A 56982-nucleotide genomic window follows, 5' to 3' on the forward strand; every position below is an offset into this window, starting at 1 on the left:
GCCCGCGCTCGCCCGCCCGGCCGCGGCGGCCGCGGCCATGGCGGCCGTCGTGCTCGCCGCCGACCACGCGGTCACCGTCGCGTTCGGGCAGGTCGCGGCGGTGCGGCTCGTCGTCGCCGGCGGCCTCGGACTCCTCGCGTACCTGCTGCTCGCCGTCCCGAAGGACGCGTTCCTGCGCGTCGCCCACCGACTTCCGATCCCCGCCATGTCCAAGGAGGGCTGACCGTCATGCCGCTGGTGACCATCGCGCTGCCCGTGCGCAACGCCGGGGAACGGATCGACCGGGTCGCCCGGTCCGTGCTCGGCCAGGACCACCCGGACCTGGAGTTCCTGATCTGCGACAACGCGTCCGACGACGACACCGGCGACCGCTGCCGCGCGCTCGCCGCCCGCGACCCCCGCGTCACCTACCGGCGGCATCCGGAGAACATCGGGATCCTGCCGAACTTCATGAGCGCGGTCCGGCTGGCGTCCGGGGAGTACTTCCGCTGGGTCAGCGACGACGACGTGCTCGAACCGACGCTCGTGTCCCGGTCGCTGAAGGTCTTCGGCGAGGACGAGCGGCTCGTGCTCGTCACGTCCCAGACGTCCTACACGGGCGACGACGGCGTCGTCAGCACGTCCCCCTTCAGCGACCGGGGGCTCGCGTCGGACGACCCGCTCGTGCGCTTCACGACGATGCTGCGGCTGCTGAACTCCAGCCACCTCCTCATCGACCCGCTCTACGGCCTTTTCCGCCGGGACGTATTGCGGGCCCTGCCGCGCCGGAACATCCTCCGCGAGGACGAGGTGATGGCCACGAAACTCGCCCTCGCCGGCCCTTGGGGACACGTCGACGAGATACTCGCGCACCGCCATTGGAAGACCGAGAAACCGAGCGTTCTCGCCCGGCGCCTGGGCGTTCCGTCATGGCAGGCGCACTGCGCGACGACCCTCGAATGCCTCGAGATCTACCGGTGGGTGGACGATCCCGCGAACACCCCGGAACTGACCGACGACCAACGGCGCCGCGCGCGGGCCGCCGTCCGCGCCACCTGGGCCCGCAGAGAACGGCGCGTGGCCGAACACCGGGCCCGGAGAATGGCCCGTCTCGCAACCGGTGCGATGCGCGGTGATCTGGGGTTTTCCACAGGCCGATAGTGGCCATGGAGACGCCTGCACCGATGAAATCCGCATCACCCGGATGCACCATGACAGCGACATCATCTGCCGGACGCGGCGCAGTCGACCGCCCTCGTCCTCACGGGGGCCGACCGGGGGCACACATGGGTTTCTGGAAGACGATCCTGGGCATCGCCCGGAACCGGCTCATAGGGCCGCCCGTCGTCGTGCTCGGCCTCGGCGTCGCGGCGCTCATGTTCGTCCTGACGCCGGTCACCTACGTCTCGTCCAGCCTGCTCGTGCTCACCACCCCGTCCGCCGGCGGCCTCGAGGACCCGAACCGCCCCGGATGGACGACCAACCCCCTGCTCCAGTTCAACGACGGCCTGAAGACGACCGCGGCCATCCTCATCCAGGCCGCCGGAACGGACGAGGCGCTCACGAAGATGGGCGCGGGCAAGGGCAGCCCCACCAAGGTCGTCATCAACGACGGCACCAGCAACGGCAAGGTGATGACCGCCAGCCAGACCGGCCCGTTCATCTTCGTCCAGGTCACGAGCACGCAAGAAGGGGCCGTCGCCGGGATCGTCCGGAACGCCGAACAGTATCTGCGCGGCGATCTGGTCGACCGCCAACGCGCCTTGGGCGCGCCCAGACAGACCTATCTGATGCTCACCGAAGTCGTCCCGGCTTCGTCGCCCCAGGCCAAAACGACCCAGAAATGGGAATTCTCCGGTGCGGCCTTCGCCGCCGTCGTCTGCTTGGGCTTCGGCATCGCTTACCTGAGCGCCCGCCGCCGAGCCCTCCGTGAGGCCGCCTCCGAAACCCCCTACGACTTCTACTACGGCACCACCACGGATTCCGCTCCCTTGCGTCCCGCCCGCCGCCCCGCCCTTCCCTCACCTTCGTCCGGGGCCGGCGCATACGACGCGTCCACCTGGGAGAACGGCACCGACCGTCCATCCCCCAACGGCGCGCCCACACCCCACGACTACAGCCTGCCCGCCCTAGGCGACCCCACCGAAACCGTCCACGACCAACCCCGCGAGGCGACACCAGCGGATCCAGCCGCACACTCCCGCGAGGAGGCGACAGCGGATCCGGTCGAGCAACCCCGCGAGGAGGCACTGTCGCGTCCGGGTGAGAATTCGCCCGGGGGCGAGCGTGCGCACGTGGACGAGGGGGCGCGCGGGGGCGAGGGGGCGCGCGGGGGCGAGGGGGCGCGCGGCGGCGACTTCAAGGATTCGTTCGGCGGTGGTGGCGCGGCCCAGGGCGAGCACCGGCGCGAGCGCGGAGCGCGGGCGGCGAACGGACGGCAGGGGACGGCGGCGTTTGAGATCCTCGGCGCCGAGGCCTCGGCACGGGAACGGGAGGTGGGCGAGGACTCCGAGGACGCGCCCGCTCCCCGGGTGAGGTGAACACGGCGCGATGGACTTCTGGAGCACGCTGCTGGTGCTGTTCCGGCGCTGGTACCTGACCGTCCCGGCGTTCGTGCTGTCGCTCGCGATGGCGGGCGCGGTGTTCGAACTGACGCCGTCGCACTGGGTCTCGACGTCCGTGCTGGTGCTGTCCAGCCCGAAGAACGGCGGCGACATCACCGTCGACCAGCGCAAACAGCCCAACCGGAACCCGCTGCTGATCTACGACCGGGGACTGAGCGAGACCGCCGCGATCCTCATCCAGATCCTCGGATCGCCCGAGGTCGGCCAGCGGATCGGCGCGTCGCCCGGCGGCTCCACCCAGGTCCAGGTGGGCAACGGCAGCAACAACCCCGAACTGCTCGACAACGGCAGCCCGTTCATCTACATCCAGGTGGACAGCACGTCCCAGAACGACGCCTTCGCCACCAACGCCAAGCTCGTGCAGCAGGCCCAGCGCGTCCTGGACGAACGCCAGCACTCCCTTGGTGCGCCCCCGGCCACGTTCATCACCCTCAGCAGCGCCGTCCCGCCCACGACCCCGGTCGTCCAGCGCAAGGGCAAGAAGCGCGCCGCCGTGGCCTTCATGGCCTTCTCCGTCATCGTCTCGCTCACCCTCGCCTACGGCGGCGAGAGCTACGCCCAGTACCGCCGTCGCCGCCGCGAATCCGCCGGTGCCGGGAACAACCCCGCGCTCCGGCCCCACCCCGCCCCCAGACCAGAGCCCGAACCCGCCGGAGGGCACTGACCGTGCCCGAGAACACCGCCCCTGGGCCCACCCCGTCCTCCCAAGCTCCGAACCTCAAGGACCACGGCCGCCAGGCCCCGTCCGTAGAACGGCCCCATGCGGCCCACATCGTCGGGAGGAATCGGGGACACGTCAGCGGATCCGGGCGGGGGCGGCGAGGAGCCGGGAGAGGCAGGGCTCCGGAAACGACCCGCGGGCGGGCGGGCGGGGTGGCGGCTCGGGCGGACGGTGCGACGCTCGGGGTGATGTTCGCGCTCGCGACGCTGGTCGTCCCGGCGCGGCTGGTGGTGCGCGGGACGGGGATCTCGCTGACGCCCGCCGACCTCGTCGCGCTGGGCATGGGCCTGACGTGGCTGGCCGCGCAGTTCGTGACGAACTCGGGGGTGGCCAAGGGGCGGGCGGCGGCGCGGACGGTCGCGTCGTTCTACGTGGCGGTGATGTTCGCCTGTTACGGCGCGGCGAACAGCAGCTACCTGCCCGCGGACGAGCGGAACCTCCTCGATCACTCGCTGGTGCTGGCGGTGGCGTTCGCCGGGGTGACGCTGGCGGTGTGCGACGGCGTCCGGACGCTCGACCGGCTGGACGTCCTGCTGAAGTGGGTCGTGTCGGGCGGGACGGTGGCGGCCTTCGTCGGCGCGGTGCAGTACCTGTTCATGTTCGACCTGACCACGTACATGGTCGTGCCGTTGCTGCGGTACACGAGCGACGACAATCCGACGATCATCCCCCGCGGCGGGCAGCTGCGCGTGGCGGCCACGACAGGGCATCCGATCGAGTTCGGCATCGTGTGCACGATGGTGCTGCCGCTCGCGATCCACTACGCCCTGCGCGCCCGGCGCGCCGGAGAGCCCGCCTGGCCGTGGTGGGGGTCGGCGACGCTGCTGCTGTCCGGGATGCTGTTCTCGGTGTCGCGTTCAGGCGTGCTGACGCTGCTCGCGGTCGGCCTGGTGCTGCTCGCTGGTTGGCCCCCGCGGATGCGCACGCGCGCCCTCGTGGTGGTCGCGGCGTGCTCGATCGCCGTCCTGATGGTCGCGGGCGGGCTGGTCCGGGCCATCTACAACCTGTTCGCGAACGCGCAGGCCGACACCAGCATCACCGCACGCCAGCACCGCTACGGGCAGGCCGCGATGGAGATCTCCAAGCACCCGATCTTCGGACGCGGCGACGGGACCTGGCACTTCCCCGTCTACAACGCCTTCGACAACCAATACATCATGTCGATGGTCGAGACCGGCCTGCTCGGCACGACCGCGCTCGTCCTGCTGTTCCTCGGCGGGATCTACTCCTCCATCCGCGCTCGCGGCAAGGCGTTCTCCGACCCCGACACCCGCGACCTCGCCCTCTCGGTCACCGCCTCCCTCGCGGCCCCGCTCGTCGGCGCCGTCACCTTCGACCTCCTCTCCTTCGCGACCATCACCGGCCTCACCTTCCTCATGATCGGCGCCGCCGGGGCCCTCCTCCGCATCACCCGCGAACAGGAATCCCCCACGGCCGTCCCCTGGCGCGTCCGCGCCCGGAACACCCGAGCCGCCCGAGCCCTCCGCTCCAAAGTCACCCCGACCCCCTGACCCGGGCACTCCCCCGTGGCGGGGCGGGTCATTCGGTGCAGGGGAGGGGGCGGAGGGTGGCGGTGATCTTGTAGGCCGGGTCGATGGTGACGATGGTGTTGCCGGTCCAGGTCTGGATGGCGTGGCACCAGGACTCGACGGGGGCGTAGGACCAGGTCTTGTCGACCATGCGGTTGCCGCGGACGGTCAGGCGGCCGGCGACGTGTTTGAGCTGGATGCTGTAGGTGCCTCCTGCGACGAGGTTGTTCTCGACGGTGACGTCGCTGATGGTGCCGCCGGCGCTGTCGGCGAGGAACAGCGGGGCGGTGAAGTCGGAGACGCCGCGCTGGTCGAAGGTGTTGTGCCGGACGACCAGGTGGCGGGCGTCGTGGACGCCCCAGACCTGGATGCCGTCGGCGTGGTCGGCGCCGTTGGAGCAGTTCTTGACGAAGGAGTCGGTGATCTCGACGTCGCCGCCCTTCACCGCGTCGCCGGAGACCTTGAAGCCGTGGCTGAAGCCGCGGACGAGCAGGCCGGACGCGCGGTAGCGGGAGGTGCCGACGGCGTCCTCGCTGACGCAGCGGTCGGGGCGGCCCACGGTCGTGTCGGTGATCGTGAACGGGTGGTCGGCGTCCTTGTAGTCGTTGGTGACGCGGCCGTCGATCACGCTGTTGCGGATGGTCACGTCGTCGGCGGCGATGACCAGGTTGCCCGGGACGTGGACGCCGTTCAGGACGGTGCCGGGCTTGTCGATCAGCAGAGCGTCGTCGTCGACGTTCAGCTTGAGCTTGCGCGGGGCCGTGAGGGTGCGCGGGGCGCCCGTGCAGTCGGGGGTCGGGTAGGCCGGGCAGCGTCCGGGGCGGCCGGTCGCGGTCGAGTCGGCCGTCGGGACGTCCGTGGGCGTCGGTGGAGGGCCGGTCCTGGTGGGGGACGGGCCGGGAGTGGGCCCGGAGCTCGCGCCCGCGGGGGGTGACGCGGTCTTGTCCCTGCCCTGGCAGGCGGCGAGGCCGAGGACGAGGAGCCCCGCCGTCGCGACCGTCAGGGCCCGGCTGCGGCCGAACGACTCGGTCATAGGTCGCATTGTGAGCACAGCGGCGGGACGGGCGGGGCGGTTCCCCGGCCGACGGCTGATTGTGGCCAGCCGGTTCCCACGGCCGCCCGTCCGGCCTGGTTACGTTGGTGGGCATGGCGTCTCGGGGGGTGGAGGGCCGGGCCGGCGCGGTTCCCGTGGGTGTGGCCGCCGTGTGCGGCGTGCTGCTGGTCGCGGTGTACGCGCTGGCGGTGTGGACGGTGCCGGGACAGCGGTTCGAGGACGCGGTGCTGCGCGCGTCGTGGCCGGATCGTGAGTCGCCGGTGGTGATGGTGCTGGACCTGATCTCGGTCGGTTCGCTGGTGCTGTCGGCGGGGCTGGTCGGCTGGATCGGGCACCGGGCGGGCGGCCGCGCGATCGCGGTCGCGGCCGTCCTGATGATCTTCGCGACGGTGACGACGACCGAGATCCTCCAGGCGGTGCTGCCGCGGCCGATCCTGCTCGCCCACGGCTTCCGCCGGGAGGACCGGTCGTTTCCGAGCGGGCACACGGCGGTCGCGACGGCCGTGCTCTGCGGGCTGCTGCTGGCCGTCCCGGTGCGGTGGCGGTCGTGGACGGCCCTGCCGGTGCTGCTGGGCTCGGCCGGGATCGGCGCGGCGACGGTGACGGTCAGCTGGCACCGCCCGAGCGACACCGTGGGCAGTGCGCTGATCGTCATGATCGGTGTGTCCCTCACGGTCGCCCTCCTCCGTCGCCGCGGTCTCCTTGTTCCACTCACCACAACGAACGACGGGGGGTGGATCGTTGGGGGCGTTCTCGGAATTGTTGTGACGGCGTCCACCGCGATCGCCGTTCTCGCAGGTCACAGGGCTGCGACGGCACTGGATCTGACGGGTGATCCCGATCTTGCGCCGCCGAGCGCGGTCGTCGCGGGCCGGGCCCTGGCCATCGCCGCGGCGGGCACGGCCACGCTGACGACGTTCCTCCTGCTGCGCGGTCTGGGGCCTGCCAGGAACGCGCGCACGAGGACGCTCAAGGACCCAGACGTCCGGCCGGTGAAGGACCGCCTAGCGAGTGAGCCGGGCGCGTAGGGCGGACCAGGGGCCGGCGGCCAGATCGCGGTCGCTGATCGCGGCCACTGGGAGCGGCCAGGGGATCCTCAGGTCCGGGTCGTCGTAGCGGACGGACAGGTCCTCGGACGGGTCGTGTTCCCGGTTGATGCGGTAGCAGACGTCCGAGAGGGCGGTGAGGGACTGGAAGCCGTGCAGCATGCCCGGCGGGACGAACAGCGTCGTGAACGTCTCGTCGTCCAGGCGGACGGTCACGTGCTGGCCGAAGGTGGACGACCCCGGGCGCGCGTCCACGACGACATCGAGGACCGCACCCCGCGCGCAGCGCACGAGCTTGCCCTCACCTCGCCCCGAGCGCCCGTGCATGCCGCGCACGGTTCCATAGCGTGACCTGGACTGGCTGTCCTGAAGGAACGCGGCGGCGTCCAGCCCGTGCGCGGACGCGACGGCGGCGTCGAACGTCCGGGTGAACAGGCCGCGGTCGTCGTGGTGCGGTTCGGGGACGAACAGGAGCATCCCGTCCAGCTTGGTTCGCTCTACTCTCATATGTCGTGGACCTCACCGAAGGGCCGGTTGTCAGCGTCGTCATTCCCGCGCACAACGAGGAGGCCGGGCTCGCCGGTCTGCTCGCCCGGCTCCTGGACGGGGCCGTTCCCGGGGAGTTCGACGTCGTGGTGGTCGCCAACGCCTGCACCGACCGCACCGCCGGGGTGGCACGGGACGCGGGCGTCCGGGTCGTGGAGACGGAGACGCCGGGCAAGGCCAACGCGCTGCGGCTCGGCGACGAGTCCGCGCGCGTCTTCCCCCGGGTCTATGCCGACGCCGACGTCCTGCTCTCCGCGGACGGCGTCCGCGCGCTCGTGGAGGCCGTTCAGAAGCCCGGAGTGCTGGCCTGCGCGCCTCGGCCCGTGCTGGACCTGTCCGGTGCCGGTCCGGTCGCCCGGCGCGTCCACCGCGTGCACGAGGCCCTTGTGGCTCCGTCCCGGGGCCTCGCCGGGACGGGCGTGTACGTCCTGACCGAGGACGGGCACGCGCGGGTGTTCCCGCTGCCGGACGGCCTGCTCGCCGACGACGGCTGGGTCCACGCCTCGTTCGGCCAGGACGAGCGCGCCGTCGTCGCCGAGGCGGCCTCGGTGGTACGCCCGGCCCGGACCGTCCGGGCGCATCTGCGCCGGCGGGTCCGGGTCCGGCTGGGGAACCGGCAGCTCGCGGAGCTCGGACGGCCGGTGACCGCGAACCCGCTGCGGCTTCCGGATCTGCTCGGCCTCGTGCGCGTGCGGAGGGTCGGGGCCGTCGAGGCCGCCTGCTACCTTGCGGTGCTGGCGCTGGACAAAGCCCTGGCCCGGGTGCGGCGAGACCGTCCCGTCAGCTGGGGGACCGACGCCAGCAGTCGCCATTCCTAACCTCGTTTCACAGCGATCAGCGATTTCACCAGGCCCGCGAACCGCTCGCCGAGGATGTCCGACTCGGGGAACAGGTAGCCCATCTCCGTCCGACCGAGGAGCTCGACGCCCAGCGCGTCCGCGATGGCGGCCTCGCGTCCTTCGGGCTTCACCTTGACGAGCGGCCAGCGTTCGGCCAGACGCGCGCGCGTGCTGAGCGGGAGGAACTGGAACCCCGGGCACACCCAGTGCGGTTCGATCGGGAAGTAGCGGTACGGCGTCTGCACCCAGTGCCGGGGGGCCAGTTCCCGGACCGCGCGCGCGAACCGCTCGCGCCGCGCGATCCCGCCGACGTGCTCGATCACCGAGTTGGACACGACCAGGTCGAAATCGCGTCCGAGCAGGTCTTCGCGCAGGTCGCAGGCGTCGCCGGTCTCGGCGGTCACGCCGTCCGGGAGGTCGTCCGGTTGTTTCTCCAGGAGGTTCACGATGTGCAGCCGGGCCGGGCGCGCAGGAGCGCGATCCCAGAACTCGTAGGTTCCGCCAAGGTCGATCACCGACATCGCGTCCAGGTCGGGGAACGCTTGGCGGAACATGTCCCAACGCCGCTGCCGGGCCTTCGCGCCCAGTGAGTCGGGCCCTTCGACGAAGCGGCTGCGCAACGTCTGCTTCACGACCCCTCCAATGCTGTGCGGCGTCCTAGGCGGCGGGCCAGGGAGGTGCGGCGCATCCGTTCCGGGGCGCACGCCGCATCGTAGGCCGCCAACAGCGCCTTCTGGGAGTGGTCCCAGGAGAGCGGTCCCACGACACGTCGGCGGCCCAGTTCTCCCATGCGCGCGCGTTCCGCAGGGTCGTCCAGGAGCTGTGCGATGAGCTTGGCGAACGCGGATTCGTCGTCGCAAGGGGCGAACAGCGCCGCGTCCCCAGCGGACACGCGCGACTCGTGCAGATCGAACGAGACCGTGGGCCGCGACATGGCCATGTACTCCATGACCTTGTTCATCGTGGACCGGTCATTGAGCGGGCTGTACGGATCGGGCGCCAGGCAGACGTCCGCTGTGGACAGATAGGGCAGCAGCCGGTCGTCCAGGACACGTCCGGGGAACTCGACCCGGTCCTCTAGGCCGAGGTCACGAACCATCTGGACAAGGGACTCGAACATGTCGCCATCGCCGAGGAACGCGGCATGCCAGTCGTTCCGTCCCTGTTCGTCGCGGAGCTTGACGAGGGAACGCAGCGCATAGTCCACACCGTCCTGCGGGCCCATGACGCCCAGGTACACGAGCAGATGTTCCTTGCCGCGCTTCAGTTCGTCCTGCCGAGGGACGGGCCGGAAGCGGTCCGTCGCCGGGGCGCTGCGCACGACGAAGACGTCCTCGGGACGCTTCCCTCCACGCTCGAGGGCGATGTCCCGGTAGCTCTCGTTAGTGACGATGACGACGTCGGCGGCGTCATAGGTCGCGCGCTCTACCCGGCGGACGCCGCGGTAGAGGAGGTCCTCACCGCGCCCGAACCGGGACAGGTACAGCTCCGGCACCAGGTCGTGCTGGTCGAAAACGAACCGCGTGCCCTGCCTCTTGAGCATCCGCGCCACAAGGAACAGCAGGTCAGGCGGGTTGCACGCGTGCACGACATGGAACGGGCCGCGCTCCCGGACGAGCCGTCGCGCGATCCTGGCCGTGTGCCACAGCGCCGTGGAGTACTCGGCGAGGTAGCCGCGCGGCCCGCCGCGCGCCGCGTCCAGTGGATAGCGATGGATGGCGACACCGTCGATGAACGCCTCACGTTCGGTGTCGTTCTTCGCTCCCTGCGGGCAGATGACGTGCACCTCCCAGCCCGCGTCGCGCAACACCGTGCTCTCCTGCCAGACCCGCCGGTCGAACGGGACGGACAGGTTCTCCACGAGGATCAGGGCGCGCCGCCGGGCGGGGGTCCGCCGGGCCGGGCGCTCGCCGCTCTTGCCGCCGTGAACAGCCAAAGCTCACGCATCCAGGGATGAGCCGGCGCCCCCTGGCGCCGGGCAGGGGAGGGACCGAGTGCGGGGTGGGTGACAGGCGGGGTCATCGAAGGCCGTCCTCGGATCGACGGACGGTCTCCATCGCGCGGCGGGCCCGGCGGAGGGCGGGAGCCCACCGGGTGTCGCGCAACGTGTTTCGGGCCGTTCCCACGGCGTTGTTCCGGACGCGTCGGACGGCACGCGCGACCGGGCCGCGCAGCACCGCGCCCTGGCACACGTACGTCTCGCCGGTCTTGGCGCGGCGCTTGTACTCGTCCTCGCCGCGTCCCAGGTCAATGCGGGTGATACCGAGTCCCGGCGCGGCGGTGACCAGCTCGCGGAGCAGGATCCAGCCGGGTGAGAGCGCCGAGTGCGCCGGGTCGTACACCGGAAACCACCAGTGCAGAACGCCCTCGGAGCGCAGACCGAAATGCGCCGCGAGGAGTTCCGGCCCGGCCCGCACCACGGACAGCACCCCGCCGAAATCGGACGAACGGGAGTGCAGCAGGCGATGCAGCAGGTCGCGCCGCGTCGGATCGGCGAAGTAGTCGCGCGCGCCGGTCGCCGCGTACTGGGCGCGCTTCAGCCCGATCAGCTCGTCCAGCGCGGCCGGGTCGACCGTGTCGGCCTCGAAGGTGACCGGTCCGAGCGTCCGCTCGGCCTTGCGGGCGCGGCGCCTGGCCTGGCCCATGTTGTCCTTGCCGCTGCGGGACGCGCGGCCGAGGTAGCCGTCCAACCCCCCGCTGACGTCGAGAAACGGCGACGGTCGCCGCGACTCGACCCACGGCTCGAACCCGGGCAGGCCGTCGGCCAGGTGGTCGAACTCCAGCGTCCGGACGCTCGCGCCCGACACCAGGGACCGCACCGGGAACGGTGTTCCGGGCGCCGAGATCGGCCCCTGGAAGTCGGCCCCCGGCCATCCGACCGGACGCGCGACCGCGCCGTCACGATGCAGGGCGAAGATCCCCGTGATCCGCTCACCCTCACTCGCCACGGCTACCGTGACCGGCCGTCCCGAGGCGTGCACGGCGGCTGCGAAAGCCGGGTGAAAGTACGGGCTGTCGTAGCGCGCGTCCGCCGCTCGCAGCTCATGCCACGCGGCGAGCTCGGCCGAGCCGAGAGCGTCGAGCCCGACAAGGCGCAGTTGTACGCCGGGCCGGGAGACCGGCGCCATCAAGCCTTCAGCTCCCGGATCCGATGGGACGGCAGCAGAAGCGCGGCAAGCGCGGCACGCGAGGTACGGCGTCCGGCGAGGGCGCGCAGGAGCTCACCCAACGCGATACCCACGAAGAACGGAACGGCGGCGAGTGTCCCTTGCCGCCGCCTAAAGAGGCGCACTCGGTTGACGGTGAGCAGCGAGTACAGCATCGGACTGGAGTCGGACTCGCCGCCCAGGTGCACCACCCCGGCGGCGGGCTCGTACCAAGTGCAGAGCCCATGGTCAGCGGCCCGTAGCGCGTATTCGGTCTCTTCGCTGTAGAGCAGGAACGATTCGTCCCATGGGCCGACTCTGCGGATCGTCTCCACCGAATGCATCTGCGCCGCGCCCGTCGCCCACGACACCTCGTGCGCGCGCGTATAGGCGTCCGGATCGATGACCTTCTCGCCCCAACGGGAGCGGCGTCCGCCGACCAGCGCGTCCATCCACACGCGCGCGACACTGGGCTGCCGGAACAGCGAGCCTTGGAGCGTCCCATCCGGTTGGGACAGGCGCGGGACTGCGATGCCCCGCCGGTCGGGATCCTCGGCGAGCGCTCCGGCCAGTGTGGCGAGGGCCCCCGGCAGGAACCGGCAGTCCGGATTCATGATGAACACGGCGTCCAGGTCGTCCAGGTCGAGGACCGCCGTTCCGGCGTTGATCGCTGCCGAGTACCCGCCGTTCCGGCCCGTCTCGATCACCTGCAAGGGCAGCGTCGCCGCCGCGTCCTTGGCGATGCCCACCGACTCGTCCCGCGAGGCGTTGTCGGCGACGACCACGGCTCGAAGCGCCGCGCCGTCCGCCCCGGGAAGGATCGAATCCAGGCATCCGCGCAGCACGTTCGCGCTGTTGTACGTCACGACCACGACCGCGACGCGGGGCGGCCGGGCGGGCCCTGCGGGGTTGGCATGCGGCATTCGGTCACCTTCCGCGGGTGCGCTTGACGAGGCGGGCGGCAGCGCGACGGAGCCGGAGCGCGGGCCCGGGCGGTGCGAGGACACGGGCGATCCAGGCGTCGTCGAGGTCGTGCCGGAGGCTCGTGCGCGCCTGAAGCCAGGCGTCCGGACGGGCCGGACCGCCGTCGCTCGTGTACGCGCGGGTGACCGCGGCACGACGCAGGCGGCGCAGGACGTGCCGGTCATAGGAGCCGAACGGGACGGCGACCCGCGTGACCGGAGCGCCCGTGATCTGGCTCAGGACATCGTGCGCGCGCACGAGCTCCTCACCCACCTGCGTGGCGGTGAGCCGTCGCCAGTCGCGGTGCGCCCAGCCGTGCGAGCCGACCGTCATCCCGGAGTCGACCAGCTCGCGGACGCCGTCGGCGGTGAGCCGCCCGGGTTCGCCGAGCCGTCCGGCCAGCACGAAGAACTCGGCGGTCAGACCGCGCGCGAGCAGCCGGGGAAGGGCCGTCTCGACGTCGGACGCGTTGCCGTCGTCGAAGGTCAGCCGGACGTCCGGACGGTCCGCGACCGCGTCGAGGACGCGCTCGAAGCGGTCGACGTCCACCCACGTGCCGTCCTCGCCTGGATCGAGTGACCGTCCGCCTCGCCGCGGCCCGATGCCGTGCGTCGTGAGGTTGATGACGCGCCGCCCGACCCCGCCGAGACCACGCTCGGCTCCGCCGACGTCTCGTTCAGCCCCGCCAACGCCTCGCTCGGCTCCGCCGACGTCTCGTTCAGCCCCGCCGACGTCGCGGCCGACCCCGCGCACACCGTTGTACCCGCCCACCCCGATGCCCTTCCGTCACCCCGACGCGACAGACAATAGCTACGAGGTTCACAATTTCCTGCTATTTCGCTCTGACCACATACGGCCACTGTCTTCCGCTTTGCCGCGCGCCTGCATCGGGTTATCAATGGCCGAGTCAGCTCTGCGACGGCTCTCGGAGACCGTGCGACACGCACCCATCCGGCTTAATGGCATTTCAGGGCAAAGGCGTTGTTTTCGGGGGCACCACAAGTGACCGTTATCGACGGCGTTAATTCCGGTACGGGCGGCCGGGTCGCGGCGCGCGCCACCTGGTTCGCACGGTATGTCCACCTGCTGGTCGTGCTGGACCTGGCGTGCGCGGCCACCGCCGGCATCGCCGGATTCGCGCTGCGTTTCTCCGGCTGGGACGAGAGCGGGCGGTGGCCCGACATCCTGCTCGGGATCGGGCTCCCGGTGGTCTGGGTGCCATGGCTCTCGTTCGCGGGCTGCTACGACCACCGATTTCTGGGCAGCGGAGCGGCCGAATATCGGAAGGTACTGAATGCGGGTATCACTCTGACTGCGGCCGTCGCGATCCTGTCATACGCCACGAAGGCGGAAGTCGCGCGCGGATATGTGATTCTGGCATTGCCGCTGCTCGTGGCCCTGGACGTGGCCGCCCGCCGCGGTGCCCGCAGCCGCCTGCACCGCGCCCGCGAGCGCGGCGACTGCATGCGCCGCGTCGTCGCCGTCGGCTACCGCGACGGCGCCGCCGACCTCGTCCGTGAACTCTCGCTGCACCCGCACCACGGGATGCAGGTCGTCGCGGTCTGCACGCCCGAACCACCCGGCCGGACGGTCGAGGACGTCATGGTGCTCGGCGGCTTCGACGACGTCCCCGAGGTGGTCGAACGCTGCCGCGCCGACGCCGTCGCCGTCCTCCCCTGCCTCGAACTGGGCGGGGTCGAGCTGCGGCGGCTCGCCTGGCGGCTGGAGAAGTTTCGGACCGACCTCTTCGTCTCGCCCGCACTCCTGGACGTGGCGGGCCCGCGCCTCACCATCCGCCCCGTCGCCGGGTTCTCCCTGCTGCACATCGACCATCCCGAGCTGACCGGCCCGGCGCGCGCCGCGAAGGCCGCCTTCGACCGGGTCACGGCGGCCCTGCTCCTGATCGCCGTCGCGCCGCTGCTGCTGGCCGTCGCGATCACCGTCCGGACGACCGACCCGGGCCCGGCGTTCTTCCTGCAGACCAGAATCGGACGCGCCGGACATCGGTTCCGGATGGTCAAGTTCCGGACGATGGTCACCGACGCCGAGCGCCGCCGCGTCGAGTTGTCGGCCCGCGTCGAGAACGGCTCGGTGCTGTTCAAGCTGAAGCGCGACCCGCGCGTCACGCGGATCGGCCGCGTCCTGCGCCGCTACTCCATCGACGAGCTGCCGCAGCTGTTCAACGTGCTCCGCGGCGAGATGTCCCTGGTCGGACCGCGTCCGCCGCTGCCCGAGGAGGTCGAGCGGTACGGCCAGGACGTCTACCGGCGGCTCGCCGTCAAGCCCGGCCTCACCGGACTCTGGCAGGTCAGCGGACGGTCCGACCTCTCCTGGGACGAGGCCGTCCGGCTCGACCTCCAGTACGTCGAGAACTGGTCGCTGCTGCTCGACCTGCAGATCCTCTGGCGCACCGTCCGCGCCGTCGTCAGCGGCAACGGCGCGTACTGAACCCGCCGGCCGTCCCTACAGAGGGACGTCCCAGAAGGCCAGCTCGTGCCGCATGCCCTCGAGGAAGGCCGCCTCCGCGCGCGCCGCGTCCGGGGCGGCCTCGTCGATCATCTGGGCGATCCGCCGCGTCAGCTCGGCGAACCCGGGATCGGCGTAGGTGTCGACCCAGCGCCGGTACCGGGGCTCGGACGGCGGGTTCAGCGCGAGCCGCGCCCCCAGCGTCGAATACCCCCACATGCACGGATACAGGGCGGCCAGCCCCTGACCGTAATCCGCGGCCGACTCCAGCAGGAACTCGGTGTAGGCGGCGCACGGGCCGCCCTTCTTCGCGCCGTCCAGGTCCGCGCCGAACTCCGAGGACAGCCCCCGGTGCAGGTCCAGCTCGTCGTGGAAGGTCGCGTGCGCGAGGTCGACCAGGTCGCCGAGGTGCGCGGACGGCGCCTGCCACGCGAGCCGCGAGAAGACCCGGACGTAGTCGAGCAGGAACAGGTAGTCCTGCTCCAGCCAGGACCGGAAGACGGCCTCGTCGAGATCACCGCGGCCGATGCCCTCCACGGTCGGATGCGCGAGCTGCCGCTCGACCCACGGCCGGCCGAGTTCTTCCAGGTGCGAAGCGAGACCCATGCCCCGAGTCTGCCACCACGGGCGAACCGCCCCGAACGCGAGCAGAACGGAGCCCGGAAAGCACGGAGCCCCGCCGGAACGGGGTTCCGGCGGGGCTCCGCCACGTCTGACCGATGTGTGGGTCGCCTCTCGGCGAAAGGCGCAACACGGCTCCAGCCGAACGGTATTCCGTGAAGGCGATAGATGAGGCCCGGGGACACCAGGCACATCGGCCACGTGTGATGTAACGGCAGGCCCCCGTCAGGCATTCCCGCCCCGCGGACGTTGCCTGCACCACACCCCGGACAGCCTCAGGTGCGCGGCGGCCGGACGGCCCTGACCAGCGTGTCCACGGCGAACCGCTCCTCGCCGTCCACCTCCACGGGCCGCCGGACCCGCTCGGCCCGCTGCACCGTCAGCCCCGGCAGCGCCGCGGTCACGTCGGCCGGTGTGTGGAGGACCGCCGGATCCTGCGGCCCGCCGACGCCCTCGGTCAGATTCGTCCGGTCATGCCCGACGAACACCAGCACCCCGCCGGGCGCCAGCGCCTCCGACGCCCTCGCGAGCACGCCGCCGATCTCCGGCAGCTGCAAGTAAGCGATCACTACCAGGTCGAACGCCTCGCTGGGCGGTTCCCAGGCGATGACGTCCTCGACCAAGAATTCGGCTGAGATCCCCCGCGTTTCGGCAAGCTCGCGCGCCCGCGCGATGGCGACCGCCGAAAAATCGACTCCGGTGACCGTCCAGCCGAGTTCGGCCAGCCAGAGCGCGTTCCGCCCTTCGCCGCATGCCACGTCCAGCGCGCGCCCGGGCGCGAGCCCGGCGCACTCCTCGGCGACGAACCGGTTGGGGTCCGCAGACCACACCAGATCCCGCCCCGAATACCGCTCGTCCCAACCCCGCGCATCCACCCGAGCCAGCCTAGACACTCCCCCCGCCCCCCGCTGACCACCACCGGCCACCCCCACCTTCCACACCCCTCGATATCCGACTTCAAAGACGTCTACAGGCACGTCGCGGCGGGATGGGGTGCGCTTCGTAGGATCGCGGGATGGACGCGGAACCGGTGGGGATCGCGGACGGCGATCCCGGTGAGTTGGCCGACGTTCTTGAGGTGGTTCACGCGTTGGCCGCGCTGCATGGTGTGTCCCCCGCCGGCCTGGAGAAGGCGCGTGCCGCGAAGGCGGGCGAGCGTGGCGGGTTCGCGGGCCGGGTCGTCCTGCGCGGCTGAGTTCCGGCGGATGCCGATCCGGCCTCGCCTCCGGAGGGTGGGACGGGGGATGATCGCGGGGATTTGTTGTGGTTCGGGAGAGGTTTCATGGATTCGTTGTTGCCCGAGAACGAGCGGACGCGGCATCGGCGGTTGCGGGATCAGGGGAGCCGGGTGCGGGCGGATCTCGACGCGATCCTGGCGGCGGGGTTCGTGTGCCACGTGGGGGTCGTCGTCGACGGGACGCCGCTGGTGGTGCCGACCGTCTACGGGTGCGACGCGGGGACGCTGTACTTCCACGGGTCGGTGGCGAGCCGGAGTCTCGTCGCCGGGGTCGCGGACGAGGTGTGCGTGACCGTGACGCATGTGGACGGGCTCGTCCTCGCGAGGTCGCTGTTCGAGCACGGGGTGAACTACCGGAGTGCGATGGTCTTCGGGGTGCCGCGGGCGGTGACCGATCCCGAGGAGAAGCTCGAGGGGCTGCGGATCCTCAGCGAGCATTCGGCGCCCGGTCAGTGGGACTACGCGCGCCGGCCCAGCAAGAAGGAGCTGGCGGCCACGGTGCTGCTCGCGCTGTCGCTGGACGAGGCGTCCGTGAAGATCCGTGTCGGTCCGCCGGACGACGGCGACGGCCCGGACGTGGCGCTGGGCCTCTGGGCCGGGGTTCTTCCGCTGGAGACCCGGTGGGGGGCGTTGCAGGCCGACCCGGTGCTGCCCGCGGGGATCGAGCCTCCGGAGCACCTCGTCCGGTTGTCCGGTGACGGGCGGTAGGTGAGGGCGCCGGAGGCCCCGAGGAGAGGTCAGTTGTTCTTGCGGCGGCCCAGGATGCCGCGTCGTCCCTGGTAGGAGCGGATGCGGGACTCGGCCTCCTCCAGGGTCTCGCGGGTGCGTTCGGTGAGGTCGAGGTCGTCCGGCTGGGACGGGGAGGCGGAGGCCGTCTCGACGAGGGTCAGCTGGAAGCCGAGGTCGCTGGGCAGGCGGGTGTCGACGGCGTCGCGGAGTTCGCGCGCGAGCCGGCGCGAGGCGCCGTGCGCGGTCCTGATCAGCAGGTGCGCCGCGTCGTCGGCCTGCTTGAAGGACCAGCCGTAGAGGTGGACGGCGGTCATCCGGGCCTCGAGGACGGCGGCGAGGAGGCTGGGGCCGGTGAACCGCCATGCGGAGCCGTCGATGGCCTGGAGGATCGGCAGGGGCTTGGTGCCGTCCGCGGTCGCCTCGGCGATCAGGCGGCCCACGTCGCGGAACGGCGCGTCGGTCGGAAGGGCCTGGAGGACGGTCCGGTACTCGTCGGCCGCGACGGACGGGTGGCGGTCGGCGGCGGCCTCCCACCAGCGGCGGTACGCGGGCCAGTCGGCCATGCCGGGGTTGGCGGCGCGTCCGCGCACCACGGCCTCGACGACGGCGGACCGGTTCAGGCCCTCGGTCGCGCACAGCGCGCCGGCCAGGGCGGTGATCAGCGCGACCTGGTCGGGATCGTGGGCCCACCGCAGGTCGGCGAGGTGCTCGGTCAGCGCGCCCTGGACGTTGTTGGTGAGCTTGCTGAGGGACTCGTCCGTGACGAGGGCGCGGAACGTGGTGGTGTACGCGTGCCGGTCGGGGGTCTCCAGGTGGACGGGCCCCCGGCCGGCGGTCATCCGCAGCAGGTCGAGGACGGCGGCGTCCGCGCCCCGGGTCGGCTGGACGTCGCGGAGCCGGTCCAGCCAGCTCGCGCGTTCGGACGAGGGCAGCCCGGCCAGCCAGCGGATCAGGACGGCGGCGAGCAGGTCGAGCCGTTCGCGACGTGCCGCCGAGGAGACGAGCAGCGCGACGCAGTCCGCGCCATAGCGGGCGAACGCTGCGATCTCGGTGGGTGAGACGGACGTGTCGGGGGTGCGGAGCGCGTGGAACGGGTGCAGCAGGTCGTGCGGCGCGACCCCGGCGAGGAGGTCGAGCCAGGCGTCCTCGTGGTGGCCGCCCGACTGGTCGAGGTCGGCGACCAGCGCGCAGACGAGCGTCGACTGACCGCGTAGGGCGCGCAGCATGGCGGGACGATCGGCCGTGCGCGGATCCGTCCAGCGCTCGATGAGGTTCGCCGTGGCCTGGACGGGTGCGAGGCCAAGTCTCGGGTCACGGGACGTCCCGACCACGTCCGCCAGCAGCTTGTCCGTGTGGCCGAGGGCGTCGGCGAGCCGGACGTAGGGGTTCGGGTCCTCGGACGGCGCGCTCCGGACGCGTCGCAACACCTCGTTGGTGAGGGCACGCCAAGGTTCGCTAGGGACGCCCACACCCAGCTCTTGCCAGATGCTCTGAACCGCGGCCAGATCCCCGCCAAGCCGGATGAAGGCCGCGAAGAGGAGTTCGTGGTCGCTTCTACGAGGAAGCTCCTTGTAGCGTCCGCTCTCCAGCAGCGCCGCCACCTCGGACGCGTCGCATTCGTTCCGACGCACACGCTCTAGGACGAGGGCGGGACGGTCCAGATCCACAAGGATGTCGTAGGCCCGGGTCGGATCCGCGTTCACCATGTACTCGGACCGGCCGGAGAGGTAGTCCAGAACCTCCAGCAGGCTGCGGTGCGAGATCGAGCGGTGCAGCTCGTGCGCGTACGCGTAGGCGAGACGGCAGTCCGTGGGCGGTTGCGGCTCCGAGGTACGCCAGTCGAGTTCGAAGCTGCCCGGACGCGGATGGTAGGCGAACGTCAGGCCGATGTTGGAGTTGTCGCCGCGCAGCCAGGTCGCGGCGGTCAGCCCAGGACGCCAACCAAAGGGGAGCAGCGCGGCTACCGCGTCTAGGAAACGGAGCCGGACGGTGTGGTCCAGGTCGTCCGCCCCAGTGATGGTGACCGGGCCTTCGAGGAGGAGGGCGGCCGTGGTGGCGGCCCGTCCGAGCCAGTCGTGACGCTCGATGTCCTGGGCGATCTCTTCAGGCGCATAGGGCGGGACGTCCAGTGCGGCAGGCGGGAAGCCGTCCGGGCCCAGGCCGGAGACCGCGCGCACGAGGCTCGCATAGGAAACCGGAGCCCGGACGAACTGTTCGTAGGGGAAGCACCCGTAACGCGTCCGGACGATGGGACGGCCCGCCGCGTCCGTGCCGTCCGTCCAGTCGTGGATGGCGACGCCCAGGTAGCTGCCGCGGTCGTCGAGGACCTCGGTGAGGCTGATCCAGGGCAGCGCCTCCGCGCCGGTGCGCTCCGGCGGCGGGTTGCCCAGCGTGTAGCGGTCGAGGATGGCGGTGAAGTCGTCCGCGCCGAAGGCGTCGCCGCCGCTGCCGAGGATCCCGTAGTCGTCGTAGGTGCCGGGGGTCTTGCCGCGCACGGCCCATCCGGCCGAGAGAGCGACCGTCGTCATCCACCGCTCCCGCTCGCCGGGCCCCGGAGCCCGCCGGCACCGCCGGCCTGGGCCTGGGCCTGCGTCAGCCGCTCCACCAGCCACATGATCGGCTCCATCACGTTGATCGGGCGGACCTTGCCGCGCAGGTGCATCGTGGTCGATCCGTCGGTGTGGGTGCGGCGGACGAGGTTGCTGTAGTTCTCGTCGTCGAACTTCCCGGTCCGCGGGTCGATGTAGAACCCCACGGCGGACGTCACGAAGTAGCGGGTCCGGTCGGGGGAGAAGTGCTGCCTGATCTCGCGGCGGATGGCGTCGATGTTACCGATGCCGTCCGCGCGGCACAGTTCCTCGAAGAACCGCTCGGCGACCTCGGCGTGGACGGCCGGGAACAGGAAGTCGGGGTCGGTCACCGACTCGTAGCCGCCGCGCCGCGCGATGTCGCGCACCCACAGGTGGTCGTACTTGGTGATGCAGACGGCCAGGTGGTGCGGGAGGTAGTGGTCGTCCCGGTGCTCCGGCGCGCGCTGGCTGATCTCCAGGATCGTCCGGTTGAAGAACTGGTAGGAGTCGCGGGCCTCGCGCTCGCGGGTCGGGTCGAGCAGCAGGATCAGCCCGCCGCACGCGGCCAGGTGCTCGACCAGCTCGCGGCGGTCCCGGCCGCCTCCCTCGCCGCGCCGGGACGACTCGGGCTCGCCGGTCGCGAACCGCGGCCCGCCCGACGATCCCCCGGGCCCGCCCGTGGCGAACCGGGGCCCACCAGGCGATCCGGACACCGATCCCGACCCCGTGCCGGACGCCGCGCTCTCGGCTCCCGCGCGGCTGTCGAACAGCCGGCCCGGCGGGTCGACGAAGTCGAGGTTCACGCGGACCGTGACGCCCCGCCGCGCGGGCGGCCGGTACCACTTCGTCCGCTTCCTGACCTGCCGTGTTCCGTGCAGGCGCCAGGACAGCTTCTCCGACGACTGCGTCGCGTGCGGGAACATCCGCTGCTCGCTGAGCCGGTCGGTGCTGTAGGCGAGGAACGCGGTCGAGTCGTCGTTCGCGCCGTCCAGCCGCCAGCCCGGATCGCCCAGGCTCATCGCGATGCGCAGCGCCGCGAGGAAGGTCGTCTTGCCACTCGCGGGCGCGCCCCAGATGCCGATGCTGGTCCTGCCCGGACGCACCTCCTCCACCGGCTCCGGCGGGGCCGCGGACGCCTCGGGAGGCGGCGGCCCGGCGTCGGCGGCCTCCGGCGCGGCCGGAGGCACGGCCGGGACCGGCGGGGGAGCTGACGGGTCGGTCATGCGGGGTCACCTTCCACGAAGACGGGGGCCATCAGCGGGAACGGGACGCTCGCGCCGCCCGGCGGGACGAGCCCCATCGCGTCGGCCAGCGCGCGGGGCGTCAGGCCCTCCAGGGTGAGCCGGCGGTGCGCGCCCAGCGCCGTCCAGTAGTCGCGGTCCGGGTCGGTCGCGCCGTCGAGGACGGTGACCAGCCGCACGCCGGAGCGGCGCAGCGCGTCGGCGGCGGCGCGCCAGTCGTCCTTGCGCGGGCACGGCTGGGCGAGCTCGCGCAGCGGGTCCTGGCCCTGGCCGCGCGGATGCGGCGGACGCCCCGCCAGCACGACCAGCACCCGGTACGGCGGATGGTTCATCTCGTTCAGCCAGCCGCGCGCGTCCCGCTTCCGCTCCAGGAAGGCGACGATCTCGGCGAGCGCGTCCTCCAGCGGCGCCGCGTCGGACTGGTACGGCCGCGCGCGCCGCTCCATCGCGGCGAGGACGTCGAGCGCCCGGTCGGGATCGGCGTCCCACACGCCCTCGACGACGGCGTCGTGCTCCTCGCCCAGCTCGAACGAGTGCTCGCGGTAGCCGCGCACCGACACCCCGGCGTGCTCGCCGAGGTCGGCCGAGACCAGTTCGAGCGTCCCGGCGAGCAGCTCGCGGCGCGCGGCGGCGGGGACCGGCGGGCCGCCCAGCTCGATCGCGCACATCACGTCCACGACGTCGGCGGGCGCCGGGCAGGCGCGCGTGTGCGCGTACAGCCGGTCGAGCGGGCGCGCGTCGGGCCGGACGTCGGGAAGGTCGGGCCAGCGGACGCGTCCGGGCCCGTCGAGCCTGGCGCGCAGCGACAGCACCCCGCGCGGCAGCCGCGTCGCCTGGACCGACACCGGACGCGGGTCGTACGACGGCGCGGGATGCGCGGGCGCGGCGACGACCGCGAGGACGACGTCGTTGTCCGCGCCGCCGGGCCCGCGCGCGACCCGGACGACGGCCTCCTGCCCGGACGTGCTCCCCGCCGGGAACAGCGGGACGAGCACGGGCTGCGCGCCCGGCCCCTCGAACTGCGCCGCGACCAGCCAGTACTGCGCCGGCAGCGGCAGCCGGGCGACCGCGTCCGCCAGCTCGTCCGCCGCGGGCCGCCCGGACCGGACGAGCCGCGCGTCCGGACGCAGCAGCCGCAGCCGCGCGATCGCCAGCCCCGGCACCGTCCAGCCGGGCGCGGAGTCGGCCAGCAGCGTCGTGACGCCGAACGGCAGCCGCTCCGCGAGCCGCGCGAATCCGAGGTCGAGCGCCTCGGTCAGCCGGGCGCGGTCGATGTCGTGCAGACCGCCCGCCAGCTGGAACGCCCGCTCGCCGTCCTCGGACGCGAGGAGCGGCCCGGCGAGCCGCTCCCAGGAGTGGTCCTCGCGCGACCAGGGATCGCCCGGGCCGTCCACGGCGTCCGGGCGGACGACCATCACGGACACGCCGTCCGCGCCGACGTCGATCAGGACCGGCGTGCGCGCGTCGTGCCGGAGGAGCTCGTCGAACGCCCACTGCGTCGCCCACGTGGACGGATCGCGACCGAGGTCGGGCCGCCCGAACTCGAGCGTCCACCCCCCGGCACCGGCACCGGGGGCCGCCGTCGGCTTCGCCGCCTCGTCGAGCAGGCGCGTCCGCTCCCGGTCGGCGTCGTCGCAGGCCCGCGCCCACTGGTCGTCATCGAGGACGCCGCGCACGAACGGCCGCGCCTTCTCGCCCACGCGCGCGGCGGCGCGCAGGTCGTACCGGAGCCGCGCCTCGCTCAGCTTCGTCCCGTCGAGATCGCCGTCGAGGGGCGTCCAACCGCATTCGGCGCATTCGAAGCGCGCGAGGTCGTCCGGCACCAGCCCGCACACGGCGCAGGGGAGCGGCGCCTCGGCGTCCGGTGGCAGCGGCGCGTCAGGATCCATCGGACGCCTCCCCCGCCGAGCAGGTCCGGGTCACCGCCCGCCCCGCCGGTTCAGCCATCGCGTCAGGCCCGCCAGCAGGCCCCCGCGACGCGGCCTCGCCATCGGGGACGCCTCCCCCGCGGGACGAATCCGCTCCCCCGTCGGACCACCCCGGTTCGGAGCGCCGCCACCGTTCGCGCCACCGTTCGGGCCGTTGTTCGGGCCGTTGTTCCCCCACGCGGGCGGGGGCGTCCCCGTCCTGATGACCGGCGGAACCGGCGAGTGGCTCAGCCCGCCGTTCGGCACCGGAGGCGCCGCCGGAGGAACACTCACCGGATGGCCGTTGCCGTTCCCGTTCCCGTTGGCCCCGGCGGAGAAGCGCCCGAGTTGCTCCCGCTCCCAGCGCTCCAGTTCGAGCCGCTGCAACCGCCGCTCGACCTCGATGATCTCCTGGACGGACGTCTCGACCAGTTCGGCGCGGCGCTCCTGGAGGCGGCGCGCGAAGTCGGTCTGGCCGCTGTTCTCCCGCAGCCCGACGCCCTCCTGCTTGCGGACCTGGTCGTCGAGCAGGAGCCGGTCGCGGGCGCGGACCTTCTCCACGGCCTCGTCGTACGCGCCGGGCGGGCCGAACAGCGACAGCACCTTCACGATGATCGGCAGGCATTCCAGGACGGTGATGAACAGGAACAGCAGGCGCCGCGCCCACTGCAGCTGGCTCTCGCCCTGGGACGCCCGGTCCAGGCCCTTCAGCCGGATGAGCAGCCCGGTGTTGTCCTTGTTGCTCTTCTCGAACGCGGCACGGTCGGAGAGCTGACGGCCGCGCAGCGTCTTCAGCTCGCTCTGCACGCCGGGGAGCTTCTGCTGCGCCTGCGCGACGAGCACGTCCTTGTTCTTGGCGGCGGCCTGGTTCAGCGCGCCCGACTTCGTGCCGATCCGGTTGTCGATCTGGTCGATCTGGGCCTTCGCCTGGTCACGCCGCCGGACGAACTTCTGGTAGCGCGGCCCGTCGCCGCTCCGCCCGCTCGTGCCGTTGCAGCGGTCGCCGGTCAGCTCGCAGGCGGCCTTGTCGTCGTAGTCGTTGAACTCCTTCTGCAGCGCCGGGAGCTGCGCGCGGAGCTGCTTGATCTCGGGGTCGTCCTCGGGGTTGGCGAGGCCGTCGCCGGTGCGCTGCTTCAGCAGCTGCGCCTCCTGCTGCTCCAGCACGCGGATGCGCTGCGCGTCGGGCCCGGTGTCGAGGTTGCGCTGGAAGGCCCGCGAGTCCTCGTCGTGGATCTTGTCGACGGCCACCCGGACCTCGTCGTCGAAGATCTGGAGCACCAGCGGCGTCGAGATGATCACGCCGAACAGCAGCGCCATGACGACGCGCGGCAGCGCCAGCAGGACGGTCAGCAGCCTGCCCTGGCTGCGGGTGAGCGACACGACGAGCCAGCGGTCCAGGTTCAGGATGACCAGGAACCACATCATCGACAGGGGGACGGCCGCCCACACCGAGGCGCCGACCGCCATGCGCAGCGCGAAGAACATCGAGACGGACGCGAGCGTCGCCGTGGTGAGCACCGCGCCGCCGATTCCGACGTACTTCGCGCGGTCGGTCGAAGCGCGCCGCAGAATGTCGGGATCGGCCCCGGACAACCACACCAGGACGTTCTTCATGGGCCCCGCCCGTCTCGCAGAGTCGTCCGTTGTGAGACGCCACTTCCGGGGTGAAAGTTCCGGGACGTCCCTGAGAAACCAGTTCCGGCCGAGGCGTCGCGACGAGCGGAGGCGTTCGTCCGCCTCACGCGGCCCGGGTCTGAAGGAGGCCGGCCTGCCGGACGTCGCATGCCGCGGTTCGGGCGGTTCGGGCGGTTCGTTGCGTGGTTCGGGAGGGTCGTTCGGACGCGTCACCGCACCCCCGGAATTCCTCGATGGGACGAATCGGGAAGCGGGCCACAGCCTAACCCGAGCCATTCCGGCGGAACCCTGCGAACTCCGTCAAGTGTGACGAAGCGTGACCCGACCGTGATGGTGCCCCGCTACTCGCCGGTACTCCCTCGGCCAACACCGTCACTTGTACGAAAGGCACCACCCCCTTTTGCTCCGACCTGATTGTTGCTATCTGTGAGGGGGGTCGTGACTGTCCGACGTTGGTCGAGGGGTGCGCGTTGGTGGATGGCGGATCGGCTGGGGCACGGGGACGACGGGCGCGCGAAGAGGCGCTGGAGCTGGCCCGGCGCTCGCGGGAGGCGTCGGAACGGGCGCGCCGGTGGACGGACGCGTCGGAGGAGGAACGCCGTGTCGCGGCCACGCTGCTGACGCTCACCGCCGACGGATGGCGCCTGCTGGTCGACCGGACCTGGCCCGGCACGCCGTCGGCGGACGCCCCCATGATCCTGGTCGGACGCGGCGGGGTGTTCGTCGTCGACGTCGTGAACCGCCCCGTCCCGCCGTCCGTCGAGAACGGACGCCTCACCGGCCACGACGACGATCTCGCCCGGATGGCGGCGCTGGCACGGGCGGTCGAGGAGCGGACGGCGGCGCTCGGCATGTCGCCCGTGGCCGTCCAGCCGCTGATGATCTTCGCTGGTCACCGCCTGGACGAGCAGCTCGCCCGCGTCCGGCTCGTCGGGCGGGAGGACGTCGTCAACGTCCTGATGGCCGCGCCGAGGCGGCTGAACGCGCCGATGGTGAAGGCGGTCGCGGCGCACCTGGAGGAAGGGTTCCCCGGCGTCGAGTCCTGCGCGCTTCCGGAGCGCCGTCCGGACGCCGGCGCCGGCGCGGGCGAGGCGGAGTCGCTGTTCGACGTCGAGGAGGTCGAGAAGGCGGTGCTGGAGTCCGTCCTGCACGGCCCGATCGAGCAGTGGATGACGTTCCTGCACCCCGACCAGGTGGCGATCGCGCGGCGGGACTGGAGCGGCCCGGCGCGGATCAGCGGTCCGGCGGGAACGGGGAAGACGGTCGTGGGGCTGCACCGCGCCGTCCACATCGCGACGCGCACGACCGGGCCGATCATGTACGTGACGTTCGTGAACAACCTGCCGCGCGTCCAGGGGCGGCTGTTCCAGCGGATGGCGGGGCACCTGGCCGACCGCGTCGAGTTCACCAGCCTGCACGGATGGGCGCAGCGGTTCCTCACGGACCGCGGGATCCGCGTGAACCTGGACCGCCGCCAGGTCGAGGACGCCTTCTCCCGCGCCTGGCTCCAGGTCGGACGCGGCAGCGCCCTGACCGAGATCGACCCGCTCCCGCACTACTGGGAGCAGGAGATCGACCACGTCATCAAGGGACGCGGCCTCACCACGGCCGAGGAGTACCTGGCGGTCAGCCGCTACGGCCGCCGCACCCCGCTCCAGGCCGCGCACCGCGAGGCGGTCTGGCGCCTGTACGAGGCGTACGAGCTGCTCCGGCGCCGGCGTGACGTCCACGACTTCAACGACGTGCTGCTCCTGGCCCTGCGCGAGCTGCGCGAACGCCCGGTCTCGCCGTCCTATGCCGCCGTGATCGTGGACGAGGTGCAGGACCTCACCCTCATCGGCGTCCGCCTCCTGCACGCCCTCGCGGGCGACCGCCCCAACGGGCTCCTTCTGATCGGCGACGGCCAGCAGGCCGTCTACCCCGGCGGATTCCGCCTGGCCGAGGCGGGCGTCGGCATCAAGGGGCGCGGCGCCGTCCTGCGCATCAACTACCGGAACGCCGCCCCGATCCTGGACGAAGCCCTCCGCCTGGTCTCCGAGGACCCCTTCGACGACCTGGACGGTCCCACTCCCAACGGCCACCGCACGGTCGAGACGACCTACCACGAGGGACGCGTCGTCCACGCCGCCGCCCGCTCCGAGGCCGACCACGACGAACACCTGGTCAAGGCCCTCACGGCCCGCGCCGAGGACGACGCGGACGCGTTGTCGGGCACCGCCGTCCTCTGCCGTTCGCGCAACGACGTCGAGCACTACCACCGGCTCCTGACCCGCGCCGGCCTGCCCGTCCTCCGCCTGGACGGCTACGACGGCCGTCCCGCGGACGCGCTGAAGATCGGCACCTACCTGCGTTCGAAGGGCCTGGAGTTCAAGAACGTGTACCTGCCCGCGTTCAACGCCCGTCCCGTCGTCCCCGGCGGCGATCCCACCGCGGACGAACGCGCCGCGCTGACCCGCCGCCAGACGTTCGTCGCCATGACCCGGGCCCGCGACGTCCTGTGGCTGGGCACGATCAACCCGGAACGCTGAGGTCAGGGCCTGCGCGCGATGGCGGCGTACATGCCGGCCTCGTCGGGGGTCACGGGCGCGGCGTCCGGCGCCGGACGCCAGTCGGCGGTGTAGACGAGGCCGGGGTCGAGCAGCTCGGTCCCCGTGAAGAAGCGGGCGACCTCCGCGGCGGTGCGCGTGTGCAGGGACGCGGAGGAGTGCCGGTCGTAGACCTTCTCGGCCCGGTGGGCGATGTCCGGGTCCGGGTCGGACGTGCCGTGGGAGATGACCAGGTGGCTGCCGGGGGCGGTGCCGGACATCAGGCGTCCGACGATGCCGTGCGGGTCGTCGGCGTCCGGGAAGAAGTGCAGGACGGCCAGGAGCAGGACGGCGACGGGACGGTCGAAGTCGATCAGGCCCGTGACGTCCGGGTGCGCGAGGACGCCCTCCGGGTCGTGCAGGTCGGCCTGGACCAGCGAGACACCGCTGGCCTGGGCCAGGAGGGCGCGCGCGTGGACGGCCACGATCGGGTCGTTGTCGATGTAGACGACGCGCGCGTCCGGGTTGTGGCGCTGGGCGACCTCGTGGACGTTCTGCTGCGTGGGAAGCCCCGTGCCGACGTCGATGAACTGGTCGATCCCGCAGTCGCGGACGAGGTGGGTGACCGCGCGGCTGAGGAACGCCCGGTTGTGGCGGCACGCCGAGAGCGTCTGGGGCGCGGTGCGCAGGAACGCCTCGGCGGCGACGCGGTCGACGGCGTAGTTGTCCTTGCCGCCGAGGAAGTAGTCGTAGATGCGCGCGGGGCTGGGCACGGTGGTGTCGACTCCGGTCGGCACCCATTCTGCGGTCATCGCTTCTCCCACCGGGCGGGTACGGGGGTGATCCTAGGCGGCCCCCGCGAACCGGGGGAGTGCTTCGTCCTATGACGTCCTACGGCGGCCGGAAGCTCGCGGATGTTCGCTCTGAGCGGTAATGCGAAGAGCGGAAGCCCTTGAACGGACACGGCGTCCCGGTGATAGCACGGAGTCATGAGGCTTTTGGTTCTTGGCGGGACGGAATTCGTCGGACGGGCGGTCGTCGAGGAGGGCGTCGCCCGAGGCTGGGACGTCACGGTCTTCAACCGGGGGACGCGCGGCGCGGTCGAGGGGGTGGAGACGCTGCGCGGCGACCGCACCGCGCCGGGCGGCCTGGACGCGCTGAGGACGGGCGAGTGGGACGTCGTCCTCGACACCTGGTCGTGGGCGCCGGTGGCCGTCCGGGACGCGGCGGAGCTCCTCGCCACGCGCGCCGCGTCGTACGTGTACGTGTCGAGCCGGTCGGTCTACGAGTACGCGATCCCGGTCGGCGCCGACGAGAGCGCGCCGGTCGTCGAGGGATCGGCGGACGACGATCAGTACCACGACCGGGCCAAGGACTACGCGCGGGTCAAGGCCGGTGGAGAGCTCGCGGCGGTCCGCGCGTTCGGCGACCGGGCGCTGCTCGCGCGCGCCGGGCTGATCCTCGGCCCCTACGAGAACATCGGGCGGCTGCCGTGGTGGCTGAACCGCGTCGCCCGGGGCGGCGAGGTGCTCGCGCCCGGCCCGGCCGAGCTGAAGCTCCAGTTCATCGACGCGCGGGACCTGGCCGCCTGGTCGCTGGACGCGGCCGCCCGGCAGGTCGGAGGCGCGTTCAACCTGACCGGCCCGATCGGGCACACGACGACGCGGGAGCTGCTGGAGACGCTGGTCCGGGTGACGGGGGCGGACGCGCGGCTGCGCTGGGTCGACCCGGACCCGATCCTCGCGGCGGGCGTCCAGCCCTGGCAGGACCTCCCGGTCTGGGTTCCGCCGGGCGACCTGTACGAGTTCCTGCACCGGACGAACGTCGACAAGGCGCTCGGTGAGGGCCTGACCTGCCGTCCGGTCGAGGAGACCGTCGCCGACACCTGGGCGTGGCTGCGGAGCGTCGGCGGGGAGGCGCCGCAGCGCGCCGACCGCGCGCCCGTCGGCCTCGACCCGAAGGTCGAGGCCGCGCTGCTCAGCGGGGCGGCTTGAAGAGGTGGCCGCCGTCCCGGATCGCGGCGTACACGGCGTCCGCGGTCCGGTCCGCGCTGAGACCGGACGAGTCGAGGACGTACTCGTCGTAGCCGTCCAGTGCGGTGAACTGCGCGTGCAGGTCGCGGACGGGGCCCGGATCGGTGAGATGCCGCTCCGGGTCCCGCGCGGTCGCGCGCGCCACGGCGGTCTCGACGTCCGGACGCAGGATCACGTAGTGGAACGGCGTCCCGCGCCCCGTGAACCTGTCCAGGAACCACGGCCCCATGACGCCGTCGCAGACCACGGTGTAGCCGCCCGCCGCGTACCCGAACGCCGCGCCCGCCACGACGTCCATCACGGTCTCGTTCTGCGCCTGCGACTCGGGCAGGTACGGCATGACGAGCCCGCGCTTGATGAACGCCCAGAAGTCGTCGGTGTGCAGGTGGACGCCGCGCTCGAACCGCTCGGCGAGCAGCCCGGCGACGGTCGTCTTCCCCGCCCCGGGCGGCCCCGCCAGGATGATCACGTTTTCCATGCGGCCCATCCTGACGCGGACGTCAGCCGCGACGCAGCCCGATGAGTTTGTCCGGATTCGCCTGAAGGCGAAGGTTCTGGATGCGGCCGTCGAGCAGATCGAAGGTGACGACGCTGATCGGCCGCCCGCCGAGCACCGCGAGGACGCCCAGCTCGCCGTTCACCGTCGCGGTCTCCAGCGTGATGCCCGCCGAGACCGGCTTGGCGAGCGTCCCGACCAGCCAGCGCGCCACGTGGTCCGGCCCGTGCAGCGGACGGCGCGCCGCGGTGACCTTCCCGCCGCCGTCCGACCAGCAGGTCACGTCCGGCGCGAGCAGCTCCATCACCGCGTTGATGTCGCCGCCCGCCGCCGCCTCCATGAACCGCTCGGTGAGGACGCGGCGGCGCTCCGGATCGTCGTCGAACCGGGGACGGCGGGCCCGCACGTGCTCGCGCGCCCGATGCGCGACCTGCCGCACGGACGCCTCGGGCCGGTCCACGAACCCGGCGATCTCCGCGTGCGAGAAGCCGAACACCTCGCGCAGCACGAACACCGCCCGCTCGACCGGGGACAGCGTCTCCAGGACGACCAGCATCGCGGTCGAGACCGTGTCGGCCGACTCGGTCTCCTCGGCGGCACGGTCGGGCTCGGTCAGAAGCGGTTCGGGGAGCCACGGCCCGACGTAGGACTCGCGTGTCGCGCGGGCCGACGTCAGCCGGTTGAGGGACAGGTTGGTGACGGTCCGCACCAGGTAGGCGCGGGCGTTCCCGACATCGGAGCGGTCCGCCTTGTTCCAGGCGAGCCACGCGTCCTGGAGGACGTCCTCGGCGTCGGCGACGCTGCCCAGCAGCCGGTACGCGGTGCCGAACAGCAGACGCCGATGCTCGGTGAACGGATCGCCGATGGGTTTCGCGGTCGTCATCGGGCCGGCCGTCCTTCCGTCAGCGGGTGGCCCGGCCACCCTTGGAGAGGTAGGGGTAGACATTGACACGCCTGCTGATCCGGAAGACAGGGATCGGGCTGCTGCTGACGGTCTCCTTGTAGCGGGCGGCCAGGCGCCCGGTGAGGATGAACCGTCGCGGCGTGTCGTCCTTGCGGACGAACTGGATGAGCCCGTCCTTGCGTCCGAGGCTCAGCGGCTGGTGGAAGTACCCGAACCGGAACGGCTTCGGGGTCCGCCCACGCAGAAGTCGCGCGATGTTGTCCGCGGCATGCGTTGCCGTAGGAATGCCGCTCTGGCACGTCCCGTGGATCGGCCCCCACGCCTGCCGGGCGGCAGCGGCGTCCCCAATGGCGAACACGTCCGGATGCGACACCGAGCGCAGTTGCGCGTCGACGACCACGCGTCCGTTCTCGTCCGTGGTGATCCCAGCGGCGGCGGCTACGGCGGGCACGCGCACACCGGTCGTCCACAGGGTCACATCGGACGGGACGACCGAACCGTCCGCGAGCTCGACCCCGTCCAGCAGCACCTTCGCCACGGCCTCGCCGCTGCGCACGGACACACCGAGCCTCTCGAACACCGTCGCCAGGTAGGCGCGCGCCCGGTCACCCGTCATCGAGGCGGGCTCACCCCTGCTGACCAGGGTGACCTTCAGCTCCGGGTGGCTCTCGGCGATCTCGGCCGCCGCCTCCACACCGGTCAGCCCGCCACCGCACACCGTGACCGCCGCGACGCCGGACTCCGCCAGCCGCGCCGCCAGCCGCCGCGGCTCGTCCAGCGTGAACGCGTACTCCTCCGCGCCCGGGACGAGCGACGTGTCGGCGCGGCTCCCGAGCGCGAGCACGAGCGTGTCGTACTTGAGAACACCAAGGTCAGCGAGGGTGACGCGGCGCTCCTCGGGGTCGACCGCCGTGACGCTCCCCTGCCGGAACACGACGCCCGAACCGTCCAGCAGATCGGGGATCCGGTGCACGGTGAGCTCCTGCCCGGCCGCGGTCTGATGGGTGCGCAGCCGCTCCACGAACCGGTCGGACGGGTTGACCAGCGTCACCGTGACGTCCCCGTCACGGCGGGTGCGATGGGCGATCCGGACGGCGCACATCATGCCGGTGTACCCCGCCCCCACCACGACGATGTCCTTGCGCATCTTCCTCATCTCCCTGAGGACGTTCCCGTTGGACGCCCATGGGACAAGCGGGCCGTGCCGTTCGTGACGACTCCGTCCGTGAGCTGCGTCACGCGGGTAGATCGTCGGTCACGGCCCCGGACATATCCGGTCCCCGACGGTGTCGTTCCAGGTCAAAGCGGGTCCGGATATGGCTGGATGCCAGCATGATCCTGTCGCGACGATGGCGGAGGCACCGCCACCTGGCCCCGCCGCTCGCCCTGCTCGGCGCCACGCTCGCGATGGGCGCCGCCGTGATCACCCTCGGCGCCGCCGGAACCGGACACCCGCCCGCCTACCCGCCGGTGACCCCGTCGGCGACGACGAGCTCGTCCACCGCGCTCCGCCCCGGGCCCTACGCGTCTCTCGTCGCCGTGAACCTCACCGTCCACGGCGTCCCGGCGATCGGCCAGCCCGCGTTCGCCGGACGCCTCGGAACGGCCGACACCGAGGACGCCGCCGACGGGCGCCGTGCCGACTACTCCCACGACCCCGACCACGTGAAATCCCTGGTCACCGTCGCGAAACCCTCCGGCGGCACCTCCGGCGACGCCTGGGACGCGACCAGCGACACCGACGCGTTCGGCATGGCCCTCGCGCCGCGCGGCCCCGAACTCCTCCGCATCGCCACCCTCCGCACCGACGCCCGATGCCGTCCGCCGCGGACACGCAACACCCTCACCGAACCGACCATCGCGGGCATCCCGATCGGCGACGGCGCGAAACGCGTCCCCGTCACCGGTGCGCAGCTCGGCTACGACCGCGTCTCGACCGGCGTCCTCAACGTGACGATGACCCGCGTCCAGCGGACGACCCCGGCCACCGCCGAGGCCCGCGCCGAGATCGCCATCGACGGCACGCTGTACGACGAGACCAGCCGCATCTACTCCGGCCCGATCGCCCGGCTCGTCCTCGGCGACGTCCACGCCCAGTGCACCGGCGCGTCCCCCTCGTCCACGCCCCGGCCCACACCGAGACCGGCCGAGCTGAGCGTCCGCAAGACCGTGGACAAGGACCACGTGCGCGCCGGAGGCGTCGTCCGCTACACCCTGACCGTCGAGAACGACGGCGGGAAGCCCATGGACGCCCACTTCGTCGACAACATGGCCCGGATCCTCCGCCGCGGCGACTACAACGGCGACGCGACCGCCACCCGCGGCCGCGTCGCCTACCTCAGACCCCGCCTGACCTGGACGGGCCGCCTCGCCCCCGGCCAGAAGGCGAAGGTCACCTTCACCGCCACCGCCCGCCGCGTCGGCACGATGCGCAACGTCGTCATCTGGGGCGCGCCCTCGGGCCACGTCGTCACCAAGGTCATCCCAAGACGGCCGAGATGACCCGTCCCATCTGTCACACCACCGCGACGCGCTCCGTCGGGGAGACGAGAGCACCGAACGACCAAGGAGCGCGCACCATGTCCACCACCTACACCGTCGTCACCGTCCTGACCGCCGCCTGGATCGGCTTCTCGGCCGTCTCCCTGCTCCGCCGCGCCGACTTCGTCACCCAGCCCCTCGTCGAGTACGGCGTCCCCCGCACCTGGTGGACCGCCCTCGGCACCGCCAAGGCCCTGGGCTCCCTCGGCCTCCTCGCGGGCCTCGCCGTCCCCGCCGTCGGCGTCGCCGCAGCCCTCGGCCTGGCCCTCTACTTCCTCGGAGCCATCGCCACCGTCCTCCGCGTCCACTCCTACAAGACCCTCCCCTACCCCGTCCTCTACCTCACCCTCAGCACCACCACATGACCCGACCAGCCAAGGGCCGTACAGCCCGGGGCCCGGACGGGCAGGATTGGCCGATCAGGGATTGGACGGTCGGGGAGGCGCCCCGGTCCCGAACAACGGGGGCTGCACGGACGCGGGCAGCGGAGGCGGAGCGACAGACGTCGCCTCAGACTCCCCATCGTCATCCGACGGCGAACGCCGCGCCAGCGCGCGAAGCCACCCCAACCCCACAAGTGAGATCGCGAACAGCCCGCCCCAGTCCAGGACCGCGATCAGATGCCCCTGCTCGGACGTGGCCTCCGGCAGATACCCGCGGTCGATCAGCCCGTACTGCCACGCGTCCCCGGTCAACCGAAGCGTCACCGCGATCGCGATGCCGTGCATCGAGTCCCACAGCGCGTGCAGCACCGAAACCCCGAGCCATGCCAGAACGACCAGCCAGCTGATGCGAAACCGGCGCCGCCCCCGCGACGCCGAGAACAGGACCCCGCCCAGGATCGCCGTCCACAGCCCATGCCCGACCGGCGTGAGCACCCCACGAAGAATCTCCGTCTCCACCAGCGCCCAAAGACTGAGCCCGTGCACGGTGAACAGCGCGTTCAACGCATACCCGGCGCTCTCGAACGCCGCGAACCCGAACCCGACCGTCGCGCCGAGCACCAGCCCGTCCCGCGTCGTCCGCATCCGCACCCCAAGAGCCACGTAGATGAGCGCCGCGAGCTTGACCGCCTCCTCGATCAGCCCCACACCCACGTACATCCAGGGCGACGGATGCAGCAGATACGTCTCCAACACCGACGCGCCCAGCAACCCGAGCACGCCACCCACGACGAACGCGCGAAACAGACGAGGAACGGTGATCTCCGCCGACGTCCCATGAGCGTAAGCCCACACCACGAACGCCGCAGGGACCACGAAGCTGCCCAGCAACACGATCGTCGGCAAGAGATTCGAGTTGTCCGTCAACGCCGTGACCAGCACACTCGCCACCCACAACGCCAACCCCGACCCCAGCACCCGAACCCACCCCCGGGCCCCCACAGCCCGAACAACACCCCCCACCCCCATAACCCCGACCTACCCCCACCCACCCCCACCCCAACCCACCCCCGCCCCGACCACCCCACACCCACACCGACTCACCCCACTCCCCACCTCCCCCTGCACTGGCCGCAGCTCCGGCAGCGGACGGCTGGGAACCGGACGTGGCGCACGTGAACTACCCATCCGCGAAACTCCGACCGTCCGCGCTGGGCGGACCACCCGTCCGCGGTGACGGACCCCCGTCCGCGTTACAGCGGGCTACCCCGTCCGAGTTGCAGCGGGTCGCCTCCATCCGCGCTGCGACGAACTGCCTCTGCGCTTCGCCTGCTGACCCGATTCAGCCAGGGTGAGTGGGGCTGGGCTGGATCGGGCTGGCTGTGCGCATACGGGTACCTGGCCAGCTGAAGTCGGAGCGTCCGCAGCAAGAGGCGTCCCCACCGCATGCCTCGAGCGTGACGGGACCTGGCGCTCGGTCAGCGGCGGTCCGCCGCCGACTGGGACGAGGTTCGTCCATCCCGCGCGCCAGCCCGAAGGCCGCCGTCCCCGGCTCGGAAGGCGTTCCTGTAGGCGGACGGAGAGGTGCACATGATGCGGGAGAAGTGGTGGCGGAAGGTGGCCGGGCTGTCGAATCCGACCACGGCGGCGATCTTCTCCACCGGAGTCGCCCCGTCCTCCAACAGAGGCAGGCTGGCCATGATCCGCTGGTGCAGAACCCAGCGCAGCGGACTGGTGCCGGTCTGCCGACCGAAGTGCCGGATGAAGGTACGAGGCGCGAGACAGGCGACGCGCGCGAGTTCGGCGATCGTCAGCGGACTCGTCAGGTTGGCCAAGGCGTAGTCCATGGCACGCGCGATCGCATCGTCCGCCGCCGGCTCCGGAACGGCGGCCGCCACGAACTGGGCCTGGCCTCCGTCCCGATGTGGCGGGACGACGAGCCGTCGCGCGACGGCATTGGCGATCCGCGCGCCGTGATCCTTGCGGACCAGATGCAGGCACAGATCGAGGACGGCCGCGCTCCCCGCGCCGGTGATCACATCATCGCCGTCCACATAAAGAACGTCTGGCGTGACTTCGATCTCCGGATATCGCCGCCGCAGCAGGTCGGCGTACAGCCAGTGAGTCGTGGCCGCCCGCCCGTCGAGCAGCCCGGCGGCGGCCAGGGCGAACGCCCCGGAGCAGTTCGACACGACCCGGGCACCCCGCTCATGCGCTGCCCGTAAGGCGTCCACAAGCGCCCCCGGCACCTCACCACGCACATCGGGAACCGCCACCACGATCAAGGTGTCCGCCGCAGCGAACGCCTCCAGCCCGTGATCAGGCGTCATGTCGAGCCCACCGACCATCCGCAACGGCCCCGGCGTCAGGCCACAGACCCGGAGGTCATACCAGGGCACGCCCAACTCCGGCCGGGCAAGCCCGAACACCTCGACGACCGCACCCAGCTCGAACGGCGCCATCCCGTCAAAGGCCAGTACTGCGACCTCGTGCCCGCGCCCCACCTGGATCATGGCCAGATCTTAACGATCAACGGCATTCACGCCACTGTCCCACCCCCACTCAAACCAGCGACCATCGACAAGACGGTCCACCCGACAGAACACCCACCCACAGATCACCCCCACACAGGCCCCCACACAGACCTCCTCACAGGCCCTGTCAGGGCCGGGCCGTGGCAGGCGGGGTGGGGCGGGGCGTGGGGTTGACCTTGTAGACATCAGTAAGGAGTCGATCGTGACTGTTGATGAGATCCGGACCGAGCGTGCGGCTGTGCGGTTCTTTGCCTCGAGGGTGGCCTTCGAGACCGACCCGTCGGACGTGTTCGCCCAGATGGGGGAGGGGGCGGACAAGGTCATCGTGGTGGACTCGCGAGCCCGTGAGGCGTGGGACATGGGGCGCGTCGCCGGGGCCGTGCACCTGCCCCGGCTGGAGATCGCCGCCCGCCATGGTGAAGTTCTCGATCGGGATGCGCTCGTGGTCGTCTACTGCTGGGGTCCGGGCTGCAACGGCGGGGTGAAGGCCGCCCTGGAGCTGGCCCGGCTCGGTTACAGGGTCAAGGAGATGATCGGCGGGTTCGAGTACTGGGCCCGCGAGGGGTACCCGGTCGAGACCGCCGCCGGTGTCAGCCGTCGTTCTCCAGATCCCCTGACCGCTCCGGTGGCCGGCATCACCTGCGCCTGCTGACCCCTGGCCTCACCTCCTTTCTTCAACGCCGGACGAAAGGGACGGTCCTTTCGCCCGAAAGATCTACCTGGGTGTCCCAGAGCACCATCCCCGCAAGGCCGGACGGGGTGTGCGCTCCACGGACCGCGACCTGCGTCCCGGATCCGCCTCCCCCCTGAGCGGGAGCGGGACGCAGGCGCGGCCTTGGACGTGGACGCCACTCCGCCCCCACCGCGGCAAGCTCGGAGCAGGTCCACGTGACCATCGTCGCCGCCGTCCGGCACGCCTTCCAGCCGACGCCCAAATTGTGGATAACCTGTTCGCAGGGAGGCTTTTCCTCGTGGGTGAGCGGTCCAGCCGTCCACGCAGAGGTCCCGCACCAGAAGGGCTCGGCGGGCCGCGCCTCTGATGGCTGCCTCGCCAGAGACCCCGGGGCATAGCGATCACCTGCGCGCACGTGGACGGACACGGGCGAAGTGGTGCGTGTGACGTGCGCGTCCGTTCGAGATGGGCATAAGCAGGGGGCCTCCCGACGTTAGGATGAACAAATCACTCTTATGACGCCCGCCCGAACTGCGGCGGCGTCACGACTGGCTCGTCCTTGCAGCGCACGAATCACGGCCGCCTCCCCGGCCCCTGTGGTGCCTCCCGAGACGCGCCCCCTCTCGGAAGGTATTGCGTGACCGACGTTTCTGCTGCCCATGCCCCGTCCACCCCTGCGGAGGACATCGCGGACACCGCGAGGGTCGAGGCACAGCCCGGCTTCGCCGAACTCGGCCTGCCGGAGCCGCTCGTATCGGCGCTCGCACGTCAGGGCATCGAGTCCCCGTTCCCGATCCAGTCCGCCGCCATCCCGGACATCATGTTCGGGCGGGACGTGCTCGGCCGCGGTAAGACCGGCTCGGGCAAGACCCTGGCGTTCGGCCTGCCGCTCCTCGCTCGCCTGGAGGGCCGCCGCGCCGAGCCGCGCCGTCCGCTGGGCCTCATCCTCGTGCCCACGCGCGAGCTCGCCCAGCAGGTCGTGACGAACCTGGAGCCCCTCGGCCGCTCCCTGGGCCTGCACTTCAAGACCGTCATCGGCCAGACCTCGATGTTCAAGCAGATCGACGCGCTGCGCCGCGGCGTGGAGATCATCGTGGCGACCCCGGGTCGTCTCAAGGACCTGATGCGTCAGGGCGCCGCCGACCTGTCCGACCTCGAGATGGTCGTGCTGGACGAGGCCGACCACATGGCCGACATGGGCTTCCTGCCGGATGTCACCGACATCCTCGACGAGGCCCGTCCCGGCGGTCAGCGCCTGCTGTTCTCCGCCACCCTGGACAACGACGTGGACGTCCTCGTCAAGCGTTACCTGAACGACCCGGTCAACCATGCGATCGGCCCGGTGGACGAGCCCGTCGACACGATGGACCACCACCTCCTCCTGGTCGCGCCCAAGGAGAAGGCCGCCATCACGGCCGAGATCGCCAACCGTGACGGCCGGACGATCCTGTTCGCACGCACGAAGCACGGCGTGGACCGGCTCGCCAAGCAGCTCACCCAGGCGGGCGTGCGCGCGGCCGGCCTGCACGGCGGCAAGTCCCAGGGGCTCCGCACGCGCACGATCGCCGAGTTCCACGAGGGCACGTTCGACGTCCTCGTGGCCACGGACGTCGCCGCGCGCGGCATCCACGTCGACGGCATCACCCTCGTCATGCACGTGGACCCGCCGGCGGACCACAAGGACTACATGCACCGTGCCGGACGTACCGCGCGTGCGGGCGAGAAGGGCACCGTCGTCACGCTCGTCCTGCCGCACCAGGTGCGTTCGACCTCTTCGATGACCCGCCGCGCGGGCATCGAGGCGCCCAAGCACCGCGTCACGTCCGGTGACGAGGAGCTGGTCCGCCTCACGGGCGCACGGGAGCCGTCCGGTGTGCCGATCGAGGGCCCGGTCATTCCCGAGCGTCCGCGCCGTGAGGCGGGGGGCCGGGGCCGCGGCCGTGGCCGTTACAACGGCCAGCGCCGGTTCCGTGAGGACGGTCCCCGCGGCGGCAGCCGTGAGGGCCGTTCCGAGGGCTCGTTCCGACGGGACCGTGACTTCGGCGGAGAGCGCCGTAGCGGTGGCCAGGGGAACGGGTACCGCGGCGACCGCGAGTTCAACAGCGGCGACCGTGGTTCCGACGGCAACCGCCGTGGCAACGACTCCCGCGGGGACGGATTCCGCCGGAACGACGACCGTCGCGACCGTCCCAACGGGGACGACCGTCGGGACAATGGATTCCGTAACGACCGCCCTGAGGGCGGCGGCTACCGCGGTGACCGTCCCTACGGGAACGACCGTCGCGAGGGTGGCGGCTACCGTGGCGACCGCAACTTCGAGGGTGGCGACCGCCGGGGGAACAACTTCTCCGGTGAGCGCCGCGAGTTCTCGGGTGGCGACCGCCGTGAGGGTGGCCGGGCTCCCCGTGGCGAGCACGGCAGCTTTGCGGGTGGCGACCGCCGTGGCGGCGGCGCCCCGCGCGGAGCGGGCACCGGCCGGCGCAACGGCTCCTACGGCGGTCCCCGCCGTGAGGGCTCCGACCGCAGCCGCGCGCGCTTCAACTAAGCGCTAGAACGCCCAGGACGGGCCGCTGACACTTCGGTGTCGGCGGCCCGTCCGCTTTGTTCACCGGGAAAACAGCACTGTCGACGAGGTTGTCCACAGTTCGGCGCCTCGCTGGCGTCGGCCTCGAGCCCGGCCGAGGATGGATCCCGTCAGCCGTCGAGGGTCGGCGCCAGCCGATCCCGAACCGAACGGGAGGTGATCAAGAAGCCCGAACACGGCCCGCGTCCGAGCGCCGAGGCGGCGAGGTCAGCCCGCTTCCTCTTGGAGCTCGGTGGGAGCGGGAGCGGCTTCGCGGAGCTTGTCCTGGAGAAGCTGGAGGCCTTCCATGCCGTCCAGCGACAGGGCGGCCAGCTCGTCCAGCGAGATGAGGGGCTGGTTCCGGAGCGGAGGCTGCCAGCCCTCCTCCGGGGTGTGGCTGCGGAGGACCTTGGCGGGGACGCCGCCGATGACGGAGTGGTCGGGGAACTCGCCGCGGACCACCGCGCCGCCCGCGACGGCGACGTTCCGCCCCAGCCTGGTGCCGGGGAGGATGATCGCCCCGGTGCCGATCCAGCAGCCGGACCCGATGACGACCGGGTTGTTCTCCGGCCACTGGCGTCCCACGGGCATGTCGAGATCCGCGTAGGTGTGGTTCTGGTCGGTGATGTAGACGTTCGGGCCGGTGAAGACGTCGTCGCCGATCTCGATCGACTGGTGGCCGACGATGTGGGTGCCGCGCCCCAGCGAGCATCCCCTGCCGATCTTCACGATGACGTCCGGGCCGAGGTCCAGGCCCGGCACGAAGCCGGCGGAGATCGTCACGTGGGTGCCGACGAGGGTGTGGGCGCCGATGGAGATCCACGGCTCGCCGTAGATCGCGCCGGACGGGAAGCCGATGCACACGCCCTCACCCAGGTGGGCGAACCGGCGGCGGCCCGGAGTCTCCGGGGTGATCTCGCCATGCCGCTGGACCCACTCCCAGCCCCGATGCACGGCCAGGTGCAGGCCCTGCCTGGCCCTGCGCTTGAGGAGCCCGGCGACCTGCTGCCCCAGCGGACGCGATGTCGGCGACATGGCGCCACCGTACCGGTTGGTAGCACCCCAAAGCCCCCAAGCCCCACCACCCCCAACCCCGACCAACCCCCCACCGCCAGCTCCCCGCCAACCCTCTCGGCCAACCCACGCGTGCAGGTCCCCACGCGTGCAGGTCCCCACGCGTGCGGGCCCATGCGCGCTGGGCTCCACGCGTGCTGGCCCCCACGCGTGCCGGGCTCCATGCGCCGGGTCCCACGTGTGTCGGGCCCATGCGCGCCGGGCCGCGTGTGTCGGGCCCGATGCGCGCCGGGCCGCGTGTGTCGGGCCCCATGCGTGCTGGGCGCCGCGTGCGTCGGGCCCGATGCGCGCTGGGTCCCATGTCCGTCAGGTGCCGTGCGGCGGGCTCTCTGTGAAGCTCTGGGCGGTGGCTTTGGCTTGGGGGTGAGGAGTGGGGAGATGGAGAAGGACCCGGCGGGCGGGTCCTTCTTGGGTGGCGGGGTCGCCGCCGTTATTTGGTGTGGGACGGGACTTGGTCGACGGGTCGGGAGTCGGCCGGTTCGGAGGCGGACTCGTCGGTCATCATGTGGGCGTTCTGGGCGGCGTTTCGGCGGGTCAGTAGGACGCCGGCGACGCAGGCCGCCATCACTCCGGCCAGCAGGGCCACCATGACGCTGCGGGCCCGGCGGGCCGGACGGCGTGGTTCGATGCGGTGGGCCGTCTCGGTGAGCGCGGTGCTCACCTTGGGGCCGAGGTCCGACTCGACGTACTTGGCGGCGACACGCAGCCTTGGAGCGCTCCAGGCCCGGAAGGCCAGCATGCGCTCGGCGGCGATCTCCCGGCTCTGCTGCGCGGCCGGGCCCATCCGCTCCCGTGCCGTCGAGGCGCCGTCGCGCCAGGCGGCCATGCCCTGACGGAACGTCACCTGGGCGCGGCCGAACCGCGAGTCGGCCTCTTGGCGCCGACGGATGCTCATCTTTAGGGACACGCTAACCTCCCTGTTTGCGAGGTCCTGTCAGGCAGCCTTCCCGTGCAGCGGGAGGTAAACCCTGTAAGAGTGATCAAACCGTCACTCAGGGTGGACAGGAGTGCGGCCGACAAAATGCGCCGCGACCGGCTCGAACGCAAGCATCTCGACGAGGAGGGGGCCCGCGTGGCCGAGGAAATCTTTGCGACGCTGAACACCAACAAGGGCAAGATCGTGGTCCAGCTGTACCCGGACAAGGCTCCGGTGACGGTGGACAACTTCGTTGGCCTGGCCGAGGGGACCAAGTCCTGGCGGCACCCCGACACGGGCAAGGAGATGACCGGCACGTCGCTCTACGCCGGGACGATCTTCCACCGCGTGATCAAGGACTTCATGATCCAGGGCGGCGACCCGCTCGGAAAGGGCATCGGGGGCCCCGGGTACGAGTTCCAGGACGAGTTCCACCCCGAGCTGAAGTTCGACCGTCCGTACCTGCTGGCCATGGCGAACGCCGGACCCGGCACCAACGGCTCGCAGTTCTTCATCACCACCAACGTGCAGAACACCCGGCACCTGACCGGCCGCCACACGATCTTCGGCAAGGTCATCGAGGGCACCAACGTGGTGGATGAGATCATCACGGCCCCGACCGGCCGTATGGACCGTCCCGTCGACGACGTCGTCATCGAGTCGGTGACGATCGAGCGGCGCCAGTCGTAAGACTAGGTAGGGGGAGACGGTCCCGGTCCACGTGGACCGGGACCCGTCCCCCGGACCGCCGCCCGGTCCGCGCCCCGGTTCGCCCGGGACGCGTGCCGGCCCCGCCGCCGCAACGCCCAGGCCCCACGGAGCCGCCACCATGAGCACTGACCAACAGCCCGCACCCGAGACGCCGGTCCCGACCTGTTACCGGCACCCGGGCCGGGAGGCCCATCTCCGCTGCAACCGCTGCGACCGGTACATCTGTCCCGACTGCATGCGCGACGCGGCGGTCGGTCACCAGTGCCCGGAGTGCGTCGCCGAGGGTCACAAGGGGACGCGCCGTCCGCGCGCGGCGGCGATGAGCAGGCGGCCGTCCGACATGCCCGTGGTGACCTACGCGCTGATCGCGGCGTGCGTCCTCGCCTACATCGGCGAGATCGCCTCCGAGAAGGTCGTCACGGACTTCATGATGCTCGGCGCCTGGACGCACCCGGACGGCCAGCTCGCCGCCGGCGTCCTGGACGGCGAGTGGTACCGGCTGATCACCTCGGTGTTCCTGCACGAGCCGCTGAAGGGGAACGGCTTCGGGTTCACGCACATCCTGCTGAACATGTGGGCGCTGTACGTGCTGGGCCCGCCGCTGGAGGCGGCGCTCGGCAAGGCGCGCTACCTGTCGCTGTACCTGCTGTCCGGACTGGGCGGGAACATCCTCCTGCTGCTGGTCGACCCCTACGCCAGCGCGGTCGGCGCGTCCGGCGCGATCTTCGGACTGTTCGGCGCGTTCTTCGTGGTCGCGCGGCGGAGCGGGGCGCCCACCGGGCCGATCCTGTTCCTGCTCGCGATCAACCTGATCTTCACGTTCTCGGTGAGCGGGATCTCCTGGGAGGGCCACGTCGGCGGCCTCGTGACCGGCCTCGCCATCGGCTTCGTGTACGCCTACGCCCCGGCCGTCCGGCAGCGCTGGCTGCACATCGCCGCACCCCTCGGCGTCCTGGCCCTGTTCGTCGTCCTCGTCCTTGTGAAGGCCGCCACCTTCACCACGGGCATCGGCACCGGCACCGGCCTCACCTGATCCCTGGCCGGTGGTGCCCTGCCTGGCGGTGCCCTGCCTGGCGGTGCCCTGCCTGGCGGTGCCCCGCCTGGCGGTGCCCCGCCTGGCGGTGCCCCGCCCCGTGGCGACCCCGCCCCGTGGCGACCTCGCCCTGTGGTGGCTCCGACCGGCGGCGGCCGCGTTCGTCGCTGACCGGGGCATGGTCGCACCGGTTCGTTGCCGACCTTGTGCGCAGCGGGACCGTCCCGCTGCCCGCCGTCTGCTCCGTGGCGGCGGGGCGCCTCGTTCGCCGTCCGGCGCCGCTCGCCCTGCGCTCTGCTCGTCCTCTGTCGTTCGTCTGCCTGATCTCGGGTCGCCCGGCCCTGAGGCCTGCCCGGACGTCGCCTGCCCCCAAGTGCGATCTTGAGGGTGCGGGTTGCCGGCCTGAGCCTGAGTTTCGCCCTCAGGCGGCGGCCTTGGGGTGTTGGGGTGGTCGGCTGGGGCGAGGTGCGGGGTGAGATTCGGGGCGGACATCCGTTGGCAGGGGAGGGGGATTGCTTTCCCCAGGCTGTGGACGAGGTCGGCCGGTTCGTTGGAGGGGCGGCTGCCCGCGTTCCCGGAAGGTGGTTACACGGGCAGCACTTCTGGCCGCGGCTCCTCAGGGGAGGCGCGGCTGGACGGGGCGCTGGGGAGACTTTGTCCCCAGCCTGTGGATAACTTTGGTGGATTCAGGCCGTGCGAAAGTGGGTAACGGTCAGCGCCACTTGGTGGACAGACCGACGCCCAGGATGATCGCGACGAAGCCGATTCCCAGGTTCCAGCTCTTCAGGCCGGTCATCAGGGGGATGTCGACGCCCGTCGCGGCGCTGATGTAGTAGACGGCGATCCAGGCCAGGCCGACCAGCCAGAGGACGACCATCGTCGGCGCGAGCCAACGGGGGCTGACCTCGGGCGCCTTGGACTTCTGCGGCGGAGTGTAGACGGCCTTCTTGCGCACTTTGGACTTGGCCACGGTGGGTTCTGTCTCCTCGGGCGGTCGGCCGGCGGCACCGGTCCGCTCATGGGTGGTTTGTCGGTTAGCGTAGTCGCTGGTGAGCAGCGTACGGCGTCGAGCGTGGGGAAGCATCATCCCAGCTCTCACAGTCCTTGCGGGAGCCCTGTTCGCGGCGAGCGCGAGCACGGCCCGCGGTACCGACCTGCGCGACACCGGACGGACCCGGATCACCGAGTTGATCACCTCGGAACAGCGCCGCACGCTGGGCGAACGCGCTCACTACGACCGGTTGCGCCGGGACGTGGACGGGCTGTCGAGGGCCGCCGGACGCGCCGACGCGCGCGTGAACCAGGCCCAGGGCGAGGCGGACCGGCTCGCCGCGCGGGCGGGGATGACCCCGGTCGGCGGGGACGGCGTCCGGGTCGTCCTGGACGACGCGCCCCGCGGCACCCAGGACGCGCCGCCGGCCGGAGCCGGCCCGGACGACCTGGTCGTCCACCAGGCGGACGTGCAGGCGGTCGTGAACGCGCTGTGGGCCGGAGGCGCCCAGGGCATGCAAATTATGGACCAACGGGTGATCGGTACCAGCGCCGTCCGGTGTGTGGGCAATACGCTGATCCTGCAGGGGGTGGTGTACTCGCCGCCGTTCCGGATCACCGCCGTCGGCGACCCGGGCCGGCTCCGCGCCGCGCTGGACGCCTCCTCCGCGATCTCGGTGTACCAGCGGTACGTGCGCGCCTACGGGCTCGGCTGGAAGGTGCACGCGCTCCGGCGGGTGACGCTGCCCGCCTACACCGGGAACGTGACGATGAAGCACGCCACGGTGCCGCCGGACGCGGGCGACTCGGCCGGGGGCCGTCCGCCGGAGTGACCCGGAGGACGACCCGGACGACCCGGACGACCCGGACGACCCGGACGTCCAGGGCGTCCAGGGCGTCCGGTGGCGTGGGTGGTGGAGGGAAGGGGCGGGGCCGGTGCGGGTGCTGATCCGCGGACTGGGCGAGCTGTGCATCACCGCGGGTCTGGTCCTGCTGCTGTTCGTGACCTACGAGCTGTGGGGGACGGGCCGCTACACGCACGAGCAGCAGGACAAGCTCTCCAAGGAGATGATGCGCTCCTGGGCGTCCGAGGGCGCGACCGCCCCGGGGAAGGTCACCACTGAGCGGGTGAGGCTCGGCAAGGGCCTGGCGATGATCCGGATCCCGAGGTTCGGGTCGTCCTACCACTACGTGGTGATCGAGGGCGTCTCTCTGGCCGACCTGCGCAAGGGGCCCGGCCACTATCCCGGCACCCAGCTGCCCGGCGAGGTCGGCAACTTCGTGGTCTCCGGGCACCGGACGACCTACTCCGCGCCGTTCAACCGGGTCGGCGAGCTGAAGCCGGGGGACGAGATCGACGTCGACACCCGGGACGGCAAGTACGTCTACAAGGTCACCGCCAAGCAGGTGGTGGACCCGACGGACGTCCAGGTCACCGCGCCCGTGCCGTTCCATCCCGGGGAGCGGCCGAGCAAGCGGATGATCACCCTCACCACCTGCCACCCGATGTACTCGGCGGCCGAGCGGCTGATCGTGTTCGGCCAGTTGTCCGCCCAGTACCCGCGGGTCACCGGAAAGTAGGAGGACAGGGCATGTACGCGCTGATCTGGCGGCTGCTCCCCGGCGGGTGGCCGCTGAAGACGGCGGTCGCGGCGGGGCTGGCGCTCGTCGTCGCGGTGATCCTCTGGTACGCCGTGTTCCCGTGGGTCGAGCCGCAGATCCAGTTCGACCACGGCGTGATGAACGGCAGCCCCGCCACCGCCCCGTCCAGCCCCTCCCGCCACGGCCCCTGACCTCAGCGGACGCGACGCCAGGGCCCGGGACGGTAGACGCCGTGGCGGTCGATCGTGCCGCCGCGCGCGAACATCCACTCGGCGCCCAGGCCGACCAGGGACGAGCAGGACGTCGAGCCCGCCCCGTGGTGGTTGACGGCGTCCACGTACAGGGTGGTCGGCGTGCCGGGCTCCTTGAGGGCGACGGTCATGCGGACGGCGCGTCCGTCCGGCCGGACGTCGCGGGCGCAGACCTTGGTCCTGAGGTACTCGTGGCCCGTCCCGTGCGGCGGCCCCCAGTGCCCGTGCCCGGAGAGGCCCCGCACGTCCTCGTAGTCGAACGACCCGTACAGGGACGCGGGCGGCGCGGGGAACACGAGCGGAACGCCGGACAGGAGGGCGCGGAAGAGCATGGGGGAGCCTTTCTGATCTCGGAGGGGTTCCGAGAGGTTACGCTCCGCACGTGCACCCGGACCGCGGTTCGGCGTGTTGTGGGGATTCCGGGGAGAATGGACGGGTGCGTGTTCTCGTCGTGGACAACCACGACAGCTTCGTCTTCACGATCGTCCAGTACCTGCGGGAGCTGGGCGCGGACTGCCGGGTGGCCGACCGCGACGACGTCTCCGTGGAGGACGCCCGGGACGTCGCCGGCGTCCTCGTCAGCCCCGGCCCCGGCCATCCCGCGGACGCGGGCGTCGGCCTCGACCTCGTCTGGGACGCCGTGGAGCGCGGCGTCCCGCTGCTCGGCGTCTGCCTCGGCCACCAGGTGATCGGGCATGTCTTCGGCGCGACCGTCGATCACGCGCCGCGGATCGTCCACGGGGAGACGAGCCCGATCGAGCACGACGGCGCGGGGGTGTTCGCGGGGCTGCCGAGCCCGTTCACGGCCACCCGCTACCACTCGCTGTCCGTCCGCCCCGAGACCGTCCCGGACGGCACGCTCGAGGTGACCGCGCGCACCCCGGACGGTGTCGTGATGGGGTTGCGGCACCGGTCGGCGCCCGTCGAGGGCGTGCAGTTCCACCCCGAATCGGTGCTGTCCGCATGTGGCCACGAGCTCTTCCGGAACTGGCTCCTCACCTGCGGCGCATCCGGTTGATCAGACCCCGTGGGGTTTGCGGCGAAAATTCTGAGTGCCTCATGTAACGCCGATACCTCCGGGTACGAAGACCATAGCGAGAGGGCTTCCGCCATTGCCCCCGAGTGGCGGAGGCCCTTTCCCATGTCCAGAGCACGTCCGGGCGGCTTCCCGCCCGCCCGCCCCGGAACCGAACGCCGCAGGCCCGGCCCCCACGAAGGGGACCGGGCCTGCCACGTTCAGACCGTCACTGCTGCGGCGGCGGACCCTGGGTCTGGTCCGGCGGCGGCGTCGCCTGCTGCGGCGGCGTCACGATCACCGTCACGGACGAACCGGACGGCAGCTTCGTGCCCGGCTGCGGGCTGACGTTCCACACCACGCCCGGCGGGATCGTCGGGTCCGGCGAGGCCTGCTCCTGGACGACGCAGGTCAGCTTCAGGCGCCTGAGCCGCTGGCACGCGACGTCCTTCGGCAGGCGCTGGAGGTTCGGCACCGCGACGTCCTGCGCCCCGGACGAGATGTACAGGGTGATCGAGGAGTTCGGCGCGACCTGCTCGCCGCCCTTCGGGTCGGTCCTGATCGCCATGCCCTGCTGGACCTCGTTGGACGCGATCCGCTGGATGTCGACCTTGAAGCCGCGGCCCTCCAGGGTGCTCTTCGCGTCGGCCTCGGCCGTGCCGCTGACGTCCGGGACGTCCACCTTCTTCGGTGGCTCCGGACCCCGGGACACCACGAGGGCGACCATCGAGCCCTTCTTGGCCGCCGTGCCCTCGGCGGGGTCGGACCTGATGACCTTCCCCTTGTCGACGTCCTTGTTGTACTCCTTCTGCGGGTCCGCGGCGACGGTGAAGCCCTGGTCCTTGAGGGCCTTGGTGGCCTCGTCGACGCTCATGTTCGCGACGGCCGCGACCTTGACCGTGTCGCTGCCGCCGGGCGGTGCGATCAGCCAGCCGAGCAGCGCGGCGACCGCCAGCACGGCCACCGCCGCGCCGATCCAGATGGCCGCCTTGCTGCCGCCGCCCTTGCCGCCGTCGCCGTGGCGTCCGCGGTCGTAGTCGCCGTCCTGCCGGTAGTCGCCGTACTGGACGGGCGGCAGGTCGTAGCCGTCCTGCCGCTGCACCTGCGTCGCGCCCATGACCTGGGTGTGCTGCTGCGGCTGGTGGACGGCCGTGGGCGCCGCGCCCAGCATCATCGTGGACGCCGCGGTCGACGTCACCGGCTGCCCGTGCAGGGCCCGCTGGACCTCCTGCCGGAACTCGCCGGCGTTCTGGTAGCGGTCCGCGGCGGCCTTCGCCATCGCCTTCAGGACGATCGCGTCCGCCCACTGCGGGATGTCCGGATCGATCTGGGACGGCGGCGTCGGCTCCTCCCGGACGTGCTGGTAGGCGATCGCGACCGGGGAGTCGCCGGTGAACGGCGGACGCCCGGTCAGCAGCTCGTACAGCACGCAGCCGGTCGAGTAGAGGTCGCTGCGGGCGTCCACGCGCTCGCCCCGCGCCTGCTCGGGCGACAGGTACTGCGCGGTGCCGATGACCTGCGCGGTCTGGGTCATCGTGGACGCCGCGTCCGACATCGCGCGCGCGATGCCGAAGTCCATCACCTTGACCTCGTGCTGCCGGGTCAGCATCACGTTGGCCGGCTTGATGTCGCGGTGGACGATGCCGCCGCGGTGGCTGTAGTCGAGGGCGCGCAGGATCCCGTCGGTGATCTCCAGCGCCTTCTGCGGCATCAGCGCCCGGTTCTCGCGCAGCAGGTCGCGCAGCGTCGAACCGTCCACGTACTCCATGACGATGTACGGGATGGGGGTGTCGCCGACGGCGTCCTCGCCGGTGTCGTACACCGCGATGACCGACGGGTGGTTCAGGGACGCCGCCGACTGCGCCTCGCGCCGGAACCGCTCCTGGAAGATCGGGTCGCGGGCCAGGTCCGGGCGCAAGGTCTTGACCGCGACCACGCGGTCGAGCCTCAGGTCACGCGCACGATAGACCTCGGCCATGCCGCCGCGTCCGATCACGGACTCCAGCTCGTAGCGGCCGCCGAGCAGCCGAGGTTGACTCATCTGTGCACTTTCCCTCGTACGTCGTCACCCTGTCCCCCGAACCTAGCCGCCCGCCACGGGGACGCGGCGGAGCCGGGCTCGGAGTTGACGGAGTCGTGGCGCGTCCGTCCGGGGTGGGACCCGGCCGGACGAAGCGCCCCGCTCCGGCCGGTGCGCGCCGTCCCGTCCAGGCCGGGAGACGTCGTCCCGGCCAGGGGGAGGCGCGCCCCGTCCTGGCTCCCCGTGAGGGTACCCGTGCTCACTTCTTCATCACCGCCTGCATGATGGCGGCGGCGATCGGGCCGGCGCCGTGCGCGCCGTCCCCCTTGCCCTCGCTGACCACCGCGAACGCGTAGCGCGGGTGGTCGGACGGGCCGAAACCGACGAACCAGCGGGCGTTCGGGAATTCCGCCCCCTGCTCGGCGGTGCCGGTCTTGCCCGCGATGTTGGAACCCTGGAGGATCGTGGCGGTGCCCTCGGACACGACGGCGCGCATCATGTCCCGCAGCTGGCTCGCCGTGTCCGACGACATGGGCTGGGAGAACACCTTCGGGGACGCCTTGTAGACCTCGGACTGGTCCTTGGCGGTGGCGCGGTTCACGACGTACGGCTGCATGATCTTGCCGCCGTTGGCGACCGCCTCGGCGACCATGGCCATCTGCAGCGGGGTCGCCTGGACGTTCTCCTGGCCGATGCCGGAGCGCGCGGTGGCGTCCTTGCCGGTCGGGATGGACTTGCCGGTCGCCAGGTCGGGGATCGAGACCGGGACCTGGCTCTTGGCCGACCGCATCAGGGGCTCGACCCGGATGTTCTGCCCGAACCCGAACTTGGCCGCGCCCGCGTTCAGCTTGTCGATGCCGAGGTCGAGCGCCATCTGGCCGAACGTGGTGTTGCAGGACTCGGCGAAGGCGCCCTTCAGCGACGCCGTGCCCGCGCAGCTACCGCCGTCGTGCGAGTTCGGCAGCTCCTTGCCCGACTCCGGCAGGGTCATATGACCCGTCTTGACCTGGCTGTTCTCGTTCAGGTGGAGCTCTTCCATACCGATCGCGGCGACGACCGTCTTGAAGGACGACCCGGGCGGGAACACCTCGCTCATCCCGTTGTCGATCAGCGGCTTGATGATGTCGGTGGTCTTGTCCATCTGCTCGAGCAGCTGGCCGCCCTTGGTCCCCTTCTGCGGGGCCACGTCGGTCGGGTCGAACGACGAGTTGGACGCCAGGACCTTGATCGCGCCGGTCTTGATGTCCACGACGGCCGCGCCGGAACGCCGGGTCGTCCCGTTCACGAGCTTCTCGTAGGCGATCCGCTGGGCCGCGGGGTCGATGCTCAGGTCGACGTTGCCGCCCTCGGGCTTCTTGCCGATGAACTGGTCGAACCACCGCTGGTGCGTGATCCGCTTGTCGGTGCCGGCGAGCAGGCCGTTGTAGGCCAGCTCGACCTTGGAGCCGCCGCCGTTGAAGTAACCGGTGACCGGCGAGAAGACCTTGCCGTCCTTGTAGTTGCGGCCGTACTTGGGGTTGTCCTTGCCCGTCGGCGTGGACCAGGCGAGGACCTCGCCGCCCGCGGTGATCTGCCCGCGCGGGTTGTTGAACACCTGGCTGATCTGGCGCGTGTTGTTCGGGTCGCTCTGCAGCTTGTCGGCCTGGCTGCCCTGCACGTAGTTCACCTGGGCCATCAGCCCGAAGAACAGCAGCAGGGCGAACACCGCGACCCGCCGGACCGGCTTGTCCATGTTCACGACGCGGCTTCTCCTCGCTGGGGGGCTTGGGGGCTACGGGGACGGTGGGGCCGGGGAGCGGGGCCCCGGAGGCACGGGCGGCCCTGAAGGCACGGGCGGCCCTGAAGGGACGGGCGGCACTGAAGGGCTGGGCGGCGCGGGAGGGACGGGCGGCGCGGCGACGCCGGGCGGGCGCCCCGCGCCCCGGGGGCCGCGGGACGGGAGGTCATCGCAGGCTCACGATCTGCGTCATCCCCTCGTCCTGGATGGCCTGCGGCGCGGGCTTGCGGGCGTCGTGGCTCATCCGGACCAGGATCGCGATCAGGATCCAGTTCGCCATCAGCGACGACCCGCCCTGGGACAGGAACGGCGTGGTCAGACCGGTCAGCGGGATCAGCTTGGTCACGCCGCCGACGATCACGAACACCTGGAGGGCCAGGGCGAACGACACCCCGCCCGCGAACAGCTTGAGGTACGGGTCGCGCGCCGCGACGGCGGTCTTCATCCCGCGCTGGACGATCAGCGCGTACATGAGCAGCAGCGTCATCAGGCCGGTGAGGCCCAGCTCCTCGCCCATGGAGTCGAAGATGAAGTCGCTGAACGACAGCGGGGTCTGCCACGGCTTGCCCTGCCCGAGCCCGGTGCCGAGCACCCCGCCCTGGCCGAGCGCGAACATCCCCTTCATCAGCTGGGCGCTGTCGGAGTACTCGCCGCCCATCTTCGTGCAGGCCCACCAGCCCGGCCCGACGAGCCGGGTCTGCAGCGCCGTGGCCTTCTGCCCCGCCGCGTCCTGCTGCTGGGCCTTGGCCTCGAGGGTGACCTTGGCCTGCTTGAAGATGTCGGTGTTCGGGTTGACCGGGACGACCTTGCCGTTCTTCATCAGGCAGCCGCCGTCGAAGTACGGGCGGGGGTTCTGCCAGATGTCGATGCGCTGGTTCACGTGCGCCATGAACGGCAGCAGCGTGATGACGAAGACCGCGACGGCCAGCAGGCCGACGCCGATCATCACCCAGGAGACCCGCTGCGTGGCGATGTACAGCATCGACACGAACAGGCCGAAGTACAGCAGCGCGGTGCCGAGGTCCTTCTGGATGAACAGGACGCCGAGGCACAGCACCCAGATCACCATGACCGGGCCGAGGTCGCGGGCACGCGGCAGCGACAGCGGGCCGATCTTCTTGCCGATCAGCGACATCGCCTGCCGCTTGTTCACCAGATACCCGGCGAAGAACGCGACCAGCATCAGCTTGGCGAACTCACCCGGCTGCACCGAGAAACCGCCGACGTTGATCCACACCCGCGCGCCGTTGATCTCCGCGCCGATGCCCGGGACGATCGGCAGCAGCAGCATGACGATCGCGCCGAGACCGATGATGTAGGTGTAGCGCTGCGCGGTCTTCGGCGTGAACGAGAGCTTCGCGTCCGGGTTGCTGGTGTCGCGCATGATCGCGATCGCGGCGACGAACAGCGCGATCCCGACGAACGTCCAGATCAGCTGGCCCGACGCGTCGGCCGCGTCCCTGATGACCTTCTTGCCCGCGAGCTCGGCGGCCTTGCGGTCGGCGCTGGTGTCCAGGTCGAGCCGGTAGATCATGGCCAGGCCGAGGCCGTTCAGCGCCACCGCCAGCGGCAGCAGCAGCGGATCGGCGAACGGCGCGAACCGCAGCTGCGCGGCGTAGGCGACCAGCGCCAGGATGACCAGGCCGCCGCCATAGACGAACAGCCCGGCCGGGATCGACCCGTCACGGGCGAGGCCGACCTCGGCGAACGCCGCCAGCGTCAGCACCATGGCGAACCCCAGCAGCGCCAGCGAGGCGGCGTTGCGGCGCTGGTACGGAATCTGCGCCCGGATCTGCTCCCCGAGAGCGTGCATGCGTTACGACCTGCCCCTCGACGGAGCGGGACAGTCCTTGATCGTGGGGTGCGCCCCCCGGCACAGGTCCACCCGCGCGGACAGCTCGGCGATCTTCTTGTCGGCCCCGGCCACGCCGACGTAGGTGAACTTCCCGTCGCGGACCGAGTTCTGGTCGGACGTCGGGAGCTCGCTCACCGTGATGGTGCCGGGCTTGACGGTCGTGGGCGCGCAGTCGCTCTGCTCGACGCCCCGTTTGATCGCGACCTTGCCGCCCTCGTCGCGCAGGCTGTACTTGCAGACGGCCTTGACGAGGTCGTCCAGCGCCTGCGGGCCCTTCACCGTGTAGGTCGCGCGGACGGCCTGGGCGCGGTCCTGCGGCAGGTCGGACACCTTGATCGGCGGGTTCGGCTGCTCGTCGGCCTTACGGGACAGGCTGATCAGCGGCATCTTCTGTGTCGTTCCACGGAACAACACGACGTTGCCGTTCTGCTCGCCGACGTAGTAGCCGGCGCGCGCGGTCTGGATGAAGAAGACCCCGCCGCCGGCGACGGCGACGACGAACACGCCCGCCACGACCACGAGCCACAGCCAGCGGCGCGGGCCGCGGTGCGCGCGCTTGGCGGCGCGGCGCTCACGGCGTCCGGCGGGCTGGAACTGCTGCTCGGCGGCGAACTGCTGAGGCTCCTGGTACCGCGGATCCGGGACGGTCGCCTGCGGACCGGTCCCACCGGGGCCGGGCTGCGGAGCACCGGGGTGCTGCATCGGCGGCCGCTCGTCCACCGCGACGGGCTGCTGCGGCATCGTGTCGCGCAACTGCGCGGCGCGGCTCGCCGGAGTGTCGCCCGGCCCCCCGGGCATCCCCGGGCCGGGAGGCATGCCGGGGCCGCCGGGCGCGTTCGGGTCGCCGGGAACCGGCGGCGGGCCCGCGCTCGCCGCCGCGCCCACGGCACGTCCCTGGCTGGGAGGCGGCGGCTGGTCGCCCAGCTCCACCACGTCCGCGCAGACGCAGGTGATGTTGTCCGGCCCGCCGCCCCGGTTCGCCAGGTCGATCAGCTGCCGGACGGCGTGGTCGGTGTCCTCCGCGTCGGTCAGCACCTGGAAGATCGTCTCGGCGGTGACCACCGTGGACAGGCCGTCCGAGCACAGCAGATAGCGGTCGCCCGCCTTCGCCTCGCGGAGCGACAGGTCCGGGTCGATCTCGCCGCGGCCGTCCATCGCGCGCAGCAGCAGCGAGCGCTGCGGGTGCGAGGCGGCCTCGTCCGGGCTGATCCGGCCCTCGTCGACGAGCGACTGCACCAGCGTGTGGTCGTGCGTGATCTGGAACAGGCTGCCGTCGCGCAGCAGATAGGCGCGCGAGTCGCCGATGTGCACGAGGGCGATCTGGTTGCCCGCCCACAGCATCGCCGTCAGCGTCGTGCCCATGCCCTGCAACGCGGGGTCGGACTCGACGATCCGGTGCAGGTTCTCGTTCGCGGCCTTGACCGTGTGCTCGAGCGCGGCGAGCAGCTCGGTCGCGGGCATGGCCTTGTCCAGCTTGCGGATCTCGGAGATCGCGGCCGCGCTGGCGATCTCGCCGCCGACGTGGCCGCCCATTCCGTCGGCCACGGCGAGCAGATGTGTGCCCGCGTAGCCCGAGTCCTCGTTGCCCTCACGCAGCATGCCCACGTCGGACCGGGCGGAGTAGCGGATTCCCAGAGTCATTTGCGCAGCTCGATCACGGTCTTGCCGATACGGATCGGGACGCCCGGCGGCACCGGCATCGGACGGGTCACCTTCGTGCGGCCCAGATAGGTCCCATTGGTCGAACCGAGATCTTCCACGATCCACTGGCCGTCCTGCGCGTAAATCCGGGCATGTCGGCTCGAAGCGTAGTCGTCGGTCACCACGAGCGTCGCGTCATTCGCGCGCCCGATGGTGATCGGCACCCCGGTCAGATCGATGATGGTCCCGGTCCGCTCGCCCTGGACGACCACCAGGCGGGTCGGCCCTCCACCGCCCCGCTGACCCCCGTGCGGAGGCGGACCCTGGGGGATCCCCTGCGGCGGCCCCTGCGGAGGTCCCGGCGGCGGGCCCTGCGGCGGCCGCGCGGCGGCCTTCGGCGGTCGCTGCTGGACGGCCCGCGAGGCGCGGCTCGCCGCCCGGCTCGCGGCCTTCGTCGCGGCCTTCGAGCCGAACAGGTCGGCCCGGATCACTCCGACGGCCGCGATGACGAACAGCCAGAGCACCGCCAGGAACGCCAGCTTGATCAGCGTGAGGGTGAAGTCGGACATCGGAGTCGGGGTTACTCCCTATCGCGGCGGAACACGAGTGTGGTGCGCCCCATCGTCACACGGGAGCCGTCCACCAGGGTGACCCGCCGGATCGGCTGACCGTTGACGAAGGAACCGTTGGTCGACCCTAGATCGACAAGCGCGATTTCGGGACCTTCTACACGGATCTCGGCATGGTGCCGCGAAACCCCCGGATCCACCAAACGAAGGTCGCAGTCCGTACCGCGCCCGAGCAAGGTGACCGGAGTGTTGATCTCATACGTGCTCTGATGCGCCGGGCCGTTGTCCATCGTCGTGGTGACCAGCAGCCGCGGATTGCCGCCGAACGCGCCACCGGGGCCGCGCGGATAGTCCGACGGCGGCCGGCGGATCTCCCCGCCCTCCACCGTGGAACCGCGGATCACCCCGGACCGGATCCGGAACATGCCCGTCGCCAGGTCGTCGGCGTTCTCGAACCGGACGCGCACCGGCCCGACGAAGGAGTACCCCTGCTCCTTCGCGTACTCGCGCGCGAGGTTCGCCAGCTCCTGGCTCAGACTGTCGGCGTACACCTGGAGCCGCTGGCCGTCCTGCTGCGAGATCTCCACGACGAAGTCGTTCGGCACCAGGGTGCGGCCCGCCGCGACGATCGCGGCCCGGTCGTCCATCTCGCGCTGCACGGCGCTGGCCACCTCGACCGGCTGGAGCTCGGACTTGAACGCCCGGGCGAAGGCACCTTCGACCATGCCCTCGAGCCGTCGCTCGAAGCGCTGAATGACGCCCACGGGCACCTCCCTTCCCCACTGGTAGACGATCGTATCGGTGTCAAGGTTCGCTAGAAGTATCCGGTTGCCGAACCACCCCCCAGACCGTGCTAATCTCTTCCTGCACCCGGAAACGGGGCAACACCCGGGGCGGGTGGCGGAACGGCAGACGCGCACGGTTCAGGTCCGTGTGTCCGAAAGGATGTGAGGGTTCAAATCCCTCCTCGCCCACGTAGATCCTAGGGTCAGTGTGCTCGCTGAAAGCGCGAGCCGCTGGCCCTACTTCGTTTTTCCCGGGGGGCGACCCCCGGAGCCCCCGATGTGGGGGGCTGCCGCCCCCCACGCCCCCCTCGCGGCTGGGCTTGTCGGGTTACGTTCCGGTTCCTGCGGGTCCATGTTTTCCCGGCTCTGCCGGGGCCTCGGCTTCGCCATCGGTGTTGCGGGCCTCGGCTTCGCCATCGGCCCCCTCCGGTGTGGGGCCTTTGGCCTTAGTGGACTTCCAGGTTGGCCATCATGCCCATGTCCTCGTGTTCGGCGTTGTGGCAGTGGAAGAGGTAGCGGCCCCGGTAGGCGTCGAAGCGGGTGATGATCTCGGCGGTCTCTCCGGGACGCAAGGAAATGGTGTCCTTCAGGCCCGCGTCCTGGGGGCGGGGGGCGCGTCCGCCTCGGGAGAGGACCCTGAAGCCGACCAGGTGGAGGTGGACGGGGTGGTGGACGTCCGCGACGAGGCGCCAGAGTTCGACGTCGCCCAGGCGGACGGTGACGTCGGTGCGTGACGGGTCGAAGGGCTTGCCGCCGATGAGCCAGCCGTGGCCGCCGTTCATGCGTCCGGCGCGGAAGGAGAAGTCGCGGACGCGGGTGGCCTCTCCGCGGCGCCAGGTCGGGAGGTCGTTCGAGAGGGTGCGGGGGATGCGGGTGTCGTCCTTTGTTCTCCGGGTGACGCGGAAGGCCATGACGTCGCGGGTTCGGCCGGAGCCCAGGCGGTTGATGATCCTTACTTTGGTGCCGGGCTTGACGTCCTTGAAGTCGATGACGACGTCGTAGCGTTCGGCCGGGGCGATGGGGATGGTCCGGTGGGTGACCGGGGTTGTCAGGAGCCCTTGGTCCGCGCCGATCTGGACGAGGTCCAGGCGGCGGCCGTCGTCGGTGACGGCCTCCAGTTCGTAGTGGCGCGCGTTCGAGGCGTTCAGGACGCGGAGGCGGTGGCGGGCCGCGTCGACCTCGTGGACGGGCCAGGGGGCGCCGTTGACGAGGATGACGTCGCCCAGGACTCCGGCGAG

At 71.5% G+C, this 56982-nt stretch carries 52 protein-coding genes and 1 tRNA gene (1 of these 53 only partly in view); 23 read left to right on the plus strand and 30 right to left on the minus strand.

All coding sequences use genetic code 11. From position 1 onward, the window contains the following. The 5 genes from EBO15_RS44375 to EBO15_RS22770 all read left to right on the plus strand — a co-directional run. A partial coding sequence (locus tag EBO15_RS44375) for a hypothetical protein (RefSeq protein WP_407643381.1) occupies positions 1-223 on the plus strand: 223 nt, incomplete at its 5' end. A gap of 5 nt (positions 224-228) precedes the next feature. Next, positions 229-1140, plus strand: coding sequence for a glycosyltransferase family 2 protein (locus EBO15_RS22755; protein ID WP_122196461.1), 912 nt, complete (start codon positions 229-231; stop codon positions 1138-1140). Between the two features lie 125 nt (positions 1141-1265). After that, complete coding sequence (locus EBO15_RS22760) at positions 1266-2519, plus strand: hypothetical protein (RefSeq protein ID WP_122196462.1); 1254 nt, start codon at positions 1266-1268, stop codon at positions 2517-2519. Positions 2520-2529: 10 nt separating this feature from the next. Beyond that, positions 2530-3267: a YveK family protein gene (locus EBO15_RS22765; protein ID WP_122196463.1), complete on the plus strand. Its 738-nt coding sequence runs from the start codon at positions 2530-2532 to the stop codon at positions 3265-3267. Between the two features lie 245 nt (positions 3268-3512). After that, positions 3513-4835, plus strand: a complete 1323-nt coding sequence (locus EBO15_RS22770) for an O-antigen ligase family protein (protein WP_122196464.1) — start codon at positions 3513-3515, stop codon at positions 4833-4835. Positions 4836-4863: 28 nt separating this feature from the next. On the opposite strand, the gene EBO15_RS22775 is transcribed toward EBO15_RS22770, so the two are convergent. Next, positions 4864-5886, minus strand: a complete 1023-nt coding sequence (locus EBO15_RS22775; protein WP_122196465.1) for a right-handed parallel beta-helix repeat-containing protein — start codon at positions 5884-5886, stop codon at positions 4864-4866. A gap of 113 nt (positions 5887-5999) precedes the next feature. Here EBO15_RS22775 and EBO15_RS22780 point away from each other — a divergent pair, with 113 nt between their 5' ends. Next, entirely contained in the window at positions 6000-6935 is a 936-nt protein-coding gene (locus EBO15_RS22780; protein WP_147481620.1) for a phosphatase PAP2 family protein, read from the plus strand. Here the strand turns inward: EBO15_RS22780 and EBO15_RS22785 are convergent. Next, positions 6912-7460: a dTDP-4-dehydrorhamnose 3,5-epimerase family protein gene (locus tag EBO15_RS22785; RefSeq protein ID WP_122196467.1), complete on the minus strand. Its 549-nt coding sequence runs from the start codon at positions 7458-7460 to the stop codon at positions 6912-6914. The genes EBO15_RS22780 and EBO15_RS22785 overlap by 24 nt on opposite strands. Before the next feature lie 5 nt (positions 7461-7465). Between EBO15_RS22785 and EBO15_RS22790 the strand changes: the two genes are divergently transcribed. Beyond that, complete coding sequence (locus EBO15_RS22790) at positions 7466-8317, plus strand: glycosyltransferase (RefSeq protein ID WP_122196468.1); 852 nt, start codon at positions 7466-7468, stop codon at positions 8315-8317. Here EBO15_RS22790 and EBO15_RS22795 read toward each other — a convergent pair. From EBO15_RS22795 to EBO15_RS22815, 5 genes are all read right to left on the minus strand, one after another. Next, complete coding sequence (locus tag EBO15_RS22795; protein ID WP_199744744.1) at positions 8314-8970, minus strand: class I SAM-dependent methyltransferase; 657 nt, start codon at positions 8968-8970, stop codon at positions 8314-8316. The two genes, EBO15_RS22790 and EBO15_RS22795, sit on opposite strands and share 4 nt — an antisense overlap. Continuing rightward, complete coding sequence (locus EBO15_RS22800; protein ID WP_122196469.1) at positions 8967-10274, minus strand: glycosyltransferase family 4 protein; 1308 nt, start codon at positions 10272-10274, stop codon at positions 8967-8969. The genes EBO15_RS22795 and EBO15_RS22800 overlap by 4 nt, the downstream gene beginning before the upstream one ends. An 82-nt stretch (positions 10275-10356) precedes the next feature. Next, positions 10357-11466, minus strand: a complete 1110-nt coding sequence (locus tag EBO15_RS22805; protein WP_233616368.1) for a GNAT family N-acetyltransferase — start codon at positions 11464-11466, stop codon at positions 10357-10359. Continuing rightward, complete coding sequence (locus EBO15_RS22810; protein ID WP_122196470.1) at positions 11466-12407, minus strand: glycosyltransferase family 2 protein; 942 nt, start codon at positions 12405-12407, stop codon at positions 11466-11468. Before EBO15_RS22810 ends, EBO15_RS22805 begins: the two co-directional genes overlap by 1 nt. A gap of 4 nt (positions 12408-12411) precedes the next feature. Further along, positions 12412-12996: a polysaccharide deacetylase family protein gene (locus EBO15_RS22815; RefSeq protein ID WP_233616369.1), complete on the minus strand. Its 585-nt coding sequence runs from the start codon at positions 12994-12996 to the stop codon at positions 12412-12414. 453 nt (positions 12997-13449) lie between these two features. Here EBO15_RS22815 and EBO15_RS22820 point away from each other — a divergent pair, with 453 nt between their 5' ends. After that, positions 13450-14895 (plus strand): sugar transferase, encoded by a 1446-nt coding sequence (locus tag EBO15_RS22820; protein ID WP_122196471.1) that lies wholly within the window; start codon positions 13450-13452, stop codon positions 14893-14895. 15 nt (positions 14896-14910) lie between these two features. Here the strand turns inward: EBO15_RS22820 and EBO15_RS22825 are convergent, their stop codons facing one another. Then, a complete protein-coding gene (locus EBO15_RS22825; protein ID WP_122196472.1) occupies positions 14911-15519 on the minus strand; it encodes a TenA family protein in 609 nt (202 codons plus the stop codon). Between the two features lie 290 nt (positions 15520-15809). Then, positions 15810-16409, minus strand: coding sequence for a class I SAM-dependent methyltransferase (locus tag EBO15_RS22830; protein ID WP_122196518.1), 600 nt, complete (start codon positions 16407-16409; stop codon positions 15810-15812). Positions 16410-16549: 140 nt separating this feature from the next. On the opposite strand from EBO15_RS22830, the gene EBO15_RS22835 reads away from it, so the two are divergent. Together EBO15_RS22835 and EBO15_RS22840 are read left to right on the plus strand one after the other, a co-directional pair. After that, the gene (locus tag EBO15_RS22835) at positions 16550-16729 is read left to right on the plus strand and encodes a nucleoside triphosphate pyrophosphohydrolase family protein (protein WP_122196473.1); all 180 of its coding nucleotides are present in this window, start codon (positions 16550-16552) and stop codon (positions 16727-16729) included. A gap of 96 nt (positions 16730-16825) precedes the next feature. Further along, positions 16826-17479, plus strand: coding sequence for a pyridoxamine 5'-phosphate oxidase family protein (locus EBO15_RS22840; RefSeq protein WP_378240395.1), 654 nt, complete (start codon positions 16826-16828; stop codon positions 17477-17479). 29 nt (positions 17480-17508) lie between these two features. Here the strand turns inward: EBO15_RS22840 and EBO15_RS22845 are convergent, their stop codons facing one another. From EBO15_RS22845 to EBO15_RS22860, 4 genes are read right to left on the minus strand one after another with little or no spacing between them, the layout of a single operon-like run. Beyond that, a complete protein-coding gene (locus tag EBO15_RS22845) occupies positions 17509-20028 on the minus strand; it encodes a hypothetical protein (protein ID WP_122196474.1) in 2520 nt (839 codons plus the stop codon). Continuing rightward, positions 20025-21293, minus strand: coding sequence for a hypothetical protein (locus tag EBO15_RS22850; protein ID WP_122196475.1), 1269 nt, complete (start codon positions 21291-21293; stop codon positions 20025-20027). Before EBO15_RS22850 ends, EBO15_RS22845 begins: the two co-directional genes overlap by 4 nt. Further along, positions 21290-23200, minus strand: a complete 1911-nt coding sequence (locus EBO15_RS22855) for a hypothetical protein (protein WP_122196476.1) — start codon at positions 23198-23200, stop codon at positions 21290-21292. Before EBO15_RS22855 ends, EBO15_RS22850 begins: the two co-directional genes overlap by 4 nt. Positions 23201-23230: 30 nt before the next feature. Beyond that, the gene (locus EBO15_RS22860) at positions 23231-24832 is read right to left on the minus strand and encodes a DUF4407 domain-containing protein (protein ID WP_158628333.1); all 1602 of its coding nucleotides are present in this window, start codon (positions 24830-24832) and stop codon (positions 23231-23233) included. 494 nt (positions 24833-25326) lie between these two features. Between EBO15_RS22860 and EBO15_RS22865 the strand changes: the two genes are divergently transcribed. Then, a complete protein-coding gene (locus EBO15_RS22865; RefSeq protein ID WP_233616370.1) occupies positions 25327-27381 on the plus strand; it encodes a UvrD-helicase domain-containing protein in 2055 nt (684 codons plus the stop codon). Between the two features lie 2 nt (positions 27382-27383). Here EBO15_RS22865 and EBO15_RS22870 read toward each other — a convergent pair whose 3' ends face one another. Beyond that, complete coding sequence (locus tag EBO15_RS22870) at positions 27384-28190, minus strand: SAM-dependent methyltransferase (protein WP_122196479.1); 807 nt, start codon at positions 28188-28190, stop codon at positions 27384-27386. Between the two features lie 177 nt (positions 28191-28367). On the opposite strand from EBO15_RS22870, the gene EBO15_RS22875 reads away from it, so the two are divergent. Next, entirely contained in the window at positions 28368-29372 is a 1005-nt protein-coding gene (locus EBO15_RS22875; protein WP_122196480.1) for an NAD-dependent epimerase/dehydratase family protein, read from the plus strand. Here EBO15_RS22875 and EBO15_RS22880 read toward each other — a convergent pair. From EBO15_RS22880 to EBO15_RS22890, 3 genes are read right to left on the minus strand one after another with little or no spacing between them, the layout of a single operon-like run. Continuing rightward, entirely contained in the window at positions 29356-29889 is a 534-nt protein-coding gene (locus EBO15_RS22880) for an AAA family ATPase (protein WP_199744745.1), read from the minus strand. The genes EBO15_RS22875 and EBO15_RS22880 overlap by 17 nt on opposite strands. 22 nt (positions 29890-29911) lie before the next feature. Next, positions 29912-30790, minus strand: coding sequence for an RNA polymerase sigma-70 factor (locus EBO15_RS22885; RefSeq protein ID WP_122196482.1), 879 nt, complete (start codon positions 30788-30790; stop codon positions 29912-29914). Between the two features lie 19 nt (positions 30791-30809). Next, complete coding sequence (locus EBO15_RS22890; protein ID WP_199744746.1) at positions 30810-31958, minus strand: NAD(P)/FAD-dependent oxidoreductase; 1149 nt, start codon at positions 31956-31958, stop codon at positions 30810-30812. Positions 31959-32143: 185 nt separating this feature from the next. Here EBO15_RS22890 and EBO15_RS22895 point away from each other — a divergent pair, with 185 nt between their 5' ends. Together EBO15_RS22895 and EBO15_RS22900 are read left to right on the plus strand one after the other, a co-directional pair. Continuing rightward, complete coding sequence (locus EBO15_RS22895) at positions 32144-33313, plus strand: DUF7927 domain-containing protein (protein WP_122196484.1); 1170 nt, start codon at positions 32144-32146, stop codon at positions 33311-33313. Between the two features lie 77 nt (positions 33314-33390). Then, on the plus strand, positions 33391-33717 hold the full coding sequence (locus tag EBO15_RS22900) for a DoxX family protein (RefSeq protein WP_122196485.1): 327 nt from the start codon (positions 33391-33393) through the stop codon (positions 33715-33717). A gap of 54 nt (positions 33718-33771) precedes the next feature. Here the strand turns inward: EBO15_RS22900 and EBO15_RS22905 are convergent, their stop codons facing one another. Both EBO15_RS22905 and EBO15_RS22915 read right to left on the minus strand, forming a co-directional pair. Then, entirely contained in the window at positions 33772-34677 is a 906-nt protein-coding gene (locus EBO15_RS22905) for a PrsW family intramembrane metalloprotease (protein ID WP_233616371.1), read from the minus strand. 536 nt (positions 34678-35213) lie between these two features. Further along, positions 35214-36248 (minus strand): helix-turn-helix domain-containing protein, encoded by a 1035-nt coding sequence (locus EBO15_RS22915; RefSeq protein ID WP_122196487.1) that lies wholly within the window; start codon positions 36246-36248, stop codon positions 35214-35216. 223 nt (positions 36249-36471) lie between these two features. On the opposite strand from EBO15_RS22915, the gene EBO15_RS22920 reads away from it, so the two are divergent. Continuing rightward, complete coding sequence (locus EBO15_RS22920; protein ID WP_233616372.1) at positions 36472-36921, plus strand: rhodanese-like domain-containing protein; 450 nt, start codon at positions 36472-36474, stop codon at positions 36919-36921. A gap of 658 nt (positions 36922-37579) precedes the next feature. Further along, positions 37580-39487 (plus strand): DEAD/DEAH box helicase, encoded by a 1908-nt coding sequence (locus tag EBO15_RS22925; protein WP_233616373.1) that lies wholly within the window; start codon positions 37580-37582, stop codon positions 39485-39487. A gap of 246 nt (positions 39488-39733) precedes the next feature. Here the strand turns inward: EBO15_RS22925 and EBO15_RS22930 are convergent, their stop codons facing one another. Then, complete coding sequence (locus EBO15_RS22930) at positions 39734-40540, minus strand: acyltransferase (RefSeq protein WP_122196488.1); 807 nt, start codon at positions 40538-40540, stop codon at positions 39734-39736. Between the two features lie 469 nt (positions 40541-41009). Then, positions 41010-41474, minus strand: a complete 465-nt coding sequence (locus EBO15_RS22935) for a hypothetical protein (RefSeq protein ID WP_122196489.1) — start codon at positions 41472-41474, stop codon at positions 41010-41012. A 177-nt stretch (positions 41475-41651) separates the two neighbouring features. On the opposite strand from EBO15_RS22935, the gene EBO15_RS22940 reads away from it, so the two are divergent. Together EBO15_RS22940 and EBO15_RS22945 are read left to right on the plus strand one after the other, a co-directional pair. Then, entirely contained in the window at positions 41652-42185 is a 534-nt protein-coding gene (locus EBO15_RS22940; RefSeq protein WP_122196522.1) for a peptidylprolyl isomerase, read from the plus strand. A 139-nt stretch (positions 42186-42324) separates the two neighbouring features. Continuing rightward, complete coding sequence (locus tag EBO15_RS22945; RefSeq protein WP_122196490.1) at positions 42325-43239, plus strand: rhomboid family intramembrane serine protease; 915 nt, start codon at positions 42325-42327, stop codon at positions 43237-43239. A gap of 712 nt (positions 43240-43951) precedes the next feature. On the opposite strand, the gene EBO15_RS22950 is transcribed toward EBO15_RS22945, so the two are convergent. Further along, positions 43952-44209 (minus strand): cell division protein CrgA, encoded by a 258-nt coding sequence (locus tag EBO15_RS22950; protein WP_122196491.1) that lies wholly within the window; start codon positions 44207-44209, stop codon positions 43952-43954. A gap of 79 nt (positions 44210-44288) precedes the next feature. Here EBO15_RS22950 and EBO15_RS22955 point away from each other — a divergent pair, with 79 nt between their 5' ends. From EBO15_RS22955 to EBO15_RS22965, 3 genes are all read left to right on the plus strand, one after another. Next, a complete protein-coding gene (locus EBO15_RS22955; protein WP_122196492.1) occupies positions 44289-45062 on the plus strand; it encodes a DUF881 domain-containing protein in 774 nt (257 codons plus the stop codon). A gap of 103 nt (positions 45063-45165) precedes the next feature. Next, positions 45166-45810, plus strand: coding sequence for a class E sortase (locus EBO15_RS22960; RefSeq protein WP_233616374.1), 645 nt, complete (start codon positions 45166-45168; stop codon positions 45808-45810). Positions 45811-45821: 11 nt separating this feature from the next. After that, positions 45822-46022 (plus strand): hypothetical protein, encoded by a 201-nt coding sequence (locus tag EBO15_RS22965; protein ID WP_122196493.1) that lies wholly within the window; start codon positions 45822-45824, stop codon positions 46020-46022. Positions 46023-46024: 2 nt separating this feature from the next. Here the strand turns inward: EBO15_RS22965 and EBO15_RS22970 are convergent, their stop codons facing one another. Next, the gene (locus EBO15_RS22970; protein WP_122196494.1) at positions 46025-46414 is read right to left on the minus strand and encodes a hypothetical protein; all 390 of its coding nucleotides are present in this window, start codon (positions 46412-46414) and stop codon (positions 46025-46027) included. Positions 46415-46518: 104 nt separating this feature from the next. Here EBO15_RS22970 and EBO15_RS22975 point away from each other — a divergent pair, with 104 nt between their 5' ends. After that, on the plus strand, positions 46519-47100 hold the full coding sequence (locus EBO15_RS22975) for an anthranilate synthase component II (protein ID WP_122196495.1): 582 nt from the start codon (positions 46519-46521) through the stop codon (positions 47098-47100). A gap of 226 nt (positions 47101-47326) precedes the next feature. Here EBO15_RS22975 and pknB read toward each other — a convergent pair whose 3' ends face one another. The 6 genes from pknB to EBO15_RS23005 form a co-directional block, all read right to left on the minus strand. Further along, on the minus strand, positions 47327-49138 hold the full coding sequence (gene pknB / locus EBO15_RS22980) for a Stk1 family PASTA domain-containing Ser/Thr kinase (RefSeq protein WP_122196496.1): 1812 nt from the start codon (positions 49136-49138) through the stop codon (positions 47327-47329). Positions 49139-49376: 238 nt separating this feature from the next. Then, positions 49377-50849 carry a peptidoglycan D,D-transpeptidase FtsI family protein gene (locus EBO15_RS22985; protein ID WP_233616376.1) on the minus strand — a complete coding sequence of 491 codons (1473 nt, stop codon included), beginning with the start codon at positions 50847-50849 and terminating at the stop codon, positions 49377-49379. Between the two features lie 211 nt (positions 50850-51060). Further along, on the minus strand, positions 51061-52707 hold the full coding sequence (locus EBO15_RS22990; RefSeq protein ID WP_122196498.1) for an FtsW/RodA/SpoVE family cell cycle protein: 1647 nt from the start codon (positions 52705-52707) through the stop codon (positions 51061-51063). A 3-nt stretch (positions 52708-52710) separates the two neighbouring features. Continuing rightward, the gene (locus EBO15_RS22995; RefSeq protein ID WP_122196499.1) at positions 52711-54390 is read right to left on the minus strand and encodes a Stp1/IreP family PP2C-type Ser/Thr phosphatase; all 1680 of its coding nucleotides are present in this window, start codon (positions 54388-54390) and stop codon (positions 52711-52713) included. Beyond that, positions 54387-54959 (minus strand): FHA domain-containing protein FhaB/FipA, encoded by a 573-nt coding sequence (locus tag EBO15_RS23000; RefSeq protein ID WP_122196500.1) that lies wholly within the window; start codon positions 54957-54959, stop codon positions 54387-54389. Before EBO15_RS23000 ends, EBO15_RS22995 begins: the two co-directional genes overlap by 4 nt. An 11-nt stretch (positions 54960-54970) precedes the next feature. Then, positions 54971-55723 (minus strand): FhaA domain-containing protein, encoded by a 753-nt coding sequence (locus EBO15_RS23005; protein WP_122196501.1) that lies wholly within the window; start codon positions 55721-55723, stop codon positions 54971-54973. 127 nt (positions 55724-55850) lie between these two features. Between EBO15_RS23005 and EBO15_RS23010 the strand changes: the two genes are divergently transcribed. Continuing rightward, positions 55851-55933: transfer RNA gene (locus EBO15_RS23010), tRNA-Leu, on the plus strand. A 257-nt stretch (positions 55934-56190) separates the two neighbouring features. Here the strand turns inward: EBO15_RS23010 and EBO15_RS23015 are convergent. Next, positions 56191-56982: the end of a multicopper oxidase family protein gene (locus tag EBO15_RS23015; RefSeq protein ID WP_122196502.1), read on the minus strand. The gene runs 801 nt beyond the window's last position; only the last 792 of its 1593 coding nucleotides appear in the window; its start codon lies off the right edge, out of view; its stop codon occupies positions 56191-56193.

The organism is Actinomadura harenae (assembly GCF_003696215.1).
Lineage (GTDB): Bacteria > Actinomycetota > Actinomycetes > Streptosporangiales > Streptosporangiaceae > Spirillospora > Spirillospora harenae.

Excerpts from the sequence above, each read along its gene's own strand:
- EBO15_RS22780 (WP_147481620.1), top strand. The coding sequence starts at position 6,000 with ATGGCGTCTCGGGGGGTGGAGGGCCGGGCCGGCGCGGTTCCCGTGGGT.
- EBO15_RS22875 (WP_122196480.1), top strand. The coding sequence starts at position 28,368 with ATGAGGCTTTTGGTTCTTGGCGGGACGGAATTCGTCGGACGGGCGGTC.
- EBO15_RS22835 (WP_122196473.1), top strand. The coding sequence starts at position 16,550 with ATGGACGCGGAACCGGTGGGGATCGCGGACGGCGATCCCGGTGAGTTG.
- EBO15_RS23000 (WP_122196500.1), bottom strand. The coding sequence starts at position 54,959 with ATGTCCGACTTCACCCTCACGCTGATCAAGCTGGCGTTCCTGGCGGTG.
- EBO15_RS22785 (WP_122196467.1), bottom strand. The coding sequence starts at position 7,460 with ATGAGAGTAGAGCGAACCAAGCTGGACGGGATGCTCCTGTTCGTCCCC.
- EBO15_RS22965 (WP_122196493.1), top strand. The coding sequence starts at position 45,822 with ATGTACGCGCTGATCTGGCGGCTGCTCCCCGGCGGGTGGCCGCTGAAG.
- EBO15_RS22775 (WP_122196465.1), bottom strand. The coding sequence starts at position 5,886 with ATGACCGAGTCGTTCGGCCGCAGCCGGGCCCTGACGGTCGCGACGGCG.
- EBO15_RS22825 (WP_122196472.1), bottom strand. The coding sequence starts at position 15,519 with ATGGGTCTCGCTTCGCACCTGGAAGAACTCGGCCGGCCGTGGGTCGAG.
- EBO15_RS22990 (WP_122196498.1), bottom strand. The coding sequence starts at position 52,707 with ATGCACGCTCTCGGGGAGCAGATCCGGGCGCAGATTCCGTACCAGCGC.
- EBO15_RS22880 (WP_199744745.1), bottom strand. The coding sequence starts at position 29,889 with ATGGAAAACGTGATCATCCTGGCGGGGCCGCCCGGGGCGGGGAAGACG.
- EBO15_RS22770 (WP_122196464.1), top strand. The coding sequence starts at position 3,513 with ATGTTCGCGCTCGCGACGCTGGTCGTCCCGGCGCGGCTGGTGGTGCGC.
- EBO15_RS22860 (WP_158628333.1), bottom strand. The coding sequence starts at position 24,832 with ATGAAGAACGTCCTGGTGTGGTTGTCCGGGGCCGATCCCGACATTCTG.
- EBO15_RS22970 (WP_122196494.1), bottom strand. The coding sequence starts at position 46,414 with ATGCTCTTCCGCGCCCTCCTGTCCGGCGTTCCGCTCGTGTTCCCCGCG.
- EBO15_RS22855 (WP_122196476.1), bottom strand. The coding sequence starts at position 23,200 with ATGGATCCTGACGCGCCGCTGCCACCGGACGCCGAGGCGCCGCTCCCC.
- EBO15_RS22755 (WP_122196461.1), top strand. The coding sequence starts at position 229 with ATGCCGCTGGTGACCATCGCGCTGCCCGTGCGCAACGCCGGGGAACGG.
- EBO15_RS22985 (WP_233616376.1), bottom strand. The coding sequence starts at position 50,849 with ATGGACAAGCCGGTCCGGCGGGTCGCGGTGTTCGCCCTGCTGCTGTTC.
- EBO15_RS22870 (WP_122196479.1), bottom strand. The coding sequence starts at position 28,190 with ATGACCGCAGAATGGGTGCCGACCGGAGTCGACACCACCGTGCCCAGC.
- EBO15_RS22890 (WP_199744746.1), bottom strand. The coding sequence starts at position 31,958 with ATGCGCAAGGACATCGTCGTGGTGGGGGCGGGGTACACCGGCATGATG.
- EBO15_RS22765 (WP_122196463.1), top strand. The coding sequence starts at position 2,530 with ATGGACTTCTGGAGCACGCTGCTGGTGCTGTTCCGGCGCTGGTACCTG.
- EBO15_RS22810 (WP_122196470.1), bottom strand. The coding sequence starts at position 12,407 with ATGCCGCATGCCAACCCCGCAGGGCCCGCCCGGCCGCCCCGCGTCGCG.
- EBO15_RS22995 (WP_122196499.1), bottom strand. The coding sequence starts at position 54,390 with ATGACTCTGGGAATCCGCTACTCCGCCCGGTCCGACGTGGGCATGCTG.
- EBO15_RS22945 (WP_122196490.1), top strand. The coding sequence starts at position 42,325 with ATGAGCACTGACCAACAGCCCGCACCCGAGACGCCGGTCCCGACCTGT.
- EBO15_RS22935 (WP_122196489.1), bottom strand. The coding sequence starts at position 41,474 with ATGAGCATCCGTCGGCGCCAAGAGGCCGACTCGCGGTTCGGCCGCGCC.
- pknB (WP_122196496.1), bottom strand. The coding sequence starts at position 49,138 with ATGAGTCAACCTCGGCTGCTCGGCGGCCGCTACGAGCTGGAGTCCGTG.
- EBO15_RS22930 (WP_122196488.1), bottom strand. The coding sequence starts at position 40,540 with ATGTCGCCGACATCGCGTCCGCTGGGGCAGCAGGTCGCCGGGCTCCTC.
- EBO15_RS22915 (WP_122196487.1), bottom strand. The coding sequence starts at position 36,248 with ATGATCCAGGTGGGGCGCGGGCACGAGGTCGCAGTACTGGCCTTTGAC.
- EBO15_RS22845 (WP_122196474.1), bottom strand. The coding sequence starts at position 20,028 with ATGACGACGGTCGCTCTCTCGGCCGGATGGGCCGTGCGCGGCAAGACC.
- EBO15_RS22805 (WP_233616368.1), bottom strand. The coding sequence starts at position 11,466 with ATGGCGCCGGTCTCCCGGCCCGGCGTACAACTGCGCCTTGTCGGGCTC.
- EBO15_RS22850 (WP_122196475.1), bottom strand. The coding sequence starts at position 21,293 with ATGACCGACCCGTCAGCTCCCCCGCCGGTCCCGGCCGTGCCTCCGGCC.
- EBO15_RS22760 (WP_122196462.1), top strand. The coding sequence starts at position 1,266 with ATGGGTTTCTGGAAGACGATCCTGGGCATCGCCCGGAACCGGCTCATA.
- EBO15_RS22900 (WP_122196485.1), top strand. The coding sequence starts at position 33,391 with ATGTCCACCACCTACACCGTCGTCACCGTCCTGACCGCCGCCTGGATC.
- EBO15_RS22895 (WP_122196484.1), top strand. The coding sequence starts at position 32,144 with ATGATCCTGTCGCGACGATGGCGGAGGCACCGCCACCTGGCCCCGCCG.
- EBO15_RS22885 (WP_122196482.1), bottom strand. The coding sequence starts at position 30,790 with ATGACGACCGCGAAACCCATCGGCGATCCGTTCACCGAGCATCGGCGT.